At 65.8% G+C, this 57,671-nt stretch carries 45 protein-coding genes and 2 pseudogenes (1 of these 47 running past the window's edge); 25 read left to right on the forward strand and 22 right to left on the reverse strand.

What is annotated here, in order from left to right; translation table 11 throughout:
- The 4 genes from VMJ11_RS14960 to VMJ11_RS14975 form a co-directional block, all read right to left on the reverse strand.
- Positions 1-848, reverse strand: an 848-nt coding sequence (locus VMJ11_RS14960) for an IS481 family transposase (protein WP_325620173.1), incomplete at its 3' end; no start/stop codon positions are given.
- Between the two features lie 222 nt (positions 849-1,070).
- Positions 1,071-1,865, reverse strand: coding sequence for an ABC transporter ATP-binding protein (locus VMJ11_RS14965; protein ID WP_325620174.1), 795 nt, complete (start codon positions 1,863-1,865; stop codon positions 1,071-1,073).
- 1 nt (position 1,866) lies between these two features.
- Entirely contained in the window at positions 1,867-2,763 is an 897-nt protein-coding gene (locus VMJ11_RS14970) for an ABC transporter permease (RefSeq protein WP_325620175.1), read from the reverse strand.
- Between the two features lie 186 nt (positions 2,764-2,949).
- Entirely contained in the window at positions 2,950-3,939 is a 990-nt protein-coding gene (locus VMJ11_RS14975) for an ABC transporter substrate-binding protein (RefSeq protein WP_325620176.1), read from the reverse strand.
- 1,006 nt (positions 3,940-4,945) lie between these two features.
- Between VMJ11_RS14975 and VMJ11_RS14980 the strand changes: the two genes are divergently transcribed.
- From VMJ11_RS14980 to VMJ11_RS15000, 5 genes are all read left to right on the forward strand, one after another.
- Complete coding sequence (locus VMJ11_RS14980) at positions 4,946-6,070, forward strand: branched-chain amino acid ABC transporter substrate-binding protein (RefSeq protein ID WP_325620177.1); 1,125 nt, start codon at positions 4,946-4,948, stop codon at positions 6,068-6,070.
- 154 nt (positions 6,071-6,224) lie between these two features.
- Complete coding sequence (gene livH / locus VMJ11_RS14985; protein WP_325620178.1) at positions 6,225-7,151, forward strand: high-affinity branched-chain amino acid ABC transporter permease LivH; 927 nt, start codon at positions 6,225-6,227, stop codon at positions 7,149-7,151.
- A gap of 10 nt (positions 7,152-7,161) precedes the next feature.
- Positions 7,162-8,433, forward strand: coding sequence for a high-affinity branched-chain amino acid ABC transporter permease LivM (locus tag VMJ11_RS14990; protein ID WP_325620179.1), 1,272 nt, complete (start codon positions 7,162-7,164; stop codon positions 8,431-8,433).
- Positions 8,430-9,200 carry a high-affinity branched-chain amino acid ABC transporter ATP-binding protein LivG gene (livG, locus tag VMJ11_RS14995; protein ID WP_325620180.1) on the forward strand — a complete coding sequence of 257 codons (771 nt, stop codon included), beginning with the start codon at positions 8,430-8,432 and terminating at the stop codon, positions 9,198-9,200. The genes VMJ11_RS14990 and livG overlap by 4 nt, the downstream gene beginning before the upstream one ends.
- On the forward strand, positions 9,200-9,901 hold the full coding sequence (locus VMJ11_RS15000; RefSeq protein ID WP_325620181.1) for an ABC transporter ATP-binding protein: 702 nt from the start codon (positions 9,200-9,202) through the stop codon (positions 9,899-9,901). The genes livG and VMJ11_RS15000 overlap by 1 nt, the downstream gene beginning before the upstream one ends.
- Before the next feature lie 175 nt (positions 9,902-10,076).
- Here VMJ11_RS15000 and VMJ11_RS15005 read toward each other — a convergent pair whose 3' ends face one another.
- A complete protein-coding gene (locus VMJ11_RS15005) occupies positions 10,077-11,267 on the reverse strand; it encodes a helix-turn-helix transcriptional regulator (RefSeq protein ID WP_325620182.1) in 1,191 nt (396 codons plus the stop codon).
- Positions 11,268-11,703: 436 nt separating this feature from the next.
- Between VMJ11_RS15005 and VMJ11_RS15010 the strand changes: the two genes are divergently transcribed.
- A complete protein-coding gene (locus tag VMJ11_RS15010; protein ID WP_325620183.1) occupies positions 11,704-12,306 on the forward strand; it encodes a DUF4337 domain-containing protein in 603 nt (200 codons plus the stop codon).
- Between the two features lie 36 nt (positions 12,307-12,342).
- On the opposite strand, the gene VMJ11_RS15015 is transcribed toward VMJ11_RS15010, so the two are convergent.
- Together VMJ11_RS15015 and VMJ11_RS15020 are read right to left on the reverse strand one after the other, a co-directional pair.
- Positions 12,343-12,819 carry a hypothetical protein gene (locus VMJ11_RS15015; RefSeq protein WP_325620184.1) on the reverse strand — a complete coding sequence of 159 codons (477 nt, stop codon included), beginning with the start codon at positions 12,817-12,819 and terminating at the stop codon, positions 12,343-12,345.
- Positions 12,820-12,953: 134 nt separating this feature from the next.
- Positions 12,954-13,421: a DUF2501 domain-containing protein gene (locus tag VMJ11_RS15020; protein WP_325620185.1), complete on the reverse strand. Its 468-nt coding sequence runs from the start codon at positions 13,419-13,421 to the stop codon at positions 12,954-12,956.
- A 631-nt stretch (positions 13,422-14,052) separates the two neighbouring features.
- Between VMJ11_RS15020 and VMJ11_RS15025 the strand changes: the two genes are divergently transcribed.
- Positions 14,053-15,240 carry a transposase gene (locus VMJ11_RS15025; RefSeq protein WP_325620186.1) on the forward strand — a complete coding sequence of 396 codons (1,188 nt, stop codon included), beginning with the start codon at positions 14,053-14,055 and terminating at the stop codon, positions 15,238-15,240.
- A gap of 50 nt (positions 15,241-15,290) precedes the next feature.
- Here VMJ11_RS15025 and VMJ11_RS15030 read toward each other — a convergent pair whose 3' ends face one another.
- Positions 15,291-16,811 carry a mannose-1-phosphate guanylyltransferase/mannose-6-phosphate isomerase gene (locus VMJ11_RS15030; protein ID WP_325620187.1) on the reverse strand — a complete coding sequence of 507 codons (1,521 nt, stop codon included), beginning with the start codon at positions 16,809-16,811 and terminating at the stop codon, positions 15,291-15,293.
- A gap of 41 nt (positions 16,812-16,852) precedes the next feature.
- Between VMJ11_RS15030 and VMJ11_RS15035 the strand changes: the two are divergent.
- The 3 genes and pseudogenes from VMJ11_RS15035 to VMJ11_RS15045 all read left to right on the forward strand — a co-directional run.
- Positions 16,853-17,549: pseudogene (locus tag VMJ11_RS15035) on the forward strand (UTP--glucose-1-phosphate uridylyltransferase); the annotation flags it as partial.
- Between the two features lie 680 nt (positions 17,550-18,229).
- Positions 18,230-19,849, forward strand: a complete 1,620-nt coding sequence (locus VMJ11_RS15040; RefSeq protein ID WP_325620188.1) for a S53 family peptidase — start codon at positions 18,230-18,232, stop codon at positions 19,847-19,849.
- Between the two features lie 181 nt (positions 19,850-20,030).
- A pseudogene (locus VMJ11_RS15045) lies at positions 20,031-21,609 on the forward strand (S10 family peptidase); the annotation flags it as partial.
- A 31-nt stretch (positions 21,610-21,640) separates the two neighbouring features.
- Here VMJ11_RS15045 and VMJ11_RS15050 read toward each other — a convergent pair.
- Complete coding sequence (locus VMJ11_RS15050) at positions 21,641-22,165, reverse strand: nucleoside 2-deoxyribosyltransferase (protein ID WP_325620189.1); 525 nt, start codon at positions 22,163-22,165, stop codon at positions 21,641-21,643.
- A 328-nt stretch (positions 22,166-22,493) separates the two neighbouring features.
- On the opposite strand from VMJ11_RS15050, the gene VMJ11_RS15055 reads away from it, so the two are divergent.
- The 8 genes from VMJ11_RS15055 (at position 22,494) to recD (ending at position 37,841) form a co-directional block, all read left to right on the forward strand.
- Positions 22,494-23,402, forward strand: coding sequence for a transporter substrate-binding domain-containing protein (locus VMJ11_RS15055; RefSeq protein WP_414694401.1), 909 nt, complete (start codon positions 22,494-22,496; stop codon positions 23,400-23,402).
- 147 nt (positions 23,403-23,549) lie between these two features.
- On the forward strand, positions 23,550-24,791 hold the full coding sequence (locus VMJ11_RS15060) for an NAD(P)/FAD-dependent oxidoreductase (RefSeq protein ID WP_325620190.1): 1,242 nt from the start codon (positions 23,550-23,552) through the stop codon (positions 24,789-24,791).
- A gap of 177 nt (positions 24,792-24,968) precedes the next feature.
- Complete coding sequence (ugpA, locus tag VMJ11_RS15065; RefSeq protein WP_325620191.1) at positions 24,969-25,850, forward strand: sn-glycerol-3-phosphate ABC transporter permease UgpA; 882 nt, start codon at positions 24,969-24,971, stop codon at positions 25,848-25,850.
- Complete coding sequence (ugpE, locus tag VMJ11_RS15070) at positions 25,850-26,695, forward strand: sn-glycerol-3-phosphate ABC transporter permease UgpE (RefSeq protein WP_325620192.1); 846 nt, start codon at positions 25,850-25,852, stop codon at positions 26,693-26,695. Before ugpA ends, ugpE begins: the two co-directional genes overlap by 1 nt.
- 88 nt (positions 26,696-26,783) lie before the next feature.
- Positions 26,784-27,881, forward strand: a complete 1,098-nt coding sequence (locus VMJ11_RS15075; protein WP_325620193.1) for a sn-glycerol-3-phosphate import ATP-binding protein UgpC — start codon at positions 26,784-26,786, stop codon at positions 27,879-27,881.
- 218 nt (positions 27,882-28,099) lie between these two features.
- Positions 28,100-31,714 carry an exodeoxyribonuclease V subunit gamma gene (gene recC / locus VMJ11_RS15080; RefSeq protein WP_325620194.1) on the forward strand — a complete coding sequence of 1,205 codons (3,615 nt, stop codon included), beginning with the start codon at positions 28,100-28,102 and terminating at the stop codon, positions 31,712-31,714.
- The gene (gene recB / locus VMJ11_RS15085) at positions 31,711-35,541 is read left to right on the forward strand and encodes an exodeoxyribonuclease V subunit beta (protein WP_325620195.1); all 3,831 of its coding nucleotides are present in this window, start codon (positions 31,711-31,713) and stop codon (positions 35,539-35,541) included. Before recC ends, recB begins: the two co-directional genes overlap by 4 nt.
- Positions 35,538-37,841: an exodeoxyribonuclease V subunit alpha gene (gene recD, locus VMJ11_RS15090; protein ID WP_325620196.1), complete on the forward strand. Its 2,304-nt coding sequence runs from the start codon at positions 35,538-35,540 to the stop codon at positions 37,839-37,841. The genes recB and recD overlap by 4 nt, the downstream gene beginning before the upstream one ends.
- 96 nt (positions 37,842-37,937) lie before the next feature.
- Here the strand turns inward: recD and VMJ11_RS15095 are convergent, their stop codons facing one another.
- The 3 genes from VMJ11_RS15095 to VMJ11_RS15105 form a co-directional block, all read right to left on the reverse strand.
- Positions 37,938-38,363, reverse strand: coding sequence for an organic hydroperoxide resistance protein (locus VMJ11_RS15095; RefSeq protein ID WP_325620197.1), 426 nt, complete (start codon positions 38,361-38,363; stop codon positions 37,938-37,940).
- Between the two features lie 285 nt (positions 38,364-38,648).
- Positions 38,649-39,215, reverse strand: coding sequence for a TetR/AcrR family transcriptional regulator (locus VMJ11_RS15100; RefSeq protein ID WP_325620245.1), 567 nt, complete (start codon positions 39,213-39,215; stop codon positions 38,649-38,651).
- A gap of 32 nt (positions 39,216-39,247) precedes the next feature.
- The gene (locus VMJ11_RS15105; protein WP_325620198.1) at positions 39,248-40,426 is read right to left on the reverse strand and encodes an alkene reductase; all 1,179 of its coding nucleotides are present in this window, start codon (positions 40,424-40,426) and stop codon (positions 39,248-39,250) included.
- Between the two features lie 154 nt (positions 40,427-40,580).
- Between VMJ11_RS15105 and VMJ11_RS15110 the strand changes: the two genes are divergently transcribed.
- On the forward strand, positions 40,581-41,489 hold the full coding sequence (locus tag VMJ11_RS15110) for a LysR family transcriptional regulator (RefSeq protein WP_325620199.1): 909 nt from the start codon (positions 40,581-40,583) through the stop codon (positions 41,487-41,489).
- A gap of 45 nt (positions 41,490-41,534) precedes the next feature.
- On the opposite strand, the gene VMJ11_RS15115 is transcribed toward VMJ11_RS15110, so the two are convergent.
- Positions 41,535-42,170 (reverse strand): LysE family translocator, encoded by a 636-nt coding sequence (locus VMJ11_RS15115; protein ID WP_325620200.1) that lies wholly within the window; start codon positions 42,168-42,170, stop codon positions 41,535-41,537.
- A gap of 153 nt (positions 42,171-42,323) precedes the next feature.
- Complete coding sequence (locus VMJ11_RS15120) at positions 42,324-43,040, reverse strand: CerR family C-terminal domain-containing protein (protein WP_325620201.1); 717 nt, start codon at positions 43,038-43,040, stop codon at positions 42,324-42,326.
- A 96-nt stretch (positions 43,041-43,136) separates the two neighbouring features.
- Between VMJ11_RS15120 and VMJ11_RS15125 the strand changes: the two genes are divergently transcribed.
- Genes VMJ11_RS15125 through VMJ11_RS15135 form a run of 3 tightly spaced genes read left to right on the forward strand, consistent with a single transcriptional unit; the run spans position 43,137 to position 47,374 of the window.
- Complete coding sequence (locus VMJ11_RS15125) at positions 43,137-44,273, forward strand: HlyD family secretion protein (protein ID WP_325620202.1); 1,137 nt, start codon at positions 43,137-43,139, stop codon at positions 44,271-44,273.
- Positions 44,266-45,846, forward strand: coding sequence for an MDR family MFS transporter (locus VMJ11_RS15130; protein WP_325620203.1), 1,581 nt, complete (start codon positions 44,266-44,268; stop codon positions 45,844-45,846). Before VMJ11_RS15125 ends, VMJ11_RS15130 begins: the two co-directional genes overlap by 8 nt.
- A 46-nt stretch (positions 45,847-45,892) precedes the next feature.
- Positions 45,893-47,374, forward strand: coding sequence for an efflux transporter outer membrane subunit (locus VMJ11_RS15135; protein ID WP_325620204.1), 1,482 nt, complete (start codon positions 45,893-45,895; stop codon positions 47,372-47,374).
- A 228-nt stretch (positions 47,375-47,602) separates the two neighbouring features.
- On the opposite strand, the gene VMJ11_RS15140 is transcribed toward VMJ11_RS15135, so the two are convergent.
- Positions 47,603-48,136 (reverse strand): cytochrome b, encoded by a 534-nt coding sequence (locus VMJ11_RS15140; protein WP_325620205.1) that lies wholly within the window; start codon positions 48,134-48,136, stop codon positions 47,603-47,605.
- Entirely contained in the window at positions 48,133-49,191 is a 1,059-nt protein-coding gene (locus VMJ11_RS15145) for a catalase family peroxidase (protein WP_325620206.1), read from the reverse strand. The genes VMJ11_RS15140 and VMJ11_RS15145 overlap by 4 nt, the downstream gene beginning before the upstream one ends.
- 374 nt (positions 49,192-49,565) lie before the next feature.
- Between VMJ11_RS15145 and VMJ11_RS15150 the strand changes: the two genes are divergently transcribed.
- Positions 49,566-49,883 (forward strand): GFA family protein, encoded by a 318-nt coding sequence (locus VMJ11_RS15150; protein WP_325620207.1) that lies wholly within the window; start codon positions 49,566-49,568, stop codon positions 49,881-49,883.
- Positions 49,884-49,946: 63 nt separating this feature from the next.
- On the opposite strand, the gene VMJ11_RS15155 is transcribed toward VMJ11_RS15150, so the two are convergent.
- The 3 genes from VMJ11_RS15155 to VMJ11_RS15165 form a co-directional block, all read right to left on the reverse strand.
- On the reverse strand, positions 49,947-51,389 hold the full coding sequence (locus VMJ11_RS15155; RefSeq protein WP_325620208.1) for an NAD-dependent succinate-semialdehyde dehydrogenase: 1,443 nt from the start codon (positions 51,387-51,389) through the stop codon (positions 49,947-49,949).
- Positions 51,390-51,669: 280 nt separating this feature from the next.
- Positions 51,670-52,746 (reverse strand): alkene reductase, encoded by a 1,077-nt coding sequence (locus VMJ11_RS15160; RefSeq protein WP_325620209.1) that lies wholly within the window; start codon positions 52,744-52,746, stop codon positions 51,670-51,672.
- Between the two features lie 221 nt (positions 52,747-52,967).
- On the reverse strand, positions 52,968-53,672 hold the full coding sequence (locus VMJ11_RS15165; RefSeq protein WP_325620210.1) for an SDR family oxidoreductase: 705 nt from the start codon (positions 53,670-53,672) through the stop codon (positions 52,968-52,970).
- A 331-nt stretch (positions 53,673-54,003) separates the two neighbouring features.
- Between VMJ11_RS15165 and VMJ11_RS15170 the strand changes: the two genes are divergently transcribed.
- Positions 54,004-54,582 carry a TetR/AcrR family transcriptional regulator gene (locus VMJ11_RS15170; RefSeq protein WP_325620211.1) on the forward strand — a complete coding sequence of 193 codons (579 nt, stop codon included), beginning with the start codon at positions 54,004-54,006 and terminating at the stop codon, positions 54,580-54,582.
- A 110-nt stretch (positions 54,583-54,692) separates the two neighbouring features.
- On the opposite strand, the gene VMJ11_RS15175 is transcribed toward VMJ11_RS15170, so the two are convergent.
- Both VMJ11_RS15175 and VMJ11_RS15180 read right to left on the reverse strand, forming a co-directional pair.
- Entirely contained in the window at positions 54,693-54,827 is a 135-nt protein-coding gene (locus VMJ11_RS15175; RefSeq protein WP_325620212.1) for a hypothetical protein, read from the reverse strand.
- A 362-nt stretch (positions 54,828-55,189) separates the two neighbouring features.
- Positions 55,190-55,540, reverse strand: coding sequence for a DUF1330 domain-containing protein (locus VMJ11_RS15180; RefSeq protein WP_325620213.1), 351 nt, complete (start codon positions 55,538-55,540; stop codon positions 55,190-55,192).
- A gap of 203 nt (positions 55,541-55,743) precedes the next feature.
- Between VMJ11_RS15180 and VMJ11_RS15185 the strand changes: the two genes are divergently transcribed.
- Complete coding sequence (locus VMJ11_RS15185) at positions 55,744-55,962, forward strand: hypothetical protein (protein WP_325620214.1); 219 nt, start codon at positions 55,744-55,746, stop codon at positions 55,960-55,962.
- 30 nt (positions 55,963-55,992) lie between these two features.
- Here the strand turns inward: VMJ11_RS15185 and VMJ11_RS15190 are convergent, their stop codons facing one another.
- Positions 55,993-57,671, reverse strand: the 3' portion of a protein-coding gene (locus VMJ11_RS15190; RefSeq protein WP_325620215.1) for a tetratricopeptide repeat protein. The gene runs 451 nt beyond the window's last position; only the last 1,679 of its 2,130 coding nucleotides appear in the window; its start codon lies beyond the right edge, outside the window; its stop codon occupies positions 55,993-55,995.

Consider the following 57,671-nt stretch of genomic DNA (forward strand, 5'->3'; position numbering starts at 1 on the left):
TTGTAGACCGAGCGCCACGCATCGAACGCCTGCTGGGCGCTGGGCAGGTCCCTGAAATGGCGCCCGGCGATCACCTCGGCCTTCAGCGTGCGGTGAAACCGCTCCTCCTTGCCGTTGGTCTGCGGATGCGCCACGCGGCTGTGCGACAGTCGCACGCCCAGCCGGATGAGCCAGATGGCCAGTTCGGTCAACTGGCCCGGCTGGCTGGGGCTGCCCCACGGTGAACCATTGTCCGCGTTGATGCGCAGCGGCAGCCCGTAGCGGCGGAACGTGCGCTCCAGATGATGCTGCACGATGCCTGTGTCGGTGCAGATGCAGGCATCGAGTGTCACGTTGTAGCGCGAATGATCGTCCAGCATGGTCAGCGGTGAGCAGTGCCGTCCGTCCTGCAGGTCGAACCAGCCCTTGAAATCCATCTGCCAGAGATCGTTGGGCTGCGCGTGCTCGAAGCGCTGCCAGGCCGTGGCGGCGGCGGAAGCGGCCGGGTCGATCAGCCCGTGGCGATGCAGGATATCGGTCACCGTGCTGGGGGCGGGCACGTCCGTGTGACCCAGATCGCACAGACGCCGGCTGATCTTGCGTCCACCCCAGGCCGGATGTGCCCGCCGCAGTTCGACCACCCGCTGCTCGACCGACGGGGTCGTGCGTGCCGGACTCTGCTGGGGCCGTCGCGAATGATCCGTCAGCGCGGTGTCGCCGCCCTGCGCGTGGCGATCGAGCCACTTGTAGCCGGTCTTCGGGCTGATGCCAAAACGCCGACACAACTCACGACGGTTGGCGCCCTCCTGCGAGGCCAGTTGAACGAATTCCAGACGCAGATCCATGGTGTCTCTCGGGGTCCAGGGCATAACCGGCTCCAGGCGATTCGCTCGCCCAGAGTGTTACCCATGTCTCCGCACACCTGTTACCCATGTCCCCGGTCCATACACCTCGGCAAAGAAAAGTAGGTGCCGCCCCGCACAGGGGCAACCCCGGCACACCCACACGAAAACAAGAAAAACCCAAACCGCCAGGACTTGCGACAACCCCCTCCAAACCCGCACAAGCAACGATCAGGCACAGACGACGAATCACCCCAGCAGCAGCGCATCATCGTCGAGCTTCTCGTGGCGATTCTGCTCGAACATGCGCAGCAGATCCGGCACATCGAGTCCGCGGCGCGCTTCGCCGGATACGTCGAGCACCACCTGCCCCTGGTGCAGCATCACCGTGCGCTGCCCGTAGTCGAGCGCCTGGCGCATGCTGTGCGTGACCATCATCGTGGTGAGCTTCGATTCCTCCACGATGCGCGCGGTCAGCTCCAGCACGAACGCGGCCGTTTTCGGATCGAGCGCCGCCGTATGCTCGTCGAGCAGCAGGATGCGCGAGGGCTGCAGCGATGCCATCAAGAGGCTCACCGCCTGGCGCTGGCCGCCCGAAAGCAGGCCGATGCGATCAGTCAGGCGATTCTCGAGACCCAGATTCAACAAGCGCAGCTTCGCGCGAAACAGTTCGCGGTCCTGTCTTTTCAGTGCGGGGCCGAATCCGCGGCGCTTGCCGCGCGCCATCGCGAGCGCCATGTTCTCTTCGATGGTGAGCGCTTCGCAGGTGCCGGCCATCGGGTCCTGAAACACGCGTGCGACGAGGTGGGCGCGGTCCCATGCCTGCTTCTTCGTCACATCCTGGCCGTCGATCACGATCGTGCCGCTATCCACCATCTGGTCGCCGCTGATCGCGTTGAGGAACGTGGACTTGCCCGCGCCGTTTGAGCCGATCACGGCGACGAACTGCCCACTGGGAATCTCGAGGCTCAGGCCGCGCAGCGCGCGCGTTTCGATCGGCGTGCCCGGGTTGAAGGTCAGTTTGAGGTCTTTGGCGCTGAGCATCTCATGCCCTCCCGTTCTTGCGGCCAAACAGCTTCTTGCGCGTTGCAGGCAGCACGAGCGCGATCGTCACGAGCACAGCGGTGACGAGGTTGAGGTCCTGCGCCTTCAGGCCGATGAAGTCGCTGTTGAGCGCGAGCGCGATGAAGAAGCGATAGAGAATCGCACCGAGCACGGCAGCGAGCGTCGTGAGCACGAGCCGTCGCGCGGGCAGGATGCTTTCGCCGATGATCACGGCGGCAAGACCGATCACGATCGTGCCGATGCCCATCGAAATGTCCGAGCCGCCCTGGGTCTGCGCGAAGAGGGCGCCGGCCAGCGCGACGAGCGCGTTCGAGAGCGCCATGCCGGCGAGCGTCGCGCGGCCCGTGGCGATGCCCTGGGCGCGCGCCATGCGCGGATTCGCGCCAGTCGCCCGCAGTGCGAGACCGTACTGCGACGAGAAGAACCAGTCCACGCCGAACTTCGCGACGAGCACGACGACGATGAGCGCGAGCGGGCGCAGCACGTAGTCGGGCAGCCAGGCGGGCTGGATGAGCGTGAACACGGTCGCCTCGGAAATGAGCGGCACGTTCGGCGCGCCCATCACGCGCAGGTTGATCGAGTAGAGCGCGATCATCATCAGGATGCTCGCGAGCAGATCCATGATCTTCAGGCGGACATTGAGCCAGCCGGTGATGAAGCCGGCGATTGCGCCCGCAACGATCGCGCAGGCGGTGGCGAGGAAGGGATCATGCCCGGCCGCGATCAGCGTGGCCGCCACGGCGCCGCCCAGCGGAAAGCTGCCGTCGACGGTGAGATCGGGGAAATTGAGGATGCGAAACGAAATCAGCACCCCGAGGGCCACGAGGCTGAAGATCAGGCCGATCTCCAGGGCGCCCAGAAGCGAGTAAAGAGACATGGGGAAGAATCCTGTTGCGGGTCTCCGGCCGACGTACGCCGGAGCTGTCGACGAGCGGCGCGCCCGGGTCGGGCGCGCCGTTGCGCACGGAGTGGCCTTTATCGGGCCTTGCGTATCGCTGCGGGAGTTGCGCGCAATGCGGCTTCGCGCGCACCCGCTTCATGGGCGGGCACACGCGCAAGCGGCTTACTTAACGACCGTGGTCGCGTCCTTGAGCAGATCGGCCGAGAGCGTCACGCCTTGCTTCTGCGCGGCAGCCGGGTTCACGAACAGTTGCAGCTTGTTGCTGGTTTCCGAAGCGATCGTGCCGGGCTTCTCGCCCTTGAGGATGCGCACGACGACCTTGCCGGTCTGGTGGCCGAGATCGCTGTAGTCGACGCCGAGAGCCGCGATCGCGCCACGCTTCACGCTGTCCGTATCGGAGGCGACGAGCGGGATCTTCGCGTCGTTGGCGACCTTGACGAGCGCTTCGTACGCCGAGACCACGTTGTTGTCGGTGTTCGTGTAGATCACGTCGACCTTGCCGATCAGGCTCTTCGCGGCCGCGCCGATGTCCACGGTGCGCGGCGCGGCGGCTGTCTTGAGCGTCATGCCCTGCTGCGCGAGCAGGTCCTTGAGCGCCTTCACGACCACGACCGAATTCGCTTCGCCCGGGTTGTAGACCATGCCGACGGTCTTCGCGTTGGGCACGATGCGCTTGATCAGCGCGACCTGCTTGTCGAGCGGTAGCTTGTCGGAGACGCCCGTGACGTTCGTGCCGCTCGGCGACCAGGTCTTGACGAGCTGCGCGGCTACCGGATCGGTCACGCCCGAGTACACCACGGGCACGGTCTTCGTTGCGGCGACGACGGCCTGTGCGGAAGGTGTTGCGATCGCAACGATCGCGCTCGGGTTGTCGCCCACGAACTTGCGCGCGATCTGGGCAGCGGTGCCGATGTTGCCCTGCGCGCTCTGATACTCCCACTTGAGGTTCTTGCCGGCGTCGTAGCCGGCGGCCTGCAGTTCTTCGCGCACGCCGTCACGGATCGCGTCGAGCGCGGGGTGCTCGACGATCGACAGCACTTCGACGGTCGCGGTTTCGGCGGCGCGCGCGGCGCCCGAACTCAGCGCGAGCGCGGCGGCGCTGGCGAACAGGGAAAGGGTGGCGGCCCTGGCGGCTTGCTTGAAGGTCTTCATGCTGTTCGATCTCCCCGAATGTTCGGTTCTGGACGGTGTGGCCGCGCTGCGGCGTTGCCGCCGGCTTTTCGCACGGCGCGAGCGCGCGTGGCATGCGCCGAACTGGTGCATGCGGGCGGCTGCGAGGCAGCGAGGATACCACCGACCCTCGCGCATCTGGAACGCTGCGCCGGGCCGGTGAGGCGGGCGCGCGACGGTATTGCCGGTATGAATTCAAGATTGCACGGACGGATTATGGGAAAAATCCGGGATTCGGCGGAAATTCTTCCTGGTTTCAAGCTGGAAATCCGGGGCGACGAAAACTTGCCGATTATAAGGCCGGCAAGCTCGGGTCGGGACGTCCAATTTAAGGGTTTTGTAATGATTCTTCTTTGGGATCAATGGCTTGGCGCATTTTGCATATAGGGTTATCCCGATGATGCCTGGCAAGAACTGACAGAATTTTTTGAAATGTCTATTTGGCGATTTTTGGGAAATGATCTCATGATCGAATGAATCGATGGCGATCGATATCTCGAATGCCAATTAACTCATTTGATAATCTAAAAAACACATTTCCGCCGATCCGCGCCAGTCGGGCCGCACAGACCGTCAAGCCGCCTTTGCCAGCCTGTGACCCCATTTTTCTGAGTATTTTCAATGTGTTTTCGAGCATTGCCCTACATTGATCAATATCAACACTCACATCGATATCAGAAAAAACCCGTGATTGCGTCAGAAAAGGATTATTGATAGTATCCGCCGGTCGCTGATTCAGGCCGGGCCACCTTTCCGGTACGAAATGCAGCGAACGGGGCAGGCGGATCGCTTGCGCAACAGAGTCTGTAACTCAGCAGTCTCTCCGAACTCAGTTGCCTACCAGGGCGCTGATACTCGCCGGGCCCCGTCACGTCTTTTCTGGTGCCCGTCGTGGTTGTTCCCCAAGGCAGATTCATTTGGGGTGCTGTTCGTTTGCGCAGGTCACGCCGTCTGACCGGTTGACCCGAAAACAATCGAGGAGCTCCTGATGACGCTGTTCAGCCTTAACCGCCTTACCTCTGTTTCCATTGCCGCCGCGCTGCTCGCATTTGGTGCAAGCGCCAAAGCCGACACCGTGAAGATCGCCATTGCCGGCCCGTTCAGTGGCGCGGTCGCCCAGTACGGCGACATGGTCAAGGCGGGCGCGCTGACCGCGATCGACCAGATCAACGCCGCCGGTGGCGTGAACGGCAACAAGCTCGAAGCCGTCCTGATGGACGACGCATGCGAGCCGAAGCAGGCCGTCGCCGTCGCCAACAAGATCGTTTCGCAGCACATCCAGTACGTGGTTGGCCACGTCTGCTCGGGCTCGACGATTCCCGCTTCGGACATCTACGAAAACGAAGGCGTCGTGATGGTCACGCCGTCGGCCACCGCGCCGCAACTGACCGAAGGCAAGAAGCGCCAGTTCATCTTCCGCACCATCGGCCGCGACGACCAGCAAGGTCCGGCTGCCGCTGCCTACATCATCAACAAGGTCAAGCCGAAGAAGGTTGCGATCCTGCACGACAAGCAGTCGTACGGCCAGGGCATCGCCACCTCGGTGAAGGCCGCGCTCGACAAGGCGCACATTCCCGTCGTCGTGTTCGAAGGCATCAACGCCGGCGATTCGGACTACTCAGCAGTCGTCACGAAGCTCAAGTCGCAGGGCGTGGACTTCGTCTACTTCGGCGGCTACCACCCGGAAATGGGCCTCCTCATGCGCCAGTCGCGTGAGCAGGGCGTGAAGGCCACGTTCATGGGACCGGAAGGCGTGGGCAACAAGGACGTGACGGCGATCGCCGGCCCGGCCTCGGAAGGCATGCTGGTCACGCTGCCCGCGGATTTCGCGGCGGACCCCGCCAACGCGAAGCTCGTGAAGGCGTTCGCCGACGCGAAGCGCGACCCGAACGGTCCGTTCCAGATGCCGGCTTACGCCGCGGTCCAGGTGATCGCCGACGGCATTGCAGGCGCGAAGAGCACCGACCCGACCAAGGTCGCGGCCTACCTGCACAAGAACGCGTTCAACACGCCGATCGGCAAGGTCGAGTACGACGCGCAGGGCGACCTGAAGTCGTTCCGCTTCGTCGTCTACACGTGGCACAAGGACGCGACCAAGACTGCCGCGAACTGATTCCGGCGGATCCCGGCGCGCTGCGCACACGCTCCCCCGCTCAATGCGGGCGGAGCGTTTTTTCAGCGCACCTGCGCACCGCTGAACGGATCGACTCGTTTTCAAGGGTCTCTTCACAGCTCTCTCATCGGCTTTGCGGCCGTGGAGCTTACGCATGAATGATTTTCTTCCGCAGTTCACCCAGCAGCTCGTCAACGGGCTCACGCTGGGTGCGATCTATGCGCTGATCGCCATCGGCTACACGATGGTCTACGGCATCATCGGCATGATCAACTTCGCCCACGGCGAGATCTACATGATCGGCGCCTATGTGGGCCTCGCCACGCTCACGGCCATCGGCACCTCGGCGGGTTATCCGCTGCCGCTCGTGCTGGGCGCGGCGCTCATCGTCTCGGTGCTCGTAACCGGGCTCTACGGTTTCGCGGTCGAGCGCGTGGCGTATCGGCCGCTACGCGGCGGGCCGCGCCTCGTGCCGCTCATTTCCGCCATCGGGATGTCCATCTTTCTGCAGAACTACGTGCAGATCGGGCAGGGCGCGCGCGACGTGTCCGTGCCGCAGCTGATCTCCGGCGCGCTGGAATTCAACATGGGCGGCAACTTCGATGTGACGATTCCCTACGCGCGCATGCTGATCGTCGGCGTGACGCTCGTGCTAATGGTCGCGCTCACGCTGTTCATTTCGCGCTCGCGCATGGGCCGCGCCTGCCGCGCCTGCGCCGAGGACATGAAGATGGCCAACCTGCTCGGCATCGACACGAACCGCGTGATCTCGTTCACGTTCGTGCTCGGCGCGATGCTGGCGGCGGTGGGCGGCGTGCTGATCGGACTCACGATCGGCAAGCTCAACCCGTATATCGGCTTCATCGCGGGCATCAAGGCGTTCACCGCGGCGGTGCTGGGTGGCATCGGCAGCATTCCGGGCGCGATGCTCGGCGGCGTGCTGCTCGGTCTTGCCGAAACGCTCGCGTCGGGCTACATGCCGGCCGAGTACAAGGACGTCGTGGCGTTCGGCCTGCTCGTGCTCGTGCTGCTGTTCCGTCCCACCGGCCTGCTCGGCAAGCCGGACGTCGAAAAGGTGTGAGGGCGATCCCATGAGTCAGACTGTTTCTGTCAACGCCGCCTCGCATGGCGCGTCGTCTTCCCAAACGCTGAAAGGCGCATTCGCCGCCGCCGTTGCGACGATCATCCTCACCGCGCCGATCCTCGGCCTGCAGCTCACGCTCGATGGCTATCAGGTCGTGCTGCAGCAGCACTGGCGTCCGGTGTGGATCGCGGCCGCCGTGGTGTTCGTATTCCAGCTCGTCAAGCCGATGTTTGTGCGCGCAACGAGTGGAGTGAAGCTGCCGAAGGCCCCCGCGCTCGGCGCGCGCCAGCAGCGCGTGGCGATCTGGGTGCTGCTCGCGTTCGGCGCGGTGTTTCCGTTCATGGGTTCGCGAGGGTCGATCGACGTTGCGACACTTGCACTCATCTATGTGATTCTCGGGCTCGGCCTGAATATCGTGGTGGGCTTTGCCGGCCTGCTCGACCTCGGCTACGTGGGCTTCTACGCGGTGGGCGGCTATACGTATGCGCTGCTCAACCAGTATTTTGGCTTCACGTTCTGGGAATGTCTGCCGCTCGCGGCGCTCGCCGCGGCCACGTTCGGCTTCGTGCTCGGCTTTCCGGTGCTGCGTTTGCGCGGCGACTATCTCGCCATCGTCACGCTCGGCTTCGGTGAAATCATTCGCCTGCTGCTCAACAACCTGACGAGCATCACGGGCGGCCCGGACGGCATTTCCAGCATTCCAAAGCCCACCGTGTTCGGCTTCGAACTGGCTCGCCGCGCGAGCGTGGAAGGCGCGAAGACGTTCAATGACCTGATAGGCATCGAGTACAACGGCCAGCACATGGTCATCTTCCTGTACCTGCTCGCGCTCGTGCTGGTCGCGTTCACGCTGTTCGTCACGAGCCGCCTTCTGCGCATGCCGATGGGCCGCGCATGGGAAGCGCTGCGCGAAGACGAGATCGCGTGCCGCTCGCTCGGCCTGAACCCCACGCGCATCAAGCTCTCGGCGTTCACGCTGGGCGCTTCGTTCGCGGGCCTCGCGGGCGCGTTCTTCGCGGCGCGCCAGGGGCTCGTCACGCCCGAGTCGTTCACCTTCATCGAATCGGCGCTGATTCTCGCCGTGGTGGTGCTGGGGGGCATGGGCTCGCAGTTGGGCGTCGTGCTCGCCGCGATCCTGCTCACGGTGCTGCCCGAAGTGGCGCGCGGCTTTGCCGAGTACCGCATGCTGATCTTCGGTCTGGTGATGGTGCTGATGATGATGTGGCGTCCGCAGGGCCTTTTGCCCGCAAGCCGCCCGCATGTGGAGTTGCCGCAATGAGCGCACAAGCGTTGTTGAAAGTAGCGGGCCTGCAGATGCGCTTCGGCGGTTTGCTGGCCGTGGACGGCATCGACTTCGACGTGCGTCCCAACGAAGTATTCGCGATCATCGGTCCGAACGGCGCGGGCAAGACCACGGTGTTCAACTGCGTGGGCGGCTTCTACAAGCCCACGGCAGGCGACATCGTGCTCGAAGGCCACGCCATCACCGGCCAGCCGAGCCATCAGGTCGCGCGTCGCGGCCTCGTGCGCACGTTCCAGAATATTCGCCTCTTCAAGCAGCTGACGGTGCTGGAAAACCTGATGGTCGCCCAGCACCTGAAGGTGAACCGCAACATGCTGAGCGGCCTGTTCGCGACGCCCGCGTATCGCCGCGCCGAGCGCGCGGCGCTCGAGCGCGCCGCGTACTGGCTCGATCGCGTCGGCCTGAAGGCGGTGGCGAACCGCGAGGCGGGCACGCTTTCGTACGGCCACCAGCGCCGGCTCGAAATCGCGCGCTGCATGATCACCGACCCGCGCCTGTTGATGCTCGACGAACCCGCGGCCGGTTTGAACCCGCAGGAGAAGATCGAGCTGCAGCAGATGGTGGACGGTTTGCGCAACGAGTTCGGAATCTCCGTACTCCTGATCGAACACGACATGAGCCTCGTGATGGGCGTGTCGGACCGCATTCTCGTGATGGAGCACGGCAAGCCGATCATGATTGGCAAGCCCGACGACGTGCGCAACGACCCGCGCGTGATCAAGGCGTATCTCGGAGAGGACTGATGCTGAAGCTGGAACAGGTCCATACCCACTATGGCGCGGTTCAAGCGCTGGCGGGCGTGTCGATCGAAGTGAACAAGGGTGAGATCGTCACGCTGATCGGCAGCAACGGCGCCGGCAAGACCACGCTCATGATGACGGTGTGCGGCACGCCGCGCGCCTCCTCGGGCCGCGTGACGTTCGAAGGAGAGGACATCACGCGCATGCCCACGCACGAGATCATGCGTCTGGGCATGGCGATCTCGCCGGAAGGCCGCCGCGTGTTTCCAGGCCTCACGGTGCTCGAAAATCTGCAGATGGGCGGCTTCTTCGCCTCGCAGCACGAGATCGAAGCGGGCATCGAGCATGTGTTCAAGCTGTTTCCGCGCCTGAACCAGCGCGCGAAGCAGCGCGCGGGCACGATGTCGGGCGGCGAGCAGCAGATGCTGGCGATCGGCCGCGCGCTGATGAGCAAGCCGCGTCTGCTGCTGCTCGACGAACCCACGCTCGGCCTCGCGCCGCTCGTGATCGCGCAGATCTTCGACATCATTCGCACGATCCGCGAGGAAGGCGTGACGGTGTTTCTCGTCGAGCAGAATGCGAACAAGGCGCTGCACGTGGCCGATCGCGGCTACGTGCTCGAGACCGGGCGCGTCGTGCTGGCCGACACCGCCGACAATCTGCTCGCCAACGACAACATCAAGCGCGCCTACCTGGGCGGTTGATCGTCTGGGGCGGTCATCGCGGCGCTGCATGCGGCCCGCGCAATCTGCGTTCATCGAACGCGGGTTGTGCGGGCCGTTTCTATTCGTGTGCGTGCGAGAGGTTGCAAGAGGCCGCAAGCGGTTGCGAGCGGTCGCAAGAGGTCGCAAGAGGTCGCGAGAGGCGCTTGCGCGAGCGTCAATCGCCACGTGCGATGGCGAGTTGCGCGATCAGCCGCATCAACTCGGCCTGGCGGCGCGTGGTCGTCTTGGCGAACACGTGATGCAGATGCGTGCGCACGGTAGAGGGCAGCACCTGTAGTGCCTCGGCGACGTCTTTCGGGTTCAGGCCTTTGCCGACCTCGCAGGCCACGCGCGCTTCCGCGGGCGTGAGGCCGAACAGCGCGATCAGACGCGTTTCCACGCCGCGCCGCAACGACTGCGGGTCGATCACGATGAGCATGGCGGTGCCGGTGCGCGCGACGTGCGCGAGATCGGTGTGGCGTTGCGCGCCGAGCGGCGAGATCAGCGCCTGCAGCGGCTCGTCGGGCGGCGGCCGGCTGATCAGCATCGCGCCGCCCGTGCGCGTGCGCTCGTCCGGGCCAGCCGCGCGCGCGATCAGATCTCGCAGCTGATGTGTGGCGGCCGCAGAGCACGCGCCGAGCGTGTTGTGTTCGCAGCGTAGCCCGTTCGCGCGCGCGAGCAGCGCCGTGGCGGCGCGATTCGCGACAACGATGCGAGCTTCGGCATCGACGATCAGCACGCCATGAGCCAGCGCATCGAGTGCGTCGGCGCTCGCGCGCCCGGTTTCGTCGCGCAGGCATGAGGCGGTGTGCCGATGCACGCGCAGCGCATTGCGCAGATGCGGAAGCAGGGCGCGCAACGCGTCCAGTTCGTCGTCGCTGTAGAAGCGCGTTTCGTGCCGCAGCGCGCCCAGCACGCCGCCCATGCCGCCTTCGTGCAGCACGTTCGCGAACGCCACGGTATAGATGCGTTGCGGGCGCACCCACTCTTGCACGAAGGCGCTGCGTTCGTGTTGCGCCAGCGGGCGAAGCATCGTGTCGGTGACGAGCGTGCCGGCGGGCCAGCGGCGCGCTTGCGGCACGAGCGGATCGAAGCGGCCGTAGTGCTGCGCATACGAACGGGCGAATGCGTCGTCTATGCCGTCCCACTCGTCGAGCGTGAATTCGCTTTCCGGTGGCAGCACGGTGAGATTCACGTATTGCGCACCGATGCGCCGCGCGATACGCGCACAGACGCCGGGCCAGCGCTGCGCATCGAAGCCTGCTTCGTAGATCGCCTCGATCAGGCTGCCCGGGTCATTCAGGTCGCCGCTCCCTGGGCGCAAATTACCGGCTGCAGCGGAGTCTGCGGCCGTAGTGGGCCCCATGATGGTCTCCAGACGAGATTGATCACTGCGGAGGGCTGAAGCGCACGCCTCGCGAAGTTGCATACAGTGCCATGTGGCACTGCAACGACGCGCACTGCTATCAGGTTGCAAATCCACGTTTGCAAACGGCAGGCGGGAGGGGATGCGCTGCAACATTCCGGGGCGCCTGTTTTCAATTGATAGACGATATAACCTACGTTTTGCTTTCGTGTAAGGTCATTTCGATTCTCGTTACATCCGATGCATCGCGGGCACTGGACAAGCGCGCCGCGCTCACGATAATTGAGCGTCCGATAGCGGGGCCTGTTCCAATCCAGGGCAGGCGCAGACCCGCACGCGCCGCGCGGGGCAACGCGGCGCGCGCCGGCCGCTTCGTCTTCGATGCGGGAGCGCAGCGCGGCATGGCGACGAGTCAGTGAAACCGGAGAGTCTTTGGATGTCTGAAGAATACGAAGTGCATGGGCCGCACGACCACGCGGTCGAACACGCGGCGGCGGGCCATGGCGCGCACGGGGAGAGCGATCCGTTTCCGGGCCGCATGGCGGTGATGACCGCGATTCTCGCTTCGATCGGGGCGATTTTTGCGTACCAGAGCGGCAACAGCGAGAACCTCGCGCTCTATTACAAGAACGCAGCGGCGATCGACAAGACCGAAGCCGCGAATCAGTGGGCCTACTACCAGGCGAAAGGCGAGAAGCAGAATCTCGCGGAACTGGGCGCGGCGCTCTCGGCGCTCGCGCCGAATTCGGACGCTGCGCAGCACCGCTTCGCAAGCGATGCGGACCGCTATCGTCAGCAGAAAGACCCGATCCGCGCAAAGGCCGAGGCGCTCGAAAAAGCGGTCGAGCAGGACGATGCCCTGAGCGAGAAGCAACTCCACGACCATCATCGCTGGGCGCAGGCCACCACGCTCGTCCAGATCTCGATCGCGCTCACGGCGATTACGCTGCTCACGCGTCGCCGCTGGCTTCTGAATACTTCCGTGGGGGTGGCCGTTGCCGGCGTGGCGCTGGGCGCGTGGGCGTTCTTCGGCGGCTGAACTAACGAGGGCGGCAGAGCGGCGCCCGAGCCGCAACTATCCGCCGCACACGATGGCCGTGAGCAGCAGCGGCACCACCGACTTCACGACGGCGTCGCTATTGGCGTCGCGCACGCGCGAGCGCACGGTGTCCGCGGGCGCGGACACCACGACGCCATAAAGCGGCGAGTCGATCTCCTTGCCGGTGCCGTGCCTGAACAGCGTGTCGTCGGGCTCATAGCCGAGCACCACGTAAATCGGAAAGCCGAACGCGCTCAAGCGTGTGCCTTGCACGGGGCGGAACGCGTTGACCGAATTGGCCTCGACGCGGCTCGGCTGGGGATCGATTGATTTTTCGTCGATGAGCGACGAGATGAACGTGTGGGGATCGGACTTGCAGTCGAACTGCTCGTCGTGCGTAGCCGCTTGCGCGTGCGCGAACAGCGGGACCAGCAGGGCCGCAAGTGCGGCGAAAGCGGCCCACAATGTTGTGGCCGGAAACGCGAATACCGCGGAGATTTGGCGCTTGGTCATGGTTACAGGCAGCAATGCCGCAAAAAGACCGCTTGACTCCATTCGACACCCAGTCGGGGTTTGCGTTCAAGGGGCACGGCACAAAAATTGCGCGGTTTTGCGTTGGCGCATATCGGCATGTGGGCGCGGTGCGGTTAGAGCATCGACTTCGCCTGGCTGAGGATCTTGTCGCAAACCTGCTTCGTGGCCTGCTCCTTGAGGCCGCTGCCCGAGAGGTCGAGCTTCTGGCCGTTGCCGGCGGTGAGGATGCCATTGGTGCCCTGCGTGTAGCCGCTATCGGTCGTGTTCGCGCCGCCGGGCAGCTTGCTGAGCAGCGAATCCTTGACGTTGCTCGCGGCGTCTGCGTTCAGGTAGTTGTTCTTGATGCAGTATTGCAGCACGCCCGTGACGTTGCCGAGACTGCTCGACGTAACCGACGAACCCGAAAGCGAACTGCCAAGTCCGCCCAGGTTGCCGAGCGCGCCCTGTGCCGAACCGCTGTTGCCGCCGCCTTGATTGAGCAGATTGCCGAGCTGGGCCTGTGCGGCGCCCCAGGGCGTGAGTAATGCGAGGGTCAGCGTGGCCATCAGCGCGGCGGTGATGCGTGGTGCAGACGTTTGCATACACGGTCTCCGTGGTGATCGGGTGCCTCCATACTATAGACGGATTCGTCAATGCGGCTTCGCTGTGTGAGCGTGCCGGGGTGGCGGCAAAGCGGGGCGGCGCACGAACGTAGCATTCACTGCCCGCTCAATGGTATTTCATCGTCGTGTCATTTGTTGCAGGCACAACGTTCATCAGCATGGCGAACGAGGAGGCTCGCCGACGGCAGCTTGCATGCAACTGGTATGCGTCCAGGCGGACCAGCGCTGGCGTGCGGGGCTGGCATGGACTGCACAACGAGTGACGTTGCTACATGGGTTTGGACGCCATAAAAAGCCGTACTTGCAGGCCTTTCCGGCGATATTCACGCAGATTCAAGGTGGAGATTGTTTCTAACCGTAACACTTATTACTGCCCTCCTCATCGGCTGGTTTCAGGTGGTATGCTTCCTGCACAAATTCTCCTTTGCACGAGTGAGACCACGTCCATTGCGTCAATACCGTGAAAAAGCGCACTGCCAGAGTGCACGCGGTGACGTAAATGAACACGTCATATAAGCATATGGTGCAACCGAGCTGGCGAACGCGGACAGCCAGATCCGCGAGCAAGTGCTCCGTACTGCAGCCCCGGTCCGGCTGCGTGGAGAACAGCATGAATTTCGAAGAACTGAGCGATGACGAGTGGATGCAGGTGTCCTCGCTCGTATCCGATGAACCCCCCATCAGACTCAATCGACGCGGCCGCCCGCGTGCCGAGCCACGAGTCGTAGCCAACGCCGTACTGTGGATCTTGACGACCGGTGAGTCGTGGTCGCGTTTGCCCGCGCGCTATCCGTCCGGGCCGACTTGCCGCCGCCGTTTCGACGACTGGCACATGAGCGGCACGCTGATCGAACTGGTCGAGCTGCTATCGCAGCGCGGGCGCAAGTTCGTCTACGTGCCCCAGCCGGCGCAGGCCGATGCGCAACCCGTTGTGGCTGCAATCGAGGAAGTCGCCGAAGACGACGGCCAGCCAGCTGTGTACTGGAAGAGTCCGGAAGCCTGGCAGGTGCCCGCCGCGCTCACCGACGCACCCGTAGCCGATGCGATCGAAAGCATGACGCGGCAGCTAGCCGGCGGCGCACCGGCATCGCCCGCTTCGTTTGAATCGCCTGTCACGACCGCAACACGTTCCCAACCCGACACGCCGTTCGCGCCGGCTCGCATGAGCAAGCTGGCCGGTGCGCGCGTGAGCCCGCGCGAAGGGCGCGCCACGGGCCATCGCAGCGTACACGCGCCGGGTGGCGCAGCACAGGTCGCGGAATGGCGCGGCTACACGATGAACCTGTTCGTGCAGCCCGTGCGCAATCGCATGTTTCGCGCCGCCGTCGAGATTCTCGTCGATGGCAAGCGCGTAGAACGCTCGGGCCTGATCGGTCCGCCGTTCCAGGATCGCGAAGCCGCGAGTAACTTCGCTTTCGACTGGGCGCGCGAATGGATCGAGCGCGAAGGCCCGGCTGCGCCCGAAGCCGGTGCTTTGCATGCCGTTTCGAAATCCGCATCGCAAGATGCTTCGCGCAGTGGCCCGCAAAACGGCTCGCCGAACTCGTTGCCGGGCAAAGCGCCGCTCACGCCCACGCAAGGTGCGAGCGGCGTGACGCGTGGCGAACCGTCGAGCGCAGCCGTCATGCGTTCGCTGCCCACGGCCGTGCCCGGCAGCGTGCGGCTCGCGCCCGTGCAGCGCTACAGCGCGACGGGTACGCTGCACACGGGCAGCGAAGCCCACGACGCCAATACGGCGCCATCCGGCTCCGCCGAACGCCATCCTGTCGGCCTGCGCTATCGCACGCTGGCGCGCTGACACCGCGCGGCCGCGCGCACGGGGCGCGCAGCCATCGCTCTTCGCCTTGCTCACTGCCTGCCGTACTGATCGTCGAGACGCACGATATCGTCCTCGCCGAGATACGAGCCCGACTGCACCTCGATGATCTCGAGCGGCATCTTGCCCGGGTTTTCCAGTCGATGTGCCACGCCTGGCGGGATGTACGCTGATTCGTTTTCCGAAACGATGAAGCGTTCCTCCCCGCGCGTGACGAGCGCCGTGCCGCGCACGACGACCCAATGTTCGGCACGGTGGTGATGCATCTGCAGTGACAGGCGTGCGCCCGGTTCGACCACGATGCGTTTGACCTGGAAGCGCTCGCCGCTGTCGACGCTGTCGTAGTAGCCCCACGGACGATGAACGAGGCGGTGCGCAACGGCTTCCGTGCCGCGCTGCTCCTTGAGGCGCTGCACGACCTTCTTGACGTCCTGTGCGCGAGAGCGGTCCGCAACGAGCACGGCGTCGGCGGTTTCGACGATCACGAGGTTCTGCGTGCCGAGGCAGGCAACGAGGCGGCCGTCCGAGTGCGCGAAGGTGTCGTTTGCGTCTTCGAGTATTACGCGCCCCTGCGCGACGTTGCCGTCGTCGTCCTTTGGCGAGACTTCCCATACGGTGTCCCACGAGCCGAGGTCGGTCCAGCCGGCCGTGAGCGGCACCACCACGCCGCTTGCGACCGCCGGGTCGGCGGCGAGCGGCTCCATCACCGCGTAGTCGATCGAGTTCGACGGCGAGCTTGCGAATGCATCACCGTCGACGCGGAAGAAGTCGCCGTCCGCCTTGCCGTGCTCGAGCGCTTGCGCGCAAGCCGCATGAATGGCGGGCTGGAATTGGCGGATCGCCTTGAGCCACGTCGAGGCACGCACGATGAAGATGCCGCTGTTCCACCAGTAACGCTGCGACCCGACATATTGCTGGGCGAGTTCGAAATAGGGCTTTTCGACGAAACCGTTGAGGCGCCGTGCGCCGTTGGGCTCCGCGTTCGCGAGCGGCTCGCCCACGTGTATGTAGCCGTAGCCCACCTCCGGGTGCGTGGGCACGATGCCCATCGTAACGATCTGGCCGTTAGCCGCATGACGCACGCCTTCGGCCACCGCGCTCTGGAATGCTTCGAGATCGGCGATCGCATGGTCGGCCGGCATCACAACGAGCATGCCGTCTTCCTGCGCGGCGACCACCGACATCGCCGCGATCGTGAGCGCCGGCGCCGTATCGCGGCCCACCGGCTCGAGAATCAGACACGCACGCTTGCCCGCCGCGCGAACCTGATCGGCGGTCGTGAAGCGATGGTCTTCATTGCAGACAATGAGCAACTGCTCCGCTAGCGTCACGCGCTCCGCGAGCGCGTCGAGGCGGGCGGCCGTGTTGGCGAGCAGCGACTGCTCGCCCACGAGGTTGATCATCTGCTTCGGATATTGCTCGCGCGACAGTGGCCATAACCGCGAGCCCGCGCCACCCGCGAGCACGACAGGGCACACCTGCAATGCAGTGCGTGCTTCGGCGCGCGTCTGGGACGCTTTCGCCGATGCCGTTGCGGAACCCGTATCCGTCATCTCGCTCTCCTGAAAAAAGGTATCGGTGCTGAGATTTGTAAGACCATTTCGACAAGTCCTACGAGATCGAAAGCGAGCTCGAGGCCCGCAACAAGCAGAAGCTGCTCGACCTCGTTCGTAGCATCAAGCCGAGCAACGTGGACTGCTTCTGCGTGCGCCAGGCCGAGGCGCCGGGTCTTGGCCATGCGGTGCTGTGCGCGGAAAAGCTCGTCGGCGAAGGACCTTTCGCCGTGATTCTCGCGGACGATCTGCTCTATAGCCCTACGCCCGTCATGAAGCAGCTCGTGAACGTCTTCAATCACTATCACAGCTCGGTGGTGGGCGTGGAAGCGATCGCGCGTGAAAACAGCGCGTCGTATGGCGTGGTGGATGGCCGCGAGTGGGAAGAGGACATATTCAAGCTTTCGGGCATCGTCGAAAAGCCGGCGCCGGAAGTCGCACCGTCGAATCTAGGCGTGGTTGGCCGCTACGTGCTGATGCCCACGATCTTCAATCATCTGCGCGCGCTGAAGCCGGGCGCGGGCGGCGAACTGCAACTCACCGACGCATTGCAGTCGCTGCTGACCGAAGAACAGGTGCTGGGCGTATCGCTATATGGGCACGCGTTTCGACTGCGGCAGCAAGCTCGGCTATCTCAAGGCCACGGCGGAGTTCGCACTTCGCCACCCGGAGGTGAAGGACGAGTTCGAGGCTTATTTGCAAACGCATCTGCCGGCTGCGTTGGCGGCGGCGGCATGAAACGCCGCCGCAACGGAGCCGAGGTGCTCCTGTAGCCTGACTTGAAGCGCTCAGGCGCGCGGGTTCTGCGCCCGCTCGCCTGAGCGCCTGCGTGAACGAGCCGTTGTGCATTTCGTGTGGGGCCGCGACAATGCCGCACAGGGTTCATGCGTTACCGAACTGGTTTAGCTATGTTAATTCGCTATCCAAAACAAATTCCCGCCCGGCCACACCCATTCAGCCAGTTTCGATCTGCCTCGACACAAACGCGTCCAGGGCACCAGCTCTCACCAGGACAGTGAGGAGGCGGCGCGCCCAACGAGAGCGAGAAGCGTGCGTGGGCAGCCTACGGCCCAAATATTAGGGAAACATTTGCCGTCGCTTCCAGGTGTATAACGAAACAGATACATAAGCCGCGTCCGCTGAGTCATTCCCTTTGCATCGCAATGGATGAGGGAACGAGACAGAGCAGGCACGCCATATGCGCACCGTACTCCGTTTGAACCTACGCCAGGCTAGCGCCCGGCCGTGCGGCGGCGATGCGCGGTGAATCAAAGGCCTTGAATGGCATGCCAGACGCTTTCGGTGCGCGGAACTCGGGTAATCCACCGCATGTCCGAGCGCCATCGTTCAGCCAGAGTCCAAACAGAGTCCAAACGCAGTCCAAACGCAGGCACGCGCTTCATCGAGGAGAACAAGCCATGACCAGGCACCTTCCCGTGGCAGGCAGCGAACATCCGGCGCCCGCGGGTGCGCAGTGCGTTGGCGCATGCGACCCCGCAGAGCATTTCAGCATCGTAATGATCCTGCGGCGCCAGGCGTCAGCCGAATTTCACGAGCTCGTGGATCGGCTCACCGCGAACGACCCCGCCGCGCAGCCGCTTTCGCGCGAGGACTACGAGCGGCGATTCGGCGCCTCCGCCGACGACATCAAACGTATCGAGCAGTTCGCGAGCACACACGGGCTCATCGTTGTCCATGCCGACGCCGCCGCGCGCCGCGTCGTGCTCTCGGGCACGGTGCAGCAATACAACGCCGCGTTCGGCATCGATCTGCAACGCTTCGAGCACCAGGTCGGGAACGCCACGATGCACTTTCGCCAGCCGAGCGGACCCGTGCATCTGCCACAAGACATGCACGAAGTCGTCACGGCCGTGGTGGGGCTCGACAATCGCGCGAAGGTGCAGCCTCACTTTCGCATCAGTCCCACGATCCCGGCGGCGGAGGCGAGCGGTGCGCCCATCCGGCCGCCCATTCGCGCCGCGCGCGCCGTGAGCACGTCGTTCACGCCTTTGCAGCTTGCGCAGCTTTACGGCTTTCCAGCGGGCGACGGCGGCGGCCAATGCATCGCGCTGCTGGAGATGGGGGGCGGCTACGAGACGGCGGACTTGACTGCCTATTTCAACGAACTCGGCCTGAGCGCACCGCGCGTGGAGGCGGTGTCCGTCGATGGGGCGACGAACGAGCCGACGGGCGACCCGAACGGCCCGGACGCCGAGGTCACGCTCGACGTCGAGATCGCGGGCGCGCTCGCCCCGGCCGCGCTCATCGCGGTGTATTTCGCGCCCAATAGCGAGGCCGGCTTCGTGGATGCGGTGAGCGCCGCGCTGCACGACAGCCAGCGCAAGCCTTCGGTCATCTCGATCAGCTGGGGCGCGCCCGAATCGGCGTGGTCGCAGCAAACGCTCGGCGCGCTGAACGACGCGATGCAGACCGCCGTCGCGCTCGGCGTGACCGTATGCGCGGCCTCTGGCGACAGCGGCTCCGCCGACGGCCTCGACGATGGCGCCGATCATGTCGACTTCCCCGCGTCGAGCCCTTACGCGCTCGGCTGTGGCGGCACGCGCATCACGGCATCGAGCGGGCGGATCACGCGCGAGACCGTGTGGGACGACGGTGCAAACGGCGCAACGGGCGGCGGCGTGAGCGCGACCTTCGCGCTGCCGGCCTGGCAAAAGGGCCTCAGCGTCGTGCGCAGCAACGGCGGAGCCGGTGCGCTGGTGCGTCGGGGGGTGCCCGACGTGGCCGCCGACGCCGATCCATCCACGGGCTATGTGGTGCGCGTGGCGGGCGCCGAGACGGTGGTGGGCGGCACGAGCGCCGTCGCGCCGCTGTGGGCTGCACTGATCGCGCGTGTCAACGCGACCCGCGGCACGCCAGTGGGGTTCGCGAACGCGAAGCTCTACGCGCAGCCCGCCGCCTTCAATGACGTGACGAGCGGCGGCAACGGCGACTTCTCCGCAGCGCCTGGATGGGACGCCTGCACGGGGCTCGGCACGCCGGTGGGCAGCAAGGTGGCAGCGGTGCTCGGCTCGGCGTAGGATGAGCCGGCGCGCCGCACTCGCGAGCGCCATGCAGGGTCCATTCGAAGTCGCAGTCGAAGTCCCACTCGCGGTAAAAAACCTCCAGGGAGACGACATGAACGACGAGGCGCAGTCCACCAACGGCAAGGCTCGCGGGGCGGCCCCGGCGAGCGGCAATGGAAAGCACCGCACGCCGGCCGACCAGCCGTGCTTCGATCCCACCGCTTACGGCAACGGTCCCGACGACTTCGTCACCGACATGACCGAGAACGCCGCGATCACGCATCACGCCATTCAGATCGGCAAGGAAGGCATCGCTTATACGGCGACGGCCGGGCATCTTGTGACCGTCGATCCGAGCAGCTCGCAGCCCAACGCCAGGATCTTCTACGTGGCGTTCACGCAAGACGGCGTGCAGGCGCAGGAGCGCCCCGTCACGTTCTTCTATAACGGCGGGCCGGGTTCTTCGTCGGTGTTCGTGCTGCTCGGCTCGTTCGCGCCAAAACGCATCAAGACGTCGATGCCGGGCTTCACGCCGCCCGCCCCCTATGCGCTCGAAGACAACCCCGACAGCCTGCTCGACAAGAGCGACCTCGTCTAATCCGGTGGGAACGGGCTATTCGGCGGCGATCGCGCCGCATCACAACCGCGATTTCTGGGGCGTCGATCAGGATGCGGACTCGCTCAAGCAGTTCATCAAGCGCTACCTCACCGCGAACGACCGCTGGAATTCGCCCAAGTTTCTTTACGGCGAATCGTATGGCACGGCGCGCAGCTGCGTGCTCGCCTACCGGCTGCACGAGGACGGCGTGGATCTGAACGGCATCACGCTGCAGTCGTCGATACTCGATTACACGCAGAGCGGCAACTCCGTGGGTGCGCTGCCCACGGCGGCGGCCGATGCGTGGTACCACAAGCGGCTTGGCGTCACGCCCGCGCCGAAGGACCTGCAGGCGTTCGCCGCACAGGTTGCGCAGTTCTCCCGCACCGACTACCTGCAGGCGCTCGCGAAATTTCCCGATCCGAAAGACAAGGCCATCGCCGCCACGCTCAAGACGCTCTCGCAATACACGGGCATCGATACGCAGACGCTCGAGTCGTGGAATCTCGACATCGCGTCCTACGACAGCCGCGGCAACTCGCTCTTCCTCACGACGCTCATGAAAGACAAGGGCGTGGCGCCAGGCGCCTACGACGGCCGCGTGACCGCCATCGAAACGGGCATTGCCGGCAACATCGATCCCAACTCGGGCGGCAACGATCCCACCATGACGGCGGTGACCGGCGTATACACGGCGATGTGGAACAGCTATCTGAACGAGCAGCTCAAGTTCCGCTCGAATTCGTCGTTCACGGACCTCAACGACCAGGCGTTCCAGAACTGGAACTTCAGCCATGTCGACCCGACCGGTGCGCAGAAGGGCATCGACGCGAAGGGCAACATTGTGCTCTACACGGCGGGGGAGCTCGCGGCGGTCATGGCGCTGAACCCGGACTTGCGCGTGCTCTCCGCAAACGGCTTCTACGACTTCGTCACGCCGTTCTACCAGACCGTGATCGACCTGCAGAAAATGCCGCTCGACGACCAGAAGGTGCGCAACAACCTGAGTGCGCGCTTCTATCCATCGGGGCACATGGTGTACCTCGACGCGGGTTCGCGCACGGCGCTGAAGGCCGACCTCGCGAAGCTCTATCAGAGCGCTACTGCCGACCAGCCCGCCGTGGCGCGCATTCGTGCGCTGCAGCGCATGAACACCATGAGCACCATGCATCACTGATTGTTTGCGCACGCGAGCCGGGGCACACGCACTAGCGCGTGCGCCCCGGCGCCATGGCTTCGAGGCATGCGCGCGCGTCGCCGTGCACGAGATGCGCCGCGCACGCGATCATCAGGTTCTTGCCGAGTCCGAAATCCTCCACGAGATAGCCGCGTTCACAAACGCGCCCTTGCGGGTTGGGCACGGAGGGTACGCGTTCGATGAGTGTGCCCTCGTCGGACGTATAGGCCCAGATCTCCTTGCCGAGAGCCGCCGCATAGCCGATCTCGAAGGCAGTGCCGGAGTCGGGCTCGCCCGGGCCGCGAAAATCATTCACGTTGGCCATCACGATGTCGGCCCCGCGAATGGCGTCGATGTTCGCACGATAGATCCATGCGGCCTTGCGCGGGCCGTCGAGATCGGCGGGCGCTTCGGCGTCGAGCGGGTAGACGCCCTCGAAGCCGTATTGCGCGCATGCAGCGACGAGGCGCGCGCCGTGCTCGCGCGCGTCGCGCCGGAACACGTCGAAGCCGGCGAGATAGATGCGCGGACGGCGGGGCAGCGGGATGGTATTCATGGCACGCTTGTCCTTCATGCAGGGTTTGGGTCACGAAGCGGTTCGGCCGATTCTAGCGCCACCGCTCGGGCAACCGCGTTTTCACTCGTCTTCCCGCGGCTTACCGACGATGGACAGCAATTGTTGTCCATCGTTGAGATCACGCAACGCCCTGACGCATTCGCGGCTTTTCATCATCGGCTTAACAGGTCGGGGAACCCCTGGTGTTTCCCGCATATTGCGCGAATAGTCGCGATGACTGCATATGTATGCCTCGACCGCACCAGGACCCGCGCTGCGGCGAATCCACAATGACGAAGATGACGAAGTTGACCAAGAGGACCGCTTGATAAACCGACTGAAGTTGCTGGCGCTGACCTGCTGGGCGCTCGCGCCCGCTCTCCTGCTGCTGCAGCCGGCGGCCGCCCAGATCGCGCAGCCCACGCTCGAAAAGATTCGCTCGGCGAACGTCATCGCAATCGGCTATCGCGAGACTTCGGTGCCGTTTTCGTATGTGGTCGGTGACAAAGACGTAATCGGTTTTTCGCAGGACATCTGCAGCAAGGTGATCGACGCGGTGAGGGCGAAGACGAATCGCCCGTACCTGCAGGTGCGCTTCATTCCGGTCACTTCGCAAAACCGCATTCCGCTCGTGCAGAACGGCACGGTGGACCTGGAGTGCGGTGTCACGACCAACCTGAAGGCGCGCCAGGCCCAGGTGGCCTTCTCCTATACATTCTTCGTCGCGGCCACACGGCTGCTCACGCGCAAGGACTCGGGCATTCACGACTTTGCGGATCTCGCGGGCAAGACGGTGCTCACGAACCAGGGCACGACGTCCGAGCGCATCCTGCGGAGCATGAATCTGGAGAAGCAGATGAACATGCGCATCATCAGCGCGAGGGACTATGCAGAAGGGCGCGCGACGCTCGAATCGGGCCGCGCTGTGGCCTACATGATGGACGACGTGCTGCTCGCGGGCACGCGCTCGCTCACGGCGAAGCCTGCCGAGTGGACGATCGTGGGTACGCCGCAGTCGTCGGAGGCATACGCCCTCATGATGCGCAACGGTGACCCCGAATTCCGGCAACTCGTAGACGACACGTTGGCGGCGCTCATGAAGAGCGGCGAAATCGACGCGATCTACAAGAAGTGGCTCGAAAGCCCGGTGCGGCCGAAGGGCGCCAATTTCCAGTTCCCAATGAGCGCGCAATTGCGCGCGCTCTATGCCGCGCCGAACGATCGGGCCTTCGACTGAGCGCGGCGCGCGCGGGCGCGAACCATGAGATGATCTCGTTCCTGACGCGCCGGCCGGCGCGGCCGGCTCTTCGGCGTAGCGTGCGCCGGGGTCGTCGCCGTTGCTGGGCGCGATGAATCGACGAACGGGAAACAAGCGGGAGTGGACATGCAAGAGGATGGCAGCACGGTGGTGATCGTCGGGGCGGGGCATGCGGGCGGCAACGCCGCGGCGCTGCTGCGGCAGTATGGGTTCGGCGGTCGCATCGTGCTGGTTGGCGAGGAGCCGGTGCCCCCTTATCACCGGCCGCCGCTCAGCAAGGCCTATTTGAAGGGCGAGGCCGAGCTCGAACGCCTGTGGCTCAAGCCGCGCGCCTTCTATGACGAGCAGCGCATCGAGCTGAAGCTCGGCGCGAGCGCGCAGTCGCTCGACCGCGCGAGCCGCACGCTCGTGCTCGCCGACGGCAGCCACATTCACTACGACAAGCTCGTTCTCGCGGCCGGCTCGACGCCGCGCGCGTTGCCGGTGCCGGGTCACGATCTCGCGGGCGTGATCGCGCTGCGCTCGCTCGCCGACGCGGACGTCCTGCGCGAGCGCGTGAAGCCGGGCGAGAAGCTCGTCGTGATCGGCGCGGGCTACATCGGCCTCGAAGCGGCCGCGGCGGCACGCCAGCTCGGCCACGAGGTCACGGTGCTCGAGGCTGCGCCGCGCGTGCTCGGCCGCGTGACGGGCGAGGCGGTTTCCACGTTCTACGCGAACGAGCATCGCGCGCAAGGCGTCGACCTGCGCCTGAACGCGAAGATCGAGGCGCTCGTGGGCGAGGACGGCAAGTTCACCGGGGTGAAGCTCGCCGGCGGCGAGATCGTGGCCGCCACGCTCGCGCTGGTCGGCATCGGCATCGTGCCGAACGAGGCGCTCGCGCGGCAGGCGGGCATTGCGTGCGCGAACGGTATCGAGGTCGACGAGGACGCGCGTACGAGCGACCCTGACGTGTTCGCGATCGGCGATTGCGCGCATCGTCCGCTCACGCACTATGGCCGCGCGGGGCGCCTGGAAAGCGTGCACAACGCCGTGGAGCAGGCGAAGCTGGCGGCCGCGGCGATCGTCGGCAAACCACGGCCCGCGTGCGACGCGCCGTGGTTCTGGTCCGATCAGTACGACCTGAAGCTGCAGACCGTGGGCCTCATCGAAGGCTATGACGAGGCGATCGTGCGGGGCGATACGGCCGCGCGCCGCTTCGCGGTGTATTACCTGAAGGACCGCGTGCTGCTCGCGGTCGACGCGGTCAATTCGATGCCCGATTTCCTGTGCGGCAAGAAGCTCGTTGGCAAGGGCGTGAAGCTAGACGTCGACGCATTGCGCGATCCGGCCACGGATATGGGCAAGTTTGCCGCCGCCGCGCTCGCCTGAGCGGAGCAGGCGCAGGCGGGCGGCCTGCGCCAGGTTTCAGTAAAGGGGACCAGGCGTCACGAGTCTCGGATAGAATGCGAGCGCGGCACCGCCGGCCAGGCGGCTCATTAGACAATCATGCCGCGCCAACCGGTGTTCGCGCCTCGCCGAACGCCGCGATTCGAGGAGAGTGACGCGATGGAACAACGCTCCCGCTTTGGGGCGAGCCTGCTGCCTTATCTGCTCGTCGGCCCGCAGCTCGCGGTGACCGTGATCTTCTTTCTATGGCCGGCCGGCGTCGCGCTGTTGCAATCCACGCAGGCCCAGGACGCCTTCGGCACGTCTTCCGTCTTCGTCGGCTTCGACAACTTCACGCGGCTCTTGCACGATCCGCTCTATCTGGGCTCCGTCAGGACCACGATCGTCTTCACGGCGCTCGTGACGTTCGGCGGCCTCGCCATCTCGCTGCTGCTCGCGGCCATGGCGCACCACGTGACGCGCGGCAAGCGCTTCTATCAAACGTTCCTCATCTGGCCGTATGCGGTCGCGCCCGTCATCGCCGCCGTGCTGTGGGGCTTTCTGTTCAATCCGAGCATCGGCCTCGTGACGTTCGCACTCGCGCGTTTCGGCGTGGTCTGGAATCACGCGCTGAACCCCGGCCAGGCCATGGCGCTCGTCGTGATCGCCTCGGTGTGGCAGCAGATCAGCTACAACTTCCTGTTCTTCTACGCGGGCCTGCAGTCGATTCCGCAATCGCTGTTCGAGGCCGCCGCCATCGACGGCGCGGGGCCCGTGCGGCGCTTCTTCGGCATTGCGTTTCCGCTGCTCTCGCCCACGAGTTTCTTTCTGCTCGTCGTGAACGTGGTCTACGCGCTCTTCGACACGTTCCCCGTGATCGACGCCGCAACGGGCGGCGGCCCCGGCCAGGCCACGCGCACGCTCGTGTACAAGATCTTCGACGAAGGCTTTCGCGGCCTCGATATCGGCAGCTCGGGCGCGCAGTCGGTCGTACTGATGCTGATCGTGACGGCGCTCACGATCTTCCAGTTCCGCTTCATCGAACGCAGGGTGCAGTACTGATGATCGAGAACCGCAAATACTTCAACCTGTTCTGCCACGTCATGCTGCTGCTCGGCGTGGCGGTGGTGGCCTTCCCGGTGTACGTGGCGTTCTGCGCGGCCACGATGAACGAGAAGGAAGTCTTCACGGTGCCGCTCTCGCTCGTGCCCAGCACGCACCTGTTCGCGAACATGGCCACCGTGTGGAACGTGGGCACGGGCAGCGCGGCGAGCCCGTTCGGCGCGATGCTCTTGAACAGCGTCGTCACGGCGCTGGTGATCTCGGTGGGCAAGATCGCGATCTCCATCATCTCGGCGTACGCGATCGTGTTCTTCCGCTTCCCGTTCCGGCGTCTCGCGTTCTGGCTGATCTTCGTGACGCTCATGCTGCCCGTGGAAGTGCGCATCTTCCCGACCGTGCAGGTTGCGGCGACGCTGCATCTCACCAACACCTACGCGGGCCTCACGCTGCCGCTCATCGCCTCGGCCACGGCCACGTTCCTGTTTCGCCAGTTCTTTCTCACGCTGCCCAAAGAGCTGATAGAGGCCGCGCGCATCGACGGCGCGGGACCGTTGCGTTTCTTCTGGGACGTCGTGTTGCCGCTTTCGAAGACGAATATCGCGTCGCTGTTCGTGATCACCTTCATCTTCGGCTGGAACCAGTATCTGTGGCCGATCCTCATGTCGAGCACGGCCTCGATGACCACCGCCGTGGTCGGCATCAAGAGCATGATATCGAGCGGCGATGCGGCCACGCAGTGGCATCTCGTGATGTGCGCGACGATGATCGCCATGTTGCCGCCGCTCCTGGTGGTGCTGGCCATGCAGCGCTGGTTCGTGCGCGGGCTCGTGGACGTGGAAAAATGACGATGGATGCGGACGCAACGATGATCCACACAGGCAAGCCGACGGCGGACGAGGCCGCAAGCGCGCAACGTGTTTTTGGGGAGAGGGCATGGCGGCATTGAGCATACGCGGCGTGACGAAGTCGTACGACGGCGCGCAGCAGGTTTTGCACGGCATCGACGTGCAGGTTCAGGACGGCGAGTTCATGGTGCTCGTCGGGCCTTCGGGCTGCGGGAAATCGACGCTGTTGCGCATGGTGGCCGGGCTCGAAAGCATCACTTCGGGCGAGATCGCTATCGGCGAGAAGGTGGTCAACCGCGTGGAGCCGAAGGATCGCGATATCGCGATGGTGTTCCAGAACTATGCGCTCTATCCGCACATGACGGTCGCGCGCAACATGGGCTATAGCCTCAAGCTGCAAGGGCTCGATCGCAAGGCGATCGACGCGCGCGTGAGCGCGGCCGCCGAAATCCTGGAGCTGGGCGCGCTGCTCGATCGCAAGCCGCGCGAGCTTTCGGGCGGGCAACGCCAGCGCGTGGCGATGGGACGCGCGATCGTGCGCGAGCCTTCGGTATTCCTCTTCGACGAGCCGCTCTCGAACCTCGATGCGAAGCTGCGCGTGCAGATGCGCCTTGAAATCCAGCGTCTGCATGCGCGCCTGCGCACGACGAGCCTCTACGTGACGCACGACCAGATCGAAGCGATGACGCTCGCCCAGCGCGTCATGGTGCTCAACGGCGGTCGCGCCGAGCAGATCGGCACGCCCAGCGAGGTGTACGACCGGCCGGCCTCGATGTTCGTGGCGAGCTTCATCGGCTCGCCCGCGATGAATCTGCTGCGCGGGCGCGTGAGCGACGACGGGCGCCGCTTCGAAATCGCCGGCAACGGCCCGCATCTGCCGCTGGCCGAGCCGCCGGCCTGGTTGCCGAAGGGCGCGCAATGCGTGCTCGGCATACGGCCCGAGCACATGTACACGCGCGACGCCGCGCAAGCGGGCGCCGGCGAGGCCGAGGCCGTTGCGCTCGAAGTCGAAACCTGCGAGCTGCTCGGCGCCGACAATCTCGCGCACGGCCGCTGGGGCAGCGCCGACGTCGTCGTGCGCCTGCCGCACGAAACGCGGCCCGCGCCCGGCGAACGGCTCGCCGTGCAGCTGCCGCCCGCGCGCCTGCACTTCTTCGATCCTTCGACGGGCGCACGCCTCGGCTAACGCGACGCGCGCCGCGCAGGCCAGAATCTGGCCCTGCGCGCGAATGCGCCGCTCGCCGCGGCTTTGAATGCCGTAAACTGTCGCGTGGCGTGGGCGCAATGCCGCCCGCGCAATTCGAACCGGCAAGACACACGAACTGGCGACATGGCCGCAATCCTTCTTTTCCGCTTCCTTGCCCAGTCCGCACGAAACGCGTGCGCCGCGCGCCGGAGGCCCGCTTGAGCGCGCGCGAACTACCCACGGGGCTGATGCTCGTTCACGGCAATCAGCCCGAGCGCATGCGCGACCTGATCGTGCAGTGGATCGGCCAGAATCCGCTCGCGCCGCTCGAAAAGGAAATGTTCCTCGTGCAGAGCAACGGCATCGCGCAATGGCTCAAGCTCGCGTTTGCCGCCGATCCCGAAGAGGGTGGCTGCGGCATCGCGGCGGCGCTCGAAATGTCGCTGCCTTCGCGCTTCCTGTGGCAGGTATATCGCGCTGTGCTCGGCAACGAGGCCGTGCCCGCGGTCTCGCCGTTCGACAAGTCGCGTCTCGTCTGGCGTCTCATGCGCATGCTGCCGGCGCTGCTCGACGAGCCGGGCTATGAGCCGCTCAAGCGCTTCATGGCCAACGACGAAGACCAGCGCAAGTGCTTCCAGCTCGCGCAGCGCGTGGCCGACCTGCTCGACCAGTACCAGGTCTATCGCTCGGACTGGCTCGCCGCGTGGGCCGCGCATGAGGACGTGCTGATCGATGCGCGCAACGTGCGCGTCGCGTTGCCCGATGAGGCGCGCTGGCAGGCGGCGCTGTGGCGCGCGCTGCTGGCGGACGTGGGCGAGCAGGCCGCCAATGGCATCGGCCTGCGCGACACGGGTCGCGCCGCCGTGCACGAGGCGTTCATGCAGCGCGCGCAGGCGTGGCAGGAGGGCGACCCACGGCCCAAGGGGTTGCCGCGCCGCCTCGTCGTGTTTGGCATTTCCAGCCTGCCGCGCCAGTCGGTCGAAGTGCTGGCGGCGCTCGCGCGCTGGTGCCAGGTGCTGATGTGCGTGCACAACCCCTGCATGCACTATTGGGCCGATATCGTTGCGGATCAGGATCTGCTGCGCGCGCGTCATGCGCGACAGCGCCGCCGCGCCGGTGCCCCTGCGCAACTCGAAGAGGCGCAACTGCATCTGCACGCGCAGCCGTTGCTGGCGGCGTGGGGCAAGCAGGGCCGCGACTTCATCGGCCTGCTCGACGAATACGATAGCGACGAGGCGCGCGAAACCTATACGCCGCATTTCACGCGCATCGGCCAGCGTATCGATCTGTTCGACGGCGAGGACGCGTTCACGCTGCTGCAGCAGTTGCAGGACGACATTCGCGACCTGCGCCCGCTCGGCGAGACGCGCGAGCACTGGGAGCCCATCGACGCCCACGAGGACGAATCGATCCGCTTTCATGTCGCGCACAGCGCGCAGCGCGAGGTCGAGATCCTGCACGACCGCCTGCTTGCCGCGTTCGCCACGGATCCCACCTTGCGGCCGCGCGACGTGATCGTGATGGTGCCCGACATCGAGGTCTACGCGCCGCATATCCAGGCCGTGTTCGGCCTGCTCGACGCCAACGATCCGCGCAGCATTCCGTTCAGCGTGGCGGATCGCGCGCAACGCGCGTTCGATCCGCTGATCGGCGCGCTCGAAATGCTGCTCTCGCTGCCGTATTCGCGCGTGACGGTGAGCGACGTGCTCGACCTGCTCGAAGTGCCTGCCGTGCGCACGCGCTTTGGCATCGACGCGGAAGACGTGCCCACATTGCGCCACTGGATCGACGGCGCGAATATTCGCTGGGGCCTGCACGCGGGGCAGCGCGCGAGCCTCGGGCTGCCCCAGGCCGACGAACTGAACGCGCCCAACAGCTGGGCTTTCGGCCTGCGTCGCATGCTGCTGGGCTACGCGGCGGGCGAGCGTGCGCAAGCCTGGCGCGGCATCGAGCCATACAGCGAGATAGGCGGCCTCGACGCGGCGCTGCTCGGCCCGCTCACGCGGCTCGTGGACGCCCTCGACCACGCGTGGCGCACGCTGCGCGAGCCGGCAACGGTCGAGGCGTGGTGTGAGCGCCTGCGCGCGTTGAAGACGACTTTCTTTTCGGCCGACGACGGCGAGGACGCCTATACGCTAGACCGCCTCGACGGTGCGCTCGAAACCTGGCGCGAGGCCTGCGACGAAGCCGCGCTCACCGAGGCGTTGCCGCTCGCCATCGTCGCGGAGAACTGGCTCGCGGTGCTCGAAGGCGGTGGCCTTTCGCAGCGCTTCTTCGCGGGCGCGGTGACGTTCGCCACGCTCATGCCGATGCGCGCGATTCCGTTTCGCCGCGTGTGCCTGCTCGGCATGAACGATGGCGACTATCCGCGCAGCCGCACGCCGCTCGACTTCGACCTCATGCGCCGCGACTATCGCCCCGGCGACCGCTCGCGCCGCGAGGACGACCGCTACCTGTTCCTCGAAGCGCTGCTCTCGGCGCGCGACCATCTGCATGTTTCGTGGATCGGACGCAGCGTGACCGACAACACGCCACGCCCGCCCTCGGTGCTGGTCGGGCAGTTGCGCGACCACCTGAAGGCCGGCTGGCGGCTCGAAGGCGAGGAGGCGGGCGATGGCGATGCGTTGCTCGACGCATTGACCATCGAGCATCGCTTGCAGCCGTTCAGCCCTGACTACTTTCCGGCACGGCCTGAAGAGGCGACGCTCTACACGTATGCGCGTGAATGGGTGCGGCCGGCTGAGGTGCGGCCGGCTGAGAGCCGGTCCGCGTTGCACGCAGCCGGCGAGGGTAACGCGGAGGTATTGCCCGCGTCCGAGCGCGACGAGCCGCTTTCGATTCGCGAACTCGGCGAATTCCTGCGCGAGCCGGTGCGCAGCTTCTTCCGGCAACGCTTGCGCGTCGCCTTCGAAAGCGCGGACGCGGCGAGTGAAAATCACGAACCGTTCGAAGTGGATGCCTTGCAGGCGTGGCAGTTGCAGGGCGAACTGATTCGCGCGCAGATCATGGCGATGGAGCGCGGCGAGGATGATCTCGAAGCGGCCGCGCTCGCGCGCCTCGAGCGCATGCATCGCAGCGGCGATCTCGCGACGGGTGGTTTCGGCGAAGTGATCGGCGAGGAACTGCTCGCGCCCATGCCCGAACTCTTCGCGGAATATCGCAAGGCGCTCGCGCGCTGGCCCGATCCGCTCGAACATCAATACGAAATTCGTCTCGATGCGACGCTGGACGGCCGCCTCCTTTCGCTCGACGACTGGCTCGACGATCTGCGCGCGGGCCCGGATGGCACGCTCGGCCGCGTGATCCTCGAGCCGGGCACGCTCGTGAAGGAGAGCCGCTATCGCAGCGACCGTCTCGTGCCGTACTGGGTCGCGCACGTGGCCGCGCAGATCGCGGCGGGCGCGGTGACCACGGTGATCGTGAGCAAGGTGGGCATGGCGGAGTTCGCGCCGCTCGACGCGCAGGTGGCGCGCGACTACCTGCTCGCATTGCTGGCCGCGTGGGACGACGGCGCGCGGCGGCCCTTGCCGCTCGCGGTGAAGACCGCGTTCGCGTGGCTGCGCAAGCTGCCGGACACCTTCGACGGCGCGCGCGCCACAGTGCCCGCCGAGGCGTGGGAAGCTGCGCGCGCGGCCTACGAGGGCAACGCTCGCACGCCTGGCGAGCGCGACACGAATGCCTATTTGCGCCGCGCGTTCCCGGACTTCGAAGCCCTTGCCGCACAAGACGACTTCATCACGCTTGCCACGCTGCTGCTGCTGCCGGTATCGCGCGCGCCGCTTGCGGCATCGCGTACGAAACGCGCCGCGAGCGAGGCTGGAGAAACCGCATGAAACCGCTCGAGTCTATCGACGCCGAGGTGCTCGACCCGCTGCGCTTCCCGCTCTATGGCAGCCGCCTGATCGAAGCGAGCGCGGGCACCGGCAAGACCTTCACTATCGCGATGCTGTACGTGCGCCTCGTGCTCGGTCACGGCGCGCTCAATGCCGCGAGCGAAGAAGCGGATTTCGCGGAAGAAGCGCTCACGGCGGGGCGCGCGCTTACGCCGCCCGAGATTCTCGTCGTGACGTTTACCGACGCCGCGACGAAGGAGCTGCGCGAGCGCATTCGCGCGCGCCTCATCGAAGCGGCCGAATGCTTTCGCACCGAGCCCGAAGAGGTCCCCGATCGCGAACGCGGAGAGGACCTGCTGCACGACCTGCGCGAGGACTATGCGCCGGAGCAGTGGCCCGCATGCGCGCGCCGGCTGCAGCTCGCGGCCGAATGGATGGACGAGGCGGCGGTCTCGACCATCCACGGCTGGTGCAATCGCATGCTGAGCGAGCACGCCTTCGACAGCGACAGCCTGTTTTCGCAGACGCTGGAGACCGACCAGACCGAGTTGCGCGCCGAGGTGGTGCGCGATTACTGGCGCACCTTCCTCGCGCCGCTCGACGCGCAGTGCGCGGCCGAGGTGAGGGCGTGGTTCGCGAGTCCCGATGCGTTGCACAAGGCGATTCGCGGGCTGCTTGCCCACGCCGACCTGTTGCCCGATGCACGCGAGCCCGAGGCGGCGCTACTCGCCGCACGCGCGCGCGCGCAGGACGAACTCGAGACGCTGAAGGCGCCCTGGCGCACCTGGATCGAAGAAGTTGAAGCGCTGCTGAACGCAGCGCGCGCGGCGAAGCAGTTCGACGCCAGAAAGCTCAATTCGAAGCACTGCGAAACATGGATCGGCAAGCTGCGCGACTGGGCGGCCGATCCCGATTCGGCGCACCCCGGCTTCGATGAGAAGGCTGCGGTCTGGACGCGTCTCACGCCGGCCGGTCTTGCGGAAATCTGGGTGAAGGGCGAGCCGCCGGTGCATCCGGCGTTCGTGGCGATGGAAACCTTGCGCGAGTCGCTGGCTTCGCCGCCGCAGGCGAAGCAGGATCTGCTGAGCCACGCGGCGCGCTGGGTGGCGCGACGCTTCGAAGAGGAGGAGGCGCGCCGCTCGCAAATGGGCTTCGACGACCTGCTCACGCGCCTGCGCGCGGCGCTGCAGCGCGAGAACGGGGCACGCCTCGCGGAGATCATCCGCAAGCAATACCCCGTCGCGTTGATCGACGAGTTCCAGGACACGGACCCGGTCCAGTACCAGATCTTCGATGCGGTCTACCGTATCGCCGCGCACGACACCGAGACGGCAATCGTCTTGATCGGCGACCCCAAGCAGGCCATCTATGCGTTCCGCGGAGCGGACATCTACACCTACCTGCGGGCGCGCCGTGCATGCGAGGGGCGGCTCTATACGCTCAAGAAGAATTTCCGCTCGACGCGCGCGATGGTCGATGCGGTGAACCGCTGCTTCGAGGCCGCCGAGTCGCGCCCCGAGGGCAGCGGCGCGTTTCTGTTTCGCAGTCCTGATGGCTGCGAGAACGCTTTGCCGTTCGTCGCCGCCGACGCTCACGGCCGGCCCGAGCGGCTGCTCGCAGACGGCGCAGCGCTGCCCGCGCTCAACGTGTGGTGGATGCCGCCCGCGGCCGATGGCAAGCCGCTCAGCAAGGGGGCGTATCTCGCGGGCATGGCTGCGAGTTGTGCGACCGAGATGGTGCACCTGCTCAACCTGGGCCAGGAAAACGCGGCGGGTTTCGAGGGCGAGCGTGGCATGCGGCCGCTGCAGCCCGCCGATATGGCGGTGCTCGTGAACAACCGCGACGAGGCGCGAGCGATACGCGAGGCGCTGGCCGCGCGCGGCGTGCGCAGCGTCTATCTCTCCGATCGCGACTCGGTGTACCAGACGCCGCAAGCCGAAGAGCTGCGCTACTGGCTCGCGGCCTGCGCGGAGCCCGACGACGGTCGCCTCGTGCGCACGGCGCTCGCCACTTCGACGCTCGGCCTCGAATGGGCCGAACTCGACCTGCTCGGCCGCGACGAAATTGCGTGGGAGGCGCGCGTGCTGCAGTTCCGCGAGTACCGCGAGTGCTGGCGCAAGAAGGGCGTGCTGCCGATGCTGCGCCGTCTCTTCAACGACTTTCACGTGCCGCGGCGCTTGCTCGGCGAGGCGGCGGGCGCGGGGCTCAACGGCGAGCGCGCGCTCACGAACCTGCTGCATCTCGCTGAGCTGCTGCAGCAGGCGAGCACGCAGCTCGACGGCGAGCACGCGCTGATCCGCTACCTGGACGAGCAGCGCGAGGACGAAACCGCCGGTGGTGGCGGCGACGCGCGCCAGTTGCGCCTGGAAAGCGATGCGGGACTCGTGCAGGTGGTCACGATCCACAAGTCGAAGGGCCTCGAATATCCGCTCGTATTCCTGCCGTTCGCCTGTGCGCATCGCGCGGTGAAGCCCGACGACGTGCCGTTCAAATGGCACGACGACGCGGGCGACCTGCGCGTCACGCTCGAGGCCGACGCGCGCGTGCTGCGTCAGGCCGATCGCGAACGGCTCGGCGAAGACCTGCGCAAGCTCTACGTCGCGCTCACACGTGCGCGCTACGCAACGTGGATCGGCTACGGGCCGGTTCAGGGCGTGGAGGCGAGCGCGTTCGGCTATCTGCTCAATGGGGGCGCTGCCGTATCCGGTGAGGAGACCGAAGCATTCCTCGATTCGTTGCGCGGGCCGTGTGCGGACATTGCCGTGGCTCCGGCTCCCGAGGCGCGTCGCGAAGCGCTCGCGCTGCGCGATACCGGCGCGGTGCGCGGGCATGCGCGCACGCTTGCGCATCGCGAACGCGAACGCTGGTGGATCGCGAGCTATTCGAGCCTGAAGACGGTCGAATCTTCAATCGGTACGGGAGTCCCCGCCGAAGCGGATGAAGCGCGTACCGCGCCCGATACGCGCGGCGAGGACGTCTTCCTCGAACTGCTCGAAGCGACCGTGCCGCCCGACGATGATGAAGCATTCGCAAGCGCCGGCCAGTCATTGGTCGCACCCGCGCTTGCGCCGATGCACGGCTTCGAGCGCGGCGCGGACGCCGGCAGCTTCCTGCACGAACTGATGGAATGGGCGGCCAACGAGGGCTTCGCCACGATTGCGCAAGACGAAGCACGTGTGCGCGATATGGTCGCGCGCCGCTGCAACGTGCGCGGCTGGTCGCACTGGATCGAAACACTCACGGCGTGGATGCTGGAACTCGTGCGCACGCCGCTGCGCCTGCCGGACATCGATGGCGAGCCTGTCGCGCCAGTCGCGTTCGCGGCGCTCGGCTCGTACATGGCCGAGCTCGAGTTCTGGGTCACCGCGCACGCCGTCGATACGCTCGAGCTCGATGCGCTCGTCACCGAATTCACGCTGCAGGGCGTTGCCCGTCCCGCGCTCGACGCCGCCACGCTCAATGGCATGCTCAAGGGATTCATCGATCTCGTGTTCGAACATGAGGGCCGCTATTACGTGGCCGACTACAAGTCGAACTGGCTCGGCCCCGACGACGCTTCGTACACGGCCGCGAAAATGCGGGCCCAGATTCTTCATTCGCGCTACGAGCTGCAATACGTGCTGTATCTGTTTGCGCTGCACCGGCTGCTCAAGGCGCGGCTGCCCGACTACGACTACGACCGCCATGTGGGCGGCGCCGTGTACCTGTTCCTGCGCGGCGGCCGCGCGCCGGGGCAGGGGTTGCACTGCGAGCGGCCGCCGCGCGAGTTGATCGAACGACTCGACGCGCTCTTCGCGCGTCGCGACGCACTAGAGGACGTGTCATGACGAGGCGCCGCACGAAAGACCCGATCGGCGTCACCGGCGATCTGTTCGAGAACCTGGAGATGCCGGACACCGGCGAGCCAGCCGCGCCCGCCGCCACGTCGGCATCCACGCAACATGCAGCGCGAAATTCCGCGCCGCAGATGCTCGCCGTGCTCGACAACTGGGTCGAGCGCGGCTGGCTGCGCACGCTCGACGCCGCGTTTGCGCGCTTCCTGTGGACCGAGGCGCCGGACAGTCCGCCGCTCCTGTTGCTGGCGGCGGCGCTGGCGAGCCACCAGCTCGGGCGCGGGCACGTCTGCCTCGACCTGAAGGCCACACTCGACGATCCGGCCTTCGCGCTTTCGTTGCCGCCGGACGGTCCGCAAATGCCGGCCGCCGTACCTGCACAGCCGCCTGCCGAAGTGCTGGCAGGGGTGTCGCTCGCACAATGGCGCGCGGCGCTCGCCGTGCCGGACCTGGTGAGCGAGGAGACGGCGCAGGCGAGGGGCGATGAGCCCGCGTGGGCCGCTGTCGCCGCTGAGGCCAACACGCCGCTCATGCTCGCAGGCACGCGGCTTTATCTACGACGCTACTGGCAATATGAGCAGGACGTGCGCGAAGGTATCGAACGCCGTCTCGCGCGCGCCGCGCAGCTCGAAGCGGGGCTGCCGCTGGAAGTTGCGCGCGCGGCGCTCGATGCGCTGTTCGCGCCGCGCGCCGAACATGCGCAAGCCACGCCGGGCTCGCGTGCGGCCGACTGGCAGAAGCTCGCGTGCGCACTCGCCGCGCGCAGTGCATTCAGCATCGTCACGGGCGGGCCGGGCACGGGCAAGACGACCACGGTCGTTCGATTGTTGGCACTCCTTCAGACATTGGCGCTCGGCCGCGCGGGGCAGGGAGCGCCTGCCGCACGGCCTTTGCGCATTCGGCTCGCCGCGCCTACGGGCAAGGCGGCGGCGCGTCTGAACGAGTCGATTGCGGGCGCGGTGGAGCGGCTGCCGTTCGAAGCGCTGCAGGCGCACGTGGACAGCGCGGCGCTGCGCAATGCGATCCCGACCGTCGTGACCACGCTGCATCGCGTGCTGGGCACACGGCCCGGCAGCCGGCGCTTTCGGCATGACGCCGCGAATCCGCTGCCCGTGGACGTGCTCGTGATCGACGAAGCTTCGATGGTCGACCTCGAAATGATGGCGGCCGTGCTTGATGCGCTGCCGCCGTCCGCGCGCCTGATCCTGCTGGGTGACAAGGACCAGCTCGCTTCGGTCGAAGCCGGGGCCGTGCTGGGCGAACTCTGCGACCGCGCGCGTGAAGGGCACTACACGGAAGCGACGCGCGCCTGGCTCGAAGCGGCCACCGGCGAGCGCATCGCCCCGGCCATGCTCGACGCACACGGCTTGCCGCTCGATCAGGCTGTGGCGATGCTGCGCGAGAGCCATCGTTTCGCATCGGAAAGCGGCATTGGCGCGCTGGCCGAACTCGTCAACACGGGCGACGCGGTGGGCGTCGCGAAGATCTGGGCGCGCGGCTACGAGGATCTCGCGCGGCTCGTGTGCCCCGCAGCCGATGACGGCCCGTTCAAGGCGCTCATCGTCGATGGCCGTGTGGGCGATGAGACGGGAGCGCTCGCGCAACCCGGGGCGTCTCGAGCCAAGCATGCGCGGCGCCTGGGCTATCGCCATTATCTGGAGACGATGCGTACCACCCGGCCTGAGCCGGGCGCGACGCCGGAAGCGCTCGCGGCCTGGGCCGCCGGCGTGCTCCAGGCACATGGCGCCTTCCAGTTGCTTTGCGCGCTGCGGCGCGGCCCTTGGGGTGTCGAAGGCTTGAACCGGCGCGTTGCTCGCCTGCTGCACGAAGAGGGGCTCATCGAGCCGCGCGGCGACTGGTACGAGGGCCGGCCAGTTCTCGTCACGCACAACGACTACGAGCTCGGGCTCATGAATGGCGATATCGGCATCGCGCTGGAACTGCCTGTCGCGCAGGGCGAGCCCCCTGTGTTGCGCGTGGCGTTTCCGGCTGGAGATGGCTCGGGGGGCGTCAAGTGGGTGTCGCCGAGCCGCTTGCAGGGCGTCGAGACCGTGTACGCGCTCACCGTCCACAAGTCGCAGGGCTCCGAATTCACGCACGCGGCGCTCGTGCTGCCCGATACCTACAGTCCGATTCTCACACGCGAACTCGTCTACACCGGCATTACGCGCGCGCGGTCGTTTCTCACGCTTGCCGTGCCCGAGGGGCGCTCCGTGCTGGACCGTGCGGTGCACGCCAAAGTCCAGCGCGCAAGCGGGCTCATGGCGGGACTCGCGCGCGACGCGCAGGTTTAATGAGCAGGGCTAAGCATTTCGGATGGCAACGCGCGAAGGGCCGCCCATTGGCGGCCCTTCGCTATTGCAGCAGCTTGCTCGCAAGGAGCGTGCGCTTTAGACGATCGTGAGCGTCACGTCGATGTTGCCGCGCGTGGCGTTCGAGTAGGGGCACACGATGTGGGCCTTGTCGACGAGCGCCTGGGCGGCCGCGCGGTCCATGCCGGGCAGCGAGATCTTCAGTTCGACTTCAATGCCGAAGCCGTTCGGAATCTGGCCGATGCCCACGTTGCCCGTGATCGATACGTCGGCGGGGAGGGCGATCTTGTCGCGCGCCGCGACGAATTTCATCGCGCCGATGAAGCACGCGCTGTAGCCGGCGGCGAAGAGCTGCTCGGGGTTCGTGCCGTCGCCGCCCGCGCCGCCGAGTTCGCGCGGCGTGGTGAGTTTCAGGTCCAGATTGCTGGCGGGAATGACGGCGCGGCCATCACGGCCGCCGGTGACGTTGGCTTCGGCACGGTAGAGAACATTTTCGATCGACATGACAGGCTCCTTGTTGAGCAAATACGTTGGGTTGAAAGTACCACCAGGTACAGCTTCGAGATTAGTGGGGAGGACGGATTGCCACCCGCACCAGGTCCAGCAGAGAAGCAACGCTCGCGAATTGGCGATCGCTCACTTTCGCGCACTACCTATTCATAGATAGATTTTCGATCGAACAAGCACGTTCATGATGCTCCTCTTTTGGCTTCACTATCTATTAGAAGATAGATGATAAAGACCAATAAATGGGGTGGTATGCCACCCCAGCTTACGGGCTTCAGTGTTTCACTGGGCCACGCGCCACATCGCTTCCACATCTTCGAGGCGCGACTTCGTGTGAAACAGCCGGCTTGCCAGCACGCTGCCTTGCAACGCCGCGTAGAGCGTGCGGGCCGCGCTTTCCGGCTTGCCCTTTACGACCAGCGTGCCTTCCTTCGCGCCTTGGGCCAGCACAGCAGCCAGCCAGTTTTCGTTGGCACGGAAGAAAGCCTGCACGGCCTGGCGCACGTTTTCCGGCAGCGACTCGATGTCGGCGGCCAGCATGCCGCATAGACAGATCTGGTCGCCATCGCCCAGTGTCTTGCCGAACAACCGCGTGTAGATCGTGAGTTTTTCGCGTGCCGGCAGCGCCGCGTCGATCGACTGCAACCCCGCCATGACCTCGTCGCTGTACTGGTTCACCGCTTCCAGCACCAGGTCGTCTTTCGACGGGAAGTAATAGTGGATGCTCGACGTCTTAACACCCACCAGCTCCGACAAGTCACGGTAGCTAAAACCGTTGTAGCCGCGCAGCATCATCAGCGTGATGGCGTGGTCGAGGATTTGCTCCCGCACTGTCAGTTTCGTTTCCATGGGCCATAATGTATCTACTGGAAGGTAGATTGTCAAGGCACCCATGCAAAGATTTTGTCGGTCGCGGATTGCCGGGGGAGTGCCGCGAGTACGTCCTGATTGGTCTCGCCCGCCAGCGACGCGTAGTCAGTGTAGCCACGGTGGTCGCCCCCGTAGAACGTGGCGCGGTCATAGCGGGTCACCGCCGCCCCGATGCGTAGCCGCTCAGGCAAATCAGGATTGCTGATGAACGGGCGTCCGAAAGCGATCGCATCGGCCCGCCCGGCGGCGACTGCCGCGCGGGCCGTCTCAGCCACGTATCCCCCTGTCGAGATAAGTGGCCCCTTGAAGAAGGACTTGAAGTGAGACGTCGCGTCCCGGGCATTCGCATCGGGCGGCAAGTCGGTCGTGAAGTCCGAGCGAGGTTCGACGACATGGAGATAGGCCAGCTCACGCTTGTCGAGTTCGGCGGCGATGTAATTCCACAATGCCTCGCCGTCGCTATCGGACATGTCATTGAAGCCATTCCAGGGCGACAGCCGCACACCGACCCGCTCCGCGCCGAGTGCCGCGATCACGGCGTCGACCACTTCGAGCAGCAGACGCGCCCGATTCTCAATCGAGCCGCCATACCGGTCTGTGCGTTTGTTGGAGCCGTTGCGCAGGAACTGGTCAAGCAGATAACCATTCGCGCCGTGGACCTCAACTCCGTCGAAGCCCGCCTCGCGCGCGTTGCGCGCCGCCGTGACGAAGTCGCTGACCAGTTCGGCGAGTTCTGCTTCCTCCAGCGCCCTGGGCGTTTCGTAAGGAACATTCTGACCGGACGCGTCGGTGTGCTCACCGGCTGGGCGGACAGCGGACGGCGCGACCGGCAACGCTCCGCCGGGTTGCAGCGAAGAGTGAGAAATGCGGCCCACGTGCCAGATTTGACTGAAGATGAAGCCGCCTTTCGCGTGGACGGCGTCTGTTACCGCGCGCCATCCGGCTATCTGCTCGGCACTGTACAGGCCAGGCGTCCCCCGGTAGCCCTGCGCCTGCGGGGTGATATCGGTCGCCTCCGTGATGAGCAGCCCGCCTTCGCTCGCGCGTTGCCGGTAATACTCGGCGTTCAGGGCGTGAGGAACATTGCCCGGTTGAGCTGAACGCATGCGGGTCATCGGGGCCATGATGACGCGGTGTTTCAGGGCCACGGCGCCGAGCTTTAACGGGGTAAACAGCGGATCGGACTGCATTGTTGCGCTCCAGAACGTATCGAAACGCAAGGCTACCAACTATATCAATTTTCGAGTAGATGCGATTCGCAGTCATCTTGCATATCATTTTTCGATATAATTGGCCCGATGCCGTCGAAGCATACGGCCAACAGGATTCGCGAAGGAAACCGCTATGGATGCCGAGAAAATCGATCTGGGTGGCGTTGCCGTGTTCTTGAACGCGGCAACGGCGGGCAGTCTTTCGGCCGCAGCGAGACGCATGGGTATCGCACCGATGGCCGCAACGCGGCGACTCGCGGCACTGGAGGAGGGCTTGGGTGTGCGCCTCATGCAGCGCACTACGCGCTCGGTGTCGTTGACGGCCGAGGGTCAGGCATTTCTTCCATTTGCGTCCACCATGCTCGAAGCCGCCGAAGCGGGACGCGCCGTCATTTCGCCTTCAAAGGATGGAGCGGCGGGTTTGTTGCGCCTGACAGCATGCGGCTCGATCGGCCGGGCGGTCATCATGCCGCTCATTACGACGCTGCTGGACAAGAACCCCGGTTTGCGGGTCGACATGCTGTTGACCGACACGCTGGTCGACATCGTTTCGACGGGGGTGGACGTGGCGATTCGTATCGGCGAACTAAGAGATTCGAATCTCGTCGCGACTTCGCTTGGCGTCAACAGGCGGATCCTCTGCGCTTCCCCGCAGTATCTTTCCCGGCATGGCAGCCCCCGCCGCCTCGACGATCTGGCCGGGCACGATTGCATCGCGCCAACCGGCACATTGCACTGGCAGTTCAACGTCGGCGGCGAGGAACGTGCGGTCCGCATTTCCGGCCGCGTGACGGTCAGCAGCATCGATGGCGTTTTCGATGCGTGCGTGGCCGGAGCAGGGCTCGCCGTCCTCTCGACGTGGCATGCAGACGCCGATATCGCATCCGGCAAGCTCGTGCAGGTCGAACTCGAAGACGCGAGTCCGAGGAGCCTGGAAATCTGGGCGGTGTACCCGACGAAGCGCCAGCTCTTGCCGAAGGTGCGGGTGTTCGTCGATGCGATGCGCGAACGTCTGGCGGAGTGCGCAAGTGAAGCCGCGTAGGCTGGGCATGCTGCCCGGCAACGCGTCTCGCGCCCCGCAGCGCCATCAGATGCCGCGCTGTCCCGCGCTGAAGATGAGGCGCAACCCGAGCGCGGCAATGGCGCCGGCCGCGACGCGGTCGATCCAGCCTTTGGCGCGCAGATAGAGGTCACGCGGACGCTGGCTCGAAAAGCACAGCGCCACCACCGTATACCAGCCGGTTTCGATCATGAAGACGAGCGGCGGCAGCGCGAAATAACACCAGACGGGCGGATGCTGCGGCAGCAGCGCAACGAAGATACCGCCATAGGCGATGGCCGTTTTCGGGTTGCTCAACTGGGTGGTGAGGCCGCTCCAGTACGACTTGCCGGAGCGCTCGCCGGGCGCGGCCGTTTTGCTCACCGCAACCGGCGAACCCGCGCCGCGCCAGATGCGCGAAGCGATATAGAGCAGATAGGCGCCGCCTGCAATTTTCAGCGCTGCGTAGAGCCACGCGACGGTGGCGAGCAGCGTATAGAGCCCGGCGAGCGCGATGCCGGCAAAGCAGATCGCACCGGTGCCCATCCCAAGCGCGGTGGCGACGCCATCGCGACGTGAGAGGCCGATCGAATTGCGCGCAACGAGCACGAAGCTCGGGCCGGGGCTCATGGCCCCGAGCAGAATGGCGAGGAGAATGCTGGCGACAGCGGCGAGGGGAGACATGGCGGCGGTTCCGGGCTGGGGAAGAACATCGAACGTTAGCACGCTGCGCCGTGGCGCGCAGCGCTTTTGCTGCTAGCGCGAGCCGGTGTGGCAGCGTGCGCCAAGGCAGGCGAGCGTAGTTGCGCCGCCTGCGTGAACAATGCTTAGTTATCTTCAGCGATTCCGCTTTTCCCGCTCGCGATTCCAGTGCTCCAGCAGCACGCGCGTTTGCTCCGCGATGTTCGACTTGAGGAATTCGGCCTTTTCGGCGTCGATGTCGTCCCAATCGAGCATCGCGAGCGTCGAGCGCCGCGCAATGTAGAACAGTAGAAACTGCCCGTACAGGCTGAACATCCGCACGATGGTGAGCGGGTCGTGCGCCGGCACGCCTGTGATGCGCTCGAGCAATGCCACGTTCACTTCGTTTAGCGGCGTGCGTACGCGCTCGCGCAGGATCTCCGAGCCGATCTCGGGCTCGTTGCCGCCTTGCTCGCGCGCGAAAAAGAGGCGCTGGTCCGGTTCGCGCTGCTTGACGTAGGTGCGATCGGCCACGGCCGCCTGAATGTCGATGAACGCGTCGATCAGTACATCGGTGCGGGCGTCGCGCGCGAGCGCTTCGCGTGCGCGCAACACGGTCGGTTCGAACGCCCGCCACGACTCGTCGGCGATCGACTCCGCGCAGGCGCGATAAAGCCCTTCCTTGTTTTCGAAGTAGTACTGCAGCGCCGGGGCGTTGACGCCCGCGTGCGCGGCGATGTCCCGCGTGGACGCGCCGTCGAAGCCATGCTGCCCGAACAGGCTGATGGCCGCCTCGATGATCTTGCGGCGCGTTTCGTCGCCGCGCGCGTAGCCTCCATCGACCGGGCGCCGCAGTCGTTTTCCTTCGCTCATGCATTTCCTTTCGTCGCTCTCTCGAAATATAGCACTTGACACAATTTTTCCGGATGGAATAATTTTGCCAACTGGAATAAATTGAGACACAACGACATGTCTACGACTGCAGGCGCGCCCGGACGCGAGTTGCCGGACGCCGCCGCTGCGCCCGCGCGGCGCGGTGCGAAAAGAACAATCCTTGTCTTGCTGGGCTTTGCGGCGCTGGTCGTCGTGGCGGTCTGGCTCGGCCGCTGGTGGCTCGTCGGCCGTTTTATCGAATCCACCGACGACGCCTATCTGCAGGCCGATAGCGTGACGATCGCCCCGAAGGTGAGCGGCTACGTGACGGATGTGTACGTGGCCGACAACCAGGCCGTGAAGGTGGGCGAACCGCTCGTGAAGCTCGACGCGCGGCAGTACCAGGTGGCGCTCGACCAGGCGCGCGCGACCATCGACGCGCGCACCGCCGACATCGAGCACGCCCAGGCCCAGATCGAGCAGCAGCGCGCGAACGTCGCGCAGGCGCAGGCGCAGCAGGAAGTGGCGCAGGTGAGCCTGCGTCACGCGCGCGACGAGGTGGCTCGCTATGCACCGCTCGCCGCCACGGGCGCGGAAACGACCGAGCGCCTTGCCGAGCTCAAGAGCAACCGTGACCAGGCGCAGGCCACGCTCGCCGCGAACGCCGCTGCCGTGACCGCCGCGCGCTCGCAGATCGCCGCGCTCGAGGCACAGCTCTCGCAGGCGCGCGCCCAGTTGGAGGCGGCGCGCGCAAACGCGGCGCAGTCGCAGCTCGATCTCGACAACACCGTGGTGAAGAGCGCGCTGGCGGGCCGCGTGGGCGACCGCACCGTGCGCGTGGGCCAGTACGTGCAGCCTGGCACGCGCATGCTGACGGTCGTGCCGGTGCAGAGCACCTACCTCACGGCGAACTTCAAGGAGACGCAGATCGGCCGCATGCGCGCGGGCCAGCCCGTGGATCTGCACGTCGACGCGCTGCCCGGCCACACGCTGCATGGCGTGGTGGACAGTTTCTCGCCGGGCACCGGCGCGCAGTTCGCGCTGTTGCCGCCCGAAAACGCCACCGGCAACTTCACGAAGATCGTGCAGCGCGTGCCGGTGCGCATTCGCCTCGATACCGGGCCCGAGACACGCAGCGTGCTGCTGCCGGGCATATCGGTGACGGTCGATGTCGACACGCGCTCGGCACGCGAGGACGACCGCCGCATCGATCAAGAGAACCACCGTGGCTGAGGCAGCGGCGCGGCATGCGCATGGCGAGCGCGCGAGCGCGGCCGACTGGGTGGCCGTTGCAGCGGGTGCGCTCGGCGCGTTGATGGCGACGCTCGACATCTCGATCACGAATTCGGCGCTGCCGCAAATCCAGGGCGAAATCGGCGCGACGGGCACCGAGGGCACGTGGATCTCCACGGGCTATCTGATGTCCGAGATCGTGATGATTCCGCTTGCCGCGTGGCTCACGAGAGTATTCGGACTACGAAATTTTCTGCTCGCGAATTCGGCGCTTTTCATCGGCTTTTCGATGATGTGCGGCTGGTCGAATACGCTCGGTGTGATGATTGCCGGTCGCATCGGCCAGGGCTTCACGGGTGGCGCGATGATTCCCACCGGCCAGACCATCATCCGCACGCGGCTGCCGCTTTCGCAGTTGCCGGTGGGCATGACCGTGTTCGGTCTGATCGTGCTGCTCGGCCCGCTGCTCGGGCCTGTGGTGGGCGGCTGGCTCGCGGAGAACATCAGCTGGAGCTGGTGCTTCTTCATCAACCTGCCGGTGTGCCTCGCACTGATCACGCTGCTCGTGGTCGGGCTCGAACCCGATCGGCCGCACTGGGAAGCATTCCTCAAGGCCGACTGGCTCGGCATCGCGGGGCTGGCGGTGGGTCTGAGCTCGCTCACTGTCGTGCTCGAGGAGGGGCAGCGCGAACGCTGGTTCGAGTCGAGCTATATCGTCATGCTCACGTGGGTCTCGCTCGCGGGCATGGCGCTCATCGCGCTTTCGCAGATCACCGCGAAAAAGCCCATCCTGCGCCTCTCGCTCATGCGCAATCCGCGCTATGCGAGCGTGATCGTCATCGTGTTCGCGGTGGGCGCGGGGCTTTACGGCATTTCGTATCTGCTGCCGCAGTTCCTGAGCCTGGTTGCCGGATATAACGCCCAGCAGTCGGGCTCGATCATGCTGCTCTCGGGGGTGCCCGCGTTCATCGTGATGCCGGTGCTGCCGCGCCTGCTCGGCAAGATGGATTTTCGCGTGCTGGTCGTCACAGGGCTGCTGCTGTTCACGCTGAGCTGCATGCTCGACATCTCGCTCACCGCGCAGAGCGTGGGCCACGATTTCGTCTGGTCGCAGCTCGTTCGCGGCGTGGCGCAAATGCTGGCGATGATGCCGCTCAATCAGGCCTCGATGGCGGCCGTCTCGCGCGAGGACTCGGGCGACGCGGCAGGGCTCTACAACATGGCGCGTAACCTGGGCGGCTCGGTCGGGCTTGCGATCATCGGCACGGTCATCGACCGGCGCGAAGCGTTCCACACGGCGGTGCTGCGCGAATCGATCAGCGCCAATTCGCTGATCGGGCAGGAGCGCGTGGCGGGGGGCGCTGCCAACTGGTTCGCACAAACGGGCGACATGGCGTATTCGCAGATGCGCTCGCTCGGCCAGATTGCCGAGCAGATCCAGCAGCAAGCGATGGTCATCACGTACTCCGAAACATTCTGGCTGCTCGGCATTGCGCTGGCGGCGTGCGTGCCGCTCGCGCTCCTGCTCAAGAAGCCGCAGCCCGGCGCGCAGGCGTCGTCTGCCGGCCACTGAACGCCACTGAAGGCCACTACAGGCCACTGAAATCGATCCCTGACTCATGACGGCAATCCGTTACTCCCGATTCCCATTTGCCGCGCTGAGCGCGCTCGCGGCAGCCTGTGTGCTGACTGCCTGCACGGTGGGGCCCGACTATCGCGGCGCACCGGCCGTCGCGCCCGAAGCGGCGAGTGCCGCCTCGTTCGTGCGCACGCCGGCGCAGGGCGTGACGCCCGCGCATGCCCCGAGCCCATGGTGGCTCGCATTGAGCGATCCGCAACTGAACGCGCTGATCGAGGCGGCGCTCGCCCACAATCCCGACCTGCGCGCCGCGCAGGCTCGGCTGCGCGAATCGCGTGCGCAATTGCAGCAGCAGAGCGCCGCCGAGCTGCCGAAGATTGGCGCGAGCGCCGCAGCGATCCGCATGCGTGAGCCGAACTTGGGCAGCTTCTCATCGTCGAGCGGCAACAGCGGCCAGAGCAGCTCCTCGGGCGGCGGTCCGGTCACGTTCTACACGGCGGGTTTCGATGCCTCATGGGAAATCGACCTGTTTGGCGGTACGCGCCGCGCCATCGAGGCGGCAAGCGACGAGACGCAAGCCGTGGGCGCCGATCTCGCGGACGCCCAGGTATCGCTCGCGGCCGAAGTGGCGCAGGCCTACATCGACCTGCGCGACGAGCAGCAGCGCCTTGCCATCGCGCAGCGCACGGCGGAGCTGCAGCAGCAGATGCTGACGCTCACCGAGCAGCGCCGCGCGCGCGGCACCGCGGCCGAGGTGGACGTGGAGCGGCTCACCACGCAGGTGGAAAATACGCGCTCCACGATCACGCCGCTCGCGGCGCAAGTGGAGATATCGCTGGACCAGCTCGCGGTGCTCACAGGCAAGGCGCCGGGCGCGCTCGACGCGGAGCTGGCGACGGCGCAGCCGCTGCCCGCGCTACCGGCAAGCGTGCCCGTGAGCGACCCCACCACGATGCTCGCGCAGCGCCCCGACATTCGCGCGGCGGAGCGGCGTCTCGCATCGAGCAACGCGCAGATTGGCGAGCATGTTGCGGACTTCCTGCCCAAGCTCACGTTGTTCGGCGATCTCGGGTTTTCGGCAGCGGAGCCGGGGCACCTGTTCCGTAAGAGCAATTTCAGCTGGGTGGGCGTGCCGTATCTGCAGTGGAACGTATTCGACTTCGGCCGCACGCTGGGGGCGGTGCACGGCGCCGAGGCCGCGCGCGACGAAGCCGAGGCACGCTACGAAAAGACCGTGCTCGCGGCGCTGCAGGACGCGAACGCGGCGCTCTCGCGCTATGGCTATCAGCGCGAGCATCTGGTGACGCTGCAGAAAGCGCAGACGTCCGCCGGGCGTTCAGCAGTGCTCATGCGGCAGCGCTATCGCGCGGGTACGTCGAGCCTCGTCGATCTGCTCGATACGCAGCGTGCAGAATTCCTCGCGCAACAGAATGTGGTGTCGGGTCAGGCCGACTTGCTGAAGGACTTCGTGTCGTTGCAGAAGAGCCTTGGCCTCGGCTGGCGCACGTCGACGCCGGGCTAGCCGGCGTCGGGTGGTGCAGGCTGGCTCAAGAAGGCTCGCCCGAAGCCTGTTCGCGCACGGCCGGCTCGCGATAGCAGAGCCGCATCGAAATCACGGCGCCGGCGCGCATGAGCAGGGCGACGTAATGAGCCATCGTGTCGGCGCAGCAGCGCCATAGTCGGAACGCGACGCGCATGTTTGACGGGCAACCGGGGTCCCCGCGCGCCTGCTGCGCAAGGGAACCTCGAGTCAACCGCGCACCATGCTCGCGAGCACGCCGTCACGGCGAATGAGGGCGTGAAAGAGCGCGGCGGCCAGATGCAGCAGCACGGTCGCGTAAAGCGCCAGCGCAAGCCACGTATGCGCCGCGCGCAGCCACGCATAGAGCGCGACGTCGTGCGGCGCGATGGGCGGCAGGTGCACGCCGCCGAAAAGCACGACGGGATAGCCGCCAGCGGAAAGCATCGACCAGCCGATCAGCGGCATCGCGATCATCAACGCGTAGAGCACGAGGTGCGAGGCATGCGCGGGGAGGCGTTGCCACATGGGCAGATCAGCGGGCAGGGGCGGCGCGCCGCGCTTGAGCCGCACGGCGAGGCGCAGGACTACGAGCACGAAGAGCGCGATGCCGAGCGGCCGGTGGAGCGCGAGCAGGCTGTCATGCAAACTCGAGACCGTCGAGACCATGCCCACGCCGACGAACAGCATCGCGACGATCAGGACTGCCATCGACCAATGCATGAGGCGCTGAAGCGCGCTGAAGTGTTGGGCCGGTTGCTTCATGGCTGTGCGTCTCCATGCGATTGCGCGAGCGCTGCCTGCTCGCGCGTGCGCCGATTGAACGAAACGGAATAGGCCGCCGAGCGGGCGGCGAGCAAAGGGTCGTTGGAAGGCTTCAGGCCGTCGGGCAAGATGGTGGGATCGTAGTTCACGTCGCGGCACATCCCGTCGCTTTGCGGTTCGGCGCGTCGCAGGACGAGCGTGCCGGCGTCGATCTGCTCGCGATTCGCGGGCCATTGCTGCGTGGCGTCGTTAGTGGGGTCCCCCGGTGCGGCGACCGTGAGCACGAGGTGCCAGCGCAAAGGGCCGGCTTCGAGGCGCGCGTCGAGATCATCGGCGAGGAAGTTGGGATCGGCTTTTTGGGCGGCCGTTTCGGGCGCATAGGCGGTTTCGGGCACGGTCTGCCAGCGAACGGCGTGCGTGTGGCCCGCAGCGTCGGTCGCGATGAAGGCGTTGATGCTGTAGAACCCCGTGTTCGCGAAACTGGAGGACGGCGCATGCGCCTTCACCCAGTTGCGAAATGGCAGTGTTTCCGGGTTCGCCTGGAAGAAGGCGTCGAGCCTGGCGGGATCGGGTTTGCTGGTGGCGGGATCAGGTTTCGACGCCACGAGCTGCGCATAAAATTGATTCGGCGTGCGAACGACGAAGACCGGCGTCGAATTCATGCCAGTGCGCCACTGCTCGCCGTCCTGCAACTGGAAGAGCAGCGCCATGCTGCGCACGGGCGTGCTCGCGTCCGGCGCGGCGGGATTGCTGCCGGGAATGGCGAAGCGTCCGATTACGGGCGTGCGTCCCGGCGCGAACACCGCCGCCCGCGAGACGCGCGCGGCGTTGCCGTTGCTGTCGAACCAGCCTTCCACGCAGAGGCCCTTGGCGTGATTGCGCCGATAGCCAGCATGCACGCCGTAATTCGATTCGAACGTATTGACGATATGGGGCGCGCTCAGGCGCTTCGGCGTGAGCCAGCCCGCAGTCCACGCGAACGCGGCGCCCACGCAGCCCACTACGGCCGCAATGGCTGCGAGCCGGCATGGCACGCAAATCGGAGCGCGGCTCATGGTCGTGCTCCGGTACACGCCCGGGCGCGCCGCACTGCAATCGAAAACGTGGGGTCTGGTAGGGTTTGCATGATCGGTCCAGTAAGTGGCCGCGAGGGCCGTTACTGGCGTGAACAACGCATTCCTGCTTTCTATTCCATACCCGTCCATGCACGTAATGCAACCGCGTTCGCGCACGCCGGTTTACAGTGCTGAAAGCGTATCAATATGAGAAACGCGGCAAACATGCGTGATTAGCGCGCGTTATTCGTGCACTGCATATGCGCCGCAATCGCTGTGCGAGGGAGGGAGTGATGCTTTCTGGCGGTTGTTCATGCGGAAAGGTCCGCTACGAGATTTCGGCTGAGCCAATCGGCAGCACGGTGTGTCACTGCGTGGATTGCCGGCGTGCATCGGGAGCGCCGTTCGTCGGCTGGATCAGCGTGCCGTGGAGCACGTTCCGGCTCGTTGCCGGGGCAACGAAAACGCATGCGTCGAGCCCGAGTGTCGAGCGGGCCTTCTGTGCCGATTGCGGCACGCCGCTCACATACCGGCATGCCGCGTTCGCGGGCGAGGTCGACGTGGCCACGGGCACGCTCGACCGTCCCGACGACGCGCCGCCCGAGCATCACACCTGGACTTCGCAAAAGCTGGCCTGGGTGCGGCTGGCAGACGGTTTGCCGCAGTATCCGCGCGCGTTTCCGGAGCCGTGAAACGCGCGCGTTTCGACGTTCGCGCCACTGTGCGCCGTGAGGCGCGGGCGGCGCGAAACGCGATCAGCGATGCTCGGTCACGAACTTCGTGACGAGATAGGCTTCCATCGCTTCGGTGCCGCCTTCGGAGCCATAGCCCGAGTCCTTCACGCCGCCGAACGGCGTTTCCGGCAGGGCGAGTCCGTGATGGTTGATCGACAGCATGCCGGTCTCGACGTCATCGGAAAGCGCGGCCGAAGTCGCGCTCGAACGCGTGTATGCGTACGCGGCGAGGCCGTACGGCAGGCGGTTCGCTTCGACGATGGCGTCTTCATAGCGTGCAAAGCGCGTGATCGGCGCGATCGGGCCGAACGGCTCTTCGTTCATGATGCGCGCCGAAAGCGGCACGTCGGTAAGCACCGTCGGCGCGAAGAAGTAGCCTTCACGGCCTACGCGCTCGCCGCCGGTCAGCACCTTCGCACCTTGTTCGCGCGCGTCGGCAACGAGGCGTTCCATGGCCGCGAGGCGGCGATCGTTCGCGAGCGGGCCCATCTGCACGCCCTCTTCGAGGCCATTGCCGACCTTGATCGTGCGCGTTGCGGCCACGAAGTGCTCGACGAACTCGTCGTATGCGGCATCTTCCACCATGAAGCGCGTGGGCGAGATGCACACCTGGCCGGCATTGCGGAACTTCGCAAGCGCGAGCAGCTTCGCGGCGCGCGGCACGTCGGCGTCGGCGAACACGATGGCCGGGGCGTGGCCGCCCAGTTCCATCGTTGCGCGCTTCATGTGCTCGCCGGCCTTCGATGCGAGCAGCTTGCCCACCGGCGTCGAGCCCGTGAACGAGATCTTGCGGATGGCGGGATGCGCGATCAGGTACGACGACACTTCGGAAGGCACGCCGAACACGAGGTTCAGCACGCCCGCGGGCAGGCCCGCGTCGACGAACACCTTCACGAGTTCGGCGCAGCTGGCCGGCGTTTCCTCCGGTCCCTTGAGCACGACGGTACAGCCCGAGGCGAGCGCAGCCGAAACCTTGCGCACGGCCTGATTGAGCGGGAAGTTCCAGGGCGTGAAGGCTGCGACGGGGCCCACGGGCTCGCGCGTGACGATCTGGCGAACCGCGTCCGAGCGCGACGGAATCACGCGGCCATAGGTGCGGCGGCCTTCTTCGGCGAACCAGTCGATCGTGTCGCCGCCCGCGAGCGTTTCGAGCTTCGATTCGGCGAGCGGCTTGCCTTGTTCGCGAGTCATGATCGCGGCGATGTCGCCGGCGCGATCGCGCAGCAGTTGCGCCGCGCGGCGCATCAGCTTGCTGCGCTCGAGCGGCGAGACCTTGCGCCATTCGCGGAACGCGCGCTCGGCCGCCGTGGCCGCATCCGCCAGGTCCTGCTCGCTCGCGAGGCTCAGGCGGCCGATTTCGGCTTCGGTTGCGGGGTCGATCACGGGAATCGTCTTCGCGCCGGCGCGCCATGCGCCGTCGATATAGATCTGGGTGTCGGGGTAAGGCTTCACGCTGGAACTCATGATGGGACGATCCTTTTCAACGGTTCAACGGTCGGCCCCGGCTGCGCGCACGGCAATGCGCGCAGCCGGGGCCGAAAAATGCGAAGCGCCCATTGTGCCACTGGATCGCGCAGGCTGCAGGACGTGCAGGCGAAACGGGCAAAAGCAGCGCCCGCGACTGGGGGGGTGGCTTTTTTTTCGGATCACGAGCCGGGGCGCATCGGGCCATTGGAACTCGAGCGTTGCGTGAGCAACGATGGTTCGCGCGGCGGGGGCATGGCCTGATGGCCCCAGAATCCGGTCACATGCTCACGATGGCGTCGTCAAGCAACGGGTAGTCGTTATAGCCGGTGGCATCATCCGTATAGATCGTTTCGGCATTGACCGCGTTGAGCGGTGCGCCGCGTCTGAAGCGCTCCACGAGATCAGGGTTGGCGATAAAGGCGCGCCCGAATGCAGCGGCGTCCGCTTCGCCGCGACCGATAGCCAACTGCGCGCTTTCCTGCGTCAGGCCTTCATTGAGGATATAAGCCCCCTTGAAGATACGTCTTACGTCGTGGCCAATTCGCTTGTCGCCGCGATCGAGGCCCTCGCGCGCGAAAATGAACGCGATGTTGCGCGCGTCGAGTTGCTCAGCGACATACTGGAACAGGGCACGCGGATTCGAATCGTGCATCGAGTGCGAACTGGACATCAGGTTCAGATGCACGCCAATGCGCCCGGCCGGCCAAACCGTGAGCACGGCATCGAGCGCCTCGAAAAGAAAGCGCGCGCGGTTCTCGATCGAACCGCCGTAGCGGTCGGTACGCTGGTTCGATCCGTCGTGCAGAAATTGATCGAACAGATAGCCATTCGCGGCGTGCAGTTCGATGCCGTCAAAGCCGGCGCGTTTGGCATTTGCGGCGCCGGCCCGAAAATCTTCGACGATGCCGGGAATCTCTTCGGTCTTCAGCGCGCGCGGCACGGTGAAGGGCCGCTGCGGCCGCAGGCGGGAGACGTTGCCTTCCGGCGCCACGGCGCTTGGCGCCACGGGAGGCTCGCCATCGTGGAAGACAGGATCGGAGACTCGCCCCACGTGCCACAACTGGGAGACGATCAGGCCGCCGGCTGCGTGAACCGCAGAGATCACTTCCTTCCAGCCGGCAACCTGCTTTTCCGTCCAGATGCCTGGAGTATTGGGGTAGCCAACACCCTGAGGCGTGACCGAAGTGGCTTCGGTAATGATGAGGCCCGCACTTGCGCGCTGAGCGTAGTGTTGTGCGTTGAGCGGCCCCGGGCTGCGCTCGTTGAACGCTCGCATGCGAGTGACCGGTGCCATGACGATGCGGTTCGCCATCTTTAGCGCGCCAATCTGGATGGGGTCGAAGAGTGTGGACATTTGCGGGCTTCTCCTTACGCACGCGGGTGAAATCGATCATGCCGGTCTGCCGGCAAGAGCCGCGTTCGCTCTTGCCCATACGAATGTGTTAGCAGTGCGAACAGTTACTGTCGCCGCGGCATCTAAACGACGTCGTTGGTGTCACGGTGTGCCTGTCGCGTGCGAACGCGCGCGGCGGGCGATGGGCGACGGCTGCGGCGGCTGCGGCGGTAGCGTCGGCGTCAGCGTGGCGTCGGCTCGTTCAGATACACGCCCGCCGAGAGCCCGGCCTTCACTTGCCGCGTGAAGTCGTCGGTGGACACTTCCTCTGCGCCCGCCTCGATTGCGTCGTAGGCTTGCTGCACGACGTCGGCCGGCGTTGCCTTCGGCACTTCCAGCTCGCGCGTGAGGTCCGTATCGATGAAGCCGGCATGCAGCGCGACGACCTGCGTGTGCTGCTCGCGCAGCGAATGACGCAGGCCGTTGGTCACCGCCCACGCGGCCGACTTCGACACGCCGTAGCCCGACAGGATCGGCCGGTTCACCCAGCTCGCGACGGAGAGCACGTTCAGGATCGCGCCGCCGCCGTTGCCCGCGAGGTTCCCCGCGAACGCCTGCGACATCGCCAGCATCCCGAACACGTTGGTTTCGAGGTGGTCGCGCAGCGCGTCGGTCGCGCCGTCGTCCGTCAGGCTGCCGAACCGCGCGATGCCCGCGTTGTTGATCAGCAGCGTGACGTCGCGCGCCGCTTCGGCGGCTGCGGCTACGGCCGCCGGATCGGTCACGTCGAGCTTCACGGGCACGACGCCCGGCAGCGTCACGCTAGCCGGATCGCGGGCGCCCGCATAAACCTTTCGGGCCCCTTTTTCGAGCGCCTGTTTGGCGAACTCGAGGCCAAGCCCACGGTTCGCGCCCGTCACGAAAACGACAGCACCTTCGATCTTCATAACCCTTCCTTTCGCATGATGAATCGCCTGCGCGCCGGTTCGCCGCGCAAGTGAGATCCAGTGAAAACGAACCTGCCGTTGCGTACCGAACCGTTGCTCCGCCAGGCGGCCGGCAAGATCCGCCGCACACCTGTCCCCAGGACATCGATGGTCTGCCGCGCGTGCCGCGTCGGCGTGGCTTCGCGTTGTTCGCGAAAGTCGGCTACACTTCGTGTCAATGTCGATCACCATCGTCTCTGCGGCGCATTGTGTCAGCGCTGCGCGCACATGTCAATGGTGATCGAAATTGTGTTTTCCAATCGACGCGATCGTCGGAATCAGGGAGGTATCGATGGGCGTCTCAAGACAGCAGGCCGCCGAGAACCGGAACGCGATCGTCGCGGCCGCCGAGCGGCTGTTTCGCGTGCGCGGCGTGGACGCCGTGGGGCTGACGGAGCTGATGAAGGAGGCCGGCTTCACGCAGGGCGGCTTCTACAACCACTTCAAGTCGAAGGACGCGCTGGTTGCCGCGGTGATGGAAAAGGCGATGCAGGACCGCGCGGATTCGCCGAATGCAGGCAGCCTCGAGAAGCAGGCGGCGCGCTATCTTTCGACTGCGCACCGCGACAACGTCGAGGCCGGGTGCGCGCTGTCGGGCTTCGCGGGCGACGCGCCGCGCATGACCGACGCCGCGCGCGAGCGCTATGCGCGCGGCCTCGCCGCGTATCTCGAGCGGCTGGAACGCATGATCGCCCCCGAAGGCGTGACGACCGAACAGACCCGTAGCGACGCGATCGCGAAGTTCAGTCAGATGGTGGGGGCGCTCTTGCTGTCGCGCGCGATCGCCGGCACCGATCCGGCCTTCGCGGACGAAATCCTCGAAGCGGGGCGGCGCTCGCTCGTCGACGCGCTAGACGACCCGGCCGCGTAGGCGTAACAGCCTGCCCGGCCGCGACGCGCTCGCTCGCTGTTGCTCAGCCTTCAAGAACAAACAGAACACGTGCTGTGCCGGCGCGCGCAGCACGTGTTGCGAGAAGCGATTCAGCCCTTCGGCGTGCCGGTGTCGTCGTCACCCGTCTGCCCGAGCGAAGGCAGGTAGCTGCCGAAGCCCATTTCGAAGTTGCCCGGAACTCCGTCGGCCGGGTTACGGAGCCATGGCGCGGCGTGCCTGCCCACCTGGCGAGGCCAGGGCCAGGAAGAACAGTTCGATGCCCGACTGGAATTCGGAAGTCGTCTGCACTCCGAAACGAGGCTTCGCGCTCAGCCAAACTGCGTGACGGGCGCAACCGCCGCCGGATCGCTGATGCTCGGCTTGCCATTTTCGACGTGCCCGGCGAAGCGCCGCGCGGGTATGAAGGCGTATTCTCATGTGCGCATCCGTTCTGCGGGGATGGGTCGCGCATAGTTTCGTCGCCGATGAAGAAAGAATTGTGAAACACGCGAGAACGTTTGCGTGCAAGAGAAATTGCCTGGCAAGCGCGCCGCAGGGAATACATCCGCTGAGGACTGCTGGTTAGCGAAATGCTTTCGCTTCGCGCTCAGGTGTTGGACGCGTCGTTGTCGTGAGTGGGGCGCAGCACATCGGTGGCGCGGTGCGGCATTTCGACCTGATCGATCAGCAGGACTTCGCCGCGCGCGTGCTGCGTACGCAGCGGCAGGATCGCCTGGTAGGCGCTCGAGCGATACCACTGGCGCGCGAGTTCGCGGCTCGCGAATTCGATCATGATGAGGTCGCCCGAGAACTTGCCTTCGAGCCGTTCGACGCGGCCGCCGTGAATGACGAAGCGGCCGCCATAAGGCGCGAGCGTGGCGTCGATCTTCTCCAGATACTCGACGATGGCGGGGCACGGTTCGACGTCGTGCAGATGGGCGATGGCGTAGGCGGTCACGGCAGTCCTCGTGAGCAGGAAGGGGTGGGCTAGCGCTTACGAGAGTAGGGCGCGCCGAGCGCAGAATCGATTACCTCCGGGGTAATGCAGCCGCTGCGCTGCGCCTGGGGGCCAATTTCTCGATGCGCGCCGGCCCCGAGGCGAGGAGTAAAATAGCCGACACCCGCAGTCCGGATCGAGACGTTCCCGCTATCGCCATTGCCATGAAACCGTCACCCACGAAGGAACCCGCGCGCAAGCAGCCGCCCACCTGGCTGCTGAACACCCTCACGGCGCTCGTGGGCGTGCTCACGCTCGCGCTCGGCATCGGCTGGATCGTCTACAAGTGGGTCGTCGACATGGAGGTTCCGTACTTCGCCATTCCGCTCGTGATGTGCGTGCCGGTGATCGTCGCCGTAGCGTTCCGAAACATGTGGGACTGAGGCGCCGTCCTGGCGCCTCGCCATTCAACCTCAAACCCCGAACCGTTCGGCGCACGCCACGCGCACGCGCTCCAATACCGCACTCCATGCTTCGTCGAGGCGCTGGCGGAACAGGCGCATCGTGCCCGGATACCAGGGCGAATCATCGCGCTCGTGCATCCAGCGCCAGTCCGGATCGTAATGCGGCAGCAACACCCAGCATGGCTTGCCGACCGAGGCGGCCAGATGCGCGGTGGACGTATCCACGCAGATCACGAGATCGAGCTGCGCGATGATGGCCGCGGTGTCGACAAAATCGCTCACGTCCGTGCCGAGGTGCAGCAGCGGCAGGCTCACGGGTGGATTGCGGGCTTCATCTTCCCCCTGACCTTTCTGCAGACTCACGAACTGCAGCCCCGGCACGTTCCAGAGCGGCGCGAGTGCGGCGAGCGACGGCAGCGAGCGGTGCGCGTCGTTGTGATGCTTGGGGTTGCCCTTCCACACGAGGCCGATGCGCGGGCCCGGCGCCAGCGTGGCGAGGCGCGCGCCCCAGTGTTCGAGAAGCGCGGGCTCCGGCTTCCAGGCGAGCGGCGCGGGGATCGTGTCGAGCGTCGTGTGCAGACGATGGGGCACGCTGATCGGGCTCACCCAGTAGTCGAACTTTCCGGATGCGGCCGCCGCGGCCTCGTGGTCGAGCACGGCGTCGATGCCTTCGACGCCGCTAAAGAGCCGATGCAGCGGCGCGAGGCAGGCGAACGCGACATGCACCACGCCCTGCGCCTTGAGCACGCGCGCATAGCGACCGAACTGCAGCATGTCGCCGAGGCCGTCTTCCTGCCACAGCAGCAGCGATTTGCCGGCCAGCGGTTCGCCTTGCCAGACGGGGCATTGCACCATGCGCTGCGTCGCGTGATGCACGAATCCGGGCATCGTGTAGCGGCATTCGTAGCGCGCGAAGCCCTCCTCGAAACGGCCCATGCTGATGAGCAGCGTGGCGAGGCGGAATTCCGCGTCGCCGTATTCGGGGCTGGCGGCGATCGCACGGCGATAGGCTGCTTCCGCTTCGTCGAGGCGGCCATATTCTTTGTGCAGGCTCGCGACATTGAAGTGCGCCTCGGCGAAATCGGGTCGCGCGGCAAGTGCTTCGTTTAGCGCATCGAGCGCTTCACTGCGGCGCCCGAGCGCCATCAATACGCAGGCGAGATTGTTCCAGGCCTCGACGCGACCAGGCAGGCGGCGCAGCGTCTCGCGGTAGGCCGCTTCCGCTTCGGGCATGCGCTCTAGCGTGTGCAGCGCGACGCCAAGGTTGTAATGCGCCTCGGTGTGATTTGGCGCGAGCGCGAGCGTCTGGCGAAAGGCGGCCTCGGCTTCCGGCAGGCGCTTGAGATCGGTGAGCACGCAACCAAGGTTGTTGTGCGCGTCCACGAAATTGGGGCGTATCTGAAGCGCGAGGCGTACCGCGAGTTCGGCTTCGGCGAGCCGCCCGGACGTCTTGAGCAGCGTGGCGAGATTGTTGAGCGCTTCCGGATACTGCGGCTGAATCAGGAGTGCCTGGCGAAATGCCTCCGCAGCGTCGTCGGCTCGCCGCTGGTCTCGCAGCAGCACGCCGAGGCCGTTGTACGCCTTCGCATGGCGCGCGTTCGCGGCGATGGCGGCGCGAAACGCGCTTTCGGCTTCGTCCGTTCGGCCTTGCCCCTGCAGCAGGAGGCCGAGGTTGTAATTCGCGTCCG

This window comes from Paraburkholderia sp., assembly GCF_035501035.1.
Classification (GTDB): Bacteria; Pseudomonadota; Gammaproteobacteria; order Burkholderiales; family Burkholderiaceae; genus Paraburkholderia.

What these genes read in the sequence shown, in the direction of transcription:
- ugpA (WP_325620191.1), top strand. Translation starts at nt 24,969, where the DNA reads ATGGAACAACGCTCCCGCTTTGGGGCGAGCCTGCTGCCTTATCTGCTC.
- VMJ11_RS15050 (WP_325620189.1), bottom strand. Translation starts at nt 22,165, where the DNA reads ATGAATACCATCCCGCTGCCCCGCCGTCCGCGCATCTATCTCGCCGGC.
- recB (WP_325620195.1), top strand. Translation starts at nt 31,711, where the DNA reads ATGAAACCGCTCGAGTCTATCGACGCCGAGGTGCTCGACCCGCTGCGC.
- VMJ11_RS15120 (WP_325620201.1), bottom strand. Translation starts at nt 43,040, where the DNA reads ATGAGCGAAGGAAAACGACTGCGGCGCCCGGTCGATGGAGGCTACGCG.
- VMJ11_RS15025 (WP_325620186.1), top strand. Translation starts at nt 14,053, where the DNA reads ATGAATTTCGAAGAACTGAGCGATGACGAGTGGATGCAGGTGTCCTCG.
- VMJ11_RS15075 (WP_325620193.1), top strand. Translation starts at nt 26,784, where the DNA reads ATGGCGGCATTGAGCATACGCGGCGTGACGAAGTCGTACGACGGCGCG.
- VMJ11_RS15115 (WP_325620200.1), bottom strand. Translation starts at nt 42,170, where the DNA reads ATGTCTCCCCTCGCCGCTGTCGCCAGCATTCTCCTCGCCATTCTGCTC.
- VMJ11_RS15185 (WP_325620214.1), top strand. Translation starts at nt 55,744, where the DNA reads ATGAAACCGTCACCCACGAAGGAACCCGCGCGCAAGCAGCCGCCCACC.
- VMJ11_RS15100 (WP_325620245.1), bottom strand. Translation starts at nt 39,215, where the DNA reads ATGGAAACGAAACTGACAGTGCGGGAGCAAATCCTCGACCACGCCATC.
- VMJ11_RS15030 (WP_325620187.1), bottom strand. Translation starts at nt 16,811, where the DNA reads ATGACGGATACGGGTTCCGCAACGGCATCGGCGAAAGCGTCCCAGACG.
- VMJ11_RS15105 (WP_325620198.1), bottom strand. Translation starts at nt 40,426, where the DNA reads ATGCAGTCCGATCCGCTGTTTACCCCGTTAAAGCTCGGCGCCGTGGCC.
- VMJ11_RS15095 (WP_325620197.1), bottom strand. Translation starts at nt 38,363, where the DNA reads ATGTCGATCGAAAATGTTCTCTACCGTGCCGAAGCCAACGTCACCGGC.
- ugpE (WP_325620192.1), top strand. Translation starts at nt 25,850, where the DNA reads ATGATCGAGAACCGCAAATACTTCAACCTGTTCTGCCACGTCATGCTG.
- VMJ11_RS15060 (WP_325620190.1), top strand. Translation starts at nt 23,550, where the DNA reads ATGCAAGAGGATGGCAGCACGGTGGTGATCGTCGGGGCGGGGCATGCG.
- VMJ11_RS15165 (WP_325620210.1), bottom strand. Translation starts at nt 53,672, where the DNA reads ATGAAGATCGAAGGTGCTGTCGTTTTCGTGACGGGCGCGAACCGTGGG.
- VMJ11_RS14975 (WP_325620176.1), bottom strand. Translation starts at nt 3,939, where the DNA reads ATGAAGACCTTCAAGCAAGCCGCCAGGGCCGCCACCCTTTCCCTGTTC.
- VMJ11_RS15140 (WP_325620205.1), bottom strand. Translation starts at nt 48,136, where the DNA reads ATGAAGCAACCGGCCCAACACTTCAGCGCGCTTCAGCGCCTCATGCAT.
- VMJ11_RS15135 (WP_325620204.1), top strand. Translation starts at nt 45,893, where the DNA reads ATGACGGCAATCCGTTACTCCCGATTCCCATTTGCCGCGCTGAGCGCG.
- VMJ11_RS15010 (WP_325620183.1), top strand. Translation starts at nt 11,704, where the DNA reads ATGTCTGAAGAATACGAAGTGCATGGGCCGCACGACCACGCGGTCGAA.
- VMJ11_RS15110 (WP_325620199.1), top strand. Translation starts at nt 40,581, where the DNA reads ATGGATGCCGAGAAAATCGATCTGGGTGGCGTTGCCGTGTTCTTGAAC.
- VMJ11_RS15155 (WP_325620208.1), bottom strand. Translation starts at nt 51,389, where the DNA reads ATGAGTTCCAGCGTGAAGCCTTACCCCGACACCCAGATCTATATCGAC.
- VMJ11_RS15005 (WP_325620182.1), bottom strand. Translation starts at nt 11,267, where the DNA reads ATGGGGCCCACTACGGCCGCAGACTCCGCTGCAGCCGGTAATTTGCGC.
- VMJ11_RS15040 (WP_325620188.1), top strand. Translation starts at nt 18,230, where the DNA reads ATGACCAGGCACCTTCCCGTGGCAGGCAGCGAACATCCGGCGCCCGCG.
- livG (WP_325620180.1), top strand. Translation starts at nt 8,430, where the DNA reads ATGAGCGCACAAGCGTTGTTGAAAGTAGCGGGCCTGCAGATGCGCTTC.
- VMJ11_RS14990 (WP_325620179.1), top strand. Translation starts at nt 7,162, where the DNA reads ATGAGTCAGACTGTTTCTGTCAACGCCGCCTCGCATGGCGCGTCGTCT.
- VMJ11_RS15170 (WP_325620211.1), top strand. Translation starts at nt 54,004, where the DNA reads ATGGGCGTCTCAAGACAGCAGGCCGCCGAGAACCGGAACGCGATCGTC.
- VMJ11_RS14980 (WP_325620177.1), top strand. Translation starts at nt 4,946, where the DNA reads ATGACGCTGTTCAGCCTTAACCGCCTTACCTCTGTTTCCATTGCCGCC.
- livH (WP_325620178.1), top strand. Translation starts at nt 6,225, where the DNA reads ATGAATGATTTTCTTCCGCAGTTCACCCAGCAGCTCGTCAACGGGCTC.
- VMJ11_RS15160 (WP_325620209.1), bottom strand. Translation starts at nt 52,746, where the DNA reads ATGTCCACACTCTTCGACCCCATCCAGATTGGCGCGCTAAAGATGGCG.
- VMJ11_RS14970 (WP_325620175.1), bottom strand. Translation starts at nt 2,763, where the DNA reads ATGTCTCTTTACTCGCTTCTGGGCGCCCTGGAGATCGGCCTGATCTTC.
- recD (WP_325620196.1), top strand. Translation starts at nt 35,538, where the DNA reads ATGACGAGGCGCCGCACGAAAGACCCGATCGGCGTCACCGGCGATCTG.
- VMJ11_RS15145 (WP_325620206.1), bottom strand. Translation starts at nt 49,191, where the DNA reads ATGAGCCGCGCTCCGATTTGCGTGCCATGCCGGCTCGCAGCCATTGCG.
- VMJ11_RS15125 (WP_325620202.1), top strand. Translation starts at nt 43,137, where the DNA reads ATGTCTACGACTGCAGGCGCGCCCGGACGCGAGTTGCCGGACGCCGCC.
- VMJ11_RS15015 (WP_325620184.1), bottom strand. Translation starts at nt 12,819, where the DNA reads ATGACCAAGCGCCAAATCTCCGCGGTATTCGCGTTTCCGGCCACAACA.
- VMJ11_RS15000 (WP_325620181.1), top strand. Translation starts at nt 9,200, where the DNA reads ATGCTGAAGCTGGAACAGGTCCATACCCACTATGGCGCGGTTCAAGCG.
- VMJ11_RS14965 (WP_325620174.1), bottom strand. Translation starts at nt 1,865, where the DNA reads ATGCTCAGCGCCAAAGACCTCAAACTGACCTTCAACCCGGGCACGCCG.
- VMJ11_RS15020 (WP_325620185.1), bottom strand. Translation starts at nt 13,421, where the DNA reads ATGCAAACGTCTGCACCACGCATCACCGCCGCGCTGATGGCCACGCTG.